The organism is Ruegeria arenilitoris (assembly GCF_013035315.1).
Lineage (GTDB): Bacteria > Pseudomonadota > Alphaproteobacteria > Rhodobacterales > Rhodobacteraceae > Ruegeria > Ruegeria arenilitoris_D.
Genome location: NZ_WQHP01000005.1, coordinates 122174 through 177291 on the forward strand (window position 1 = coordinate 122174; position 55118 = coordinate 177291).

61 protein-coding genes (2 of these 61 running past the window's edge) are annotated in these 55118 nt (G+C 57.5%); 28 read left to right on the forward strand and 33 right to left on the reverse strand.

Annotated features, from left to right (window positions below; all coding sequences use genetic code 11):
- The 7 genes from GOV53_RS12395 to GOV53_RS12425 all read right to left on the reverse strand — a co-directional run.
- Nucleotides 1-100, reverse strand: the 5' portion of a protein-coding gene (locus GOV53_RS12395; protein ID WP_170467084.1) for an SDR family oxidoreductase. Its footprint begins 629 nt before the window's first position; the window shows 100 of its 729 coding nt (coding positions 1-100); its start codon is at nt 98-100; the stop codon falls past the left edge of the window.
- Nucleotides 97-1629, reverse strand: a complete 1533-nt coding sequence (locus GOV53_RS12400) for an ATP-dependent DNA helicase (protein WP_170467086.1) — start codon at nt 1627-1629, stop codon at nt 97-99. The genes GOV53_RS12395 and GOV53_RS12400 overlap by 4 nt, the downstream gene beginning before the upstream one ends.
- Before the next feature lie 217 nt (nt 1630-1846).
- Nucleotides 1847-2197, reverse strand: a complete 351-nt coding sequence (locus tag GOV53_RS12405; protein WP_437436796.1) for an acyl-homoserine-lactone synthase — start codon at nt 2195-2197, stop codon at nt 1847-1849.
- 84 nt (nt 2198-2281) lie between these two features.
- Nucleotides 2282-3001, reverse strand: coding sequence for a helix-turn-helix transcriptional regulator (locus GOV53_RS12410; RefSeq protein ID WP_170467088.1), 720 nt, complete (start codon nt 2999-3001; stop codon nt 2282-2284).
- Nucleotides 2940-3158: a hypothetical protein gene (locus GOV53_RS12415; protein ID WP_170426876.1), complete on the reverse strand. Its 219-nt coding sequence runs from the start codon at nt 3156-3158 to the stop codon at nt 2940-2942. Before GOV53_RS12415 ends, GOV53_RS12410 begins: the two co-directional genes overlap by 62 nt.
- Before the next feature lie 205 nt (nt 3159-3363).
- Nucleotides 3364-4650, reverse strand: a complete 1287-nt coding sequence (gene ccrA / locus GOV53_RS12420) for a crotonyl-CoA carboxylase/reductase (RefSeq protein ID WP_170427041.1) — start codon at nt 4648-4650, stop codon at nt 3364-3366.
- 111 nt (nt 4651-4761) lie between these two features.
- Nucleotides 4762-6150 (reverse strand): 1-acyl-sn-glycerol-3-phosphate acyltransferase, encoded by a 1389-nt coding sequence (locus tag GOV53_RS12425; protein ID WP_170467090.1) that lies wholly within the window; start codon nt 6148-6150, stop codon nt 4762-4764.
- Nucleotides 6151-6294: 144 nt separating this feature from the next.
- Between GOV53_RS12425 and GOV53_RS12430 the strand changes: the two genes are divergently transcribed.
- From GOV53_RS12430 to deoD, 3 genes are all read left to right on the forward strand, one after another.
- Nucleotides 6295-8262 carry a protein meaA gene (locus tag GOV53_RS12430; protein WP_170467092.1) on the forward strand — a complete coding sequence of 656 codons (1968 nt, stop codon included), beginning with the start codon at nt 6295-6297 and terminating at the stop codon, nt 8260-8262.
- Nucleotides 8263-8388: 126 nt separating this feature from the next.
- Entirely contained in the window at nt 8389-8706 is a 318-nt protein-coding gene (locus tag GOV53_RS12435) for an H-NS histone family protein (protein WP_170467094.1), read from the forward strand.
- A gap of 23 nt (nt 8707-8729) precedes the next feature.
- Nucleotides 8730-9440, forward strand: coding sequence for a purine-nucleoside phosphorylase (deoD, locus tag GOV53_RS12440; protein WP_170467096.1), 711 nt, complete (start codon nt 8730-8732; stop codon nt 9438-9440).
- A gap of 276 nt (nt 9441-9716) precedes the next feature.
- Here the strand turns inward: deoD and GOV53_RS12445 are convergent, their stop codons facing one another.
- The gene (locus GOV53_RS12445) at nt 9717-9863 is read right to left on the reverse strand and encodes a hypothetical protein (protein WP_170467098.1); all 147 of its coding nucleotides are present in this window, start codon (nt 9861-9863) and stop codon (nt 9717-9719) included.
- Nucleotides 9864-10000: 137 nt separating this feature from the next.
- Nucleotides 10001-10780: a succinate dehydrogenase iron-sulfur subunit gene (locus tag GOV53_RS12450; RefSeq protein ID WP_170467100.1), complete on the reverse strand. Its 780-nt coding sequence runs from the start codon at nt 10778-10780 to the stop codon at nt 10001-10003.
- A gap of 170 nt (nt 10781-10950) precedes the next feature.
- Between GOV53_RS12450 and GOV53_RS12455 the strand changes: the two genes are divergently transcribed.
- On the forward strand, nt 10951-12012 hold the full coding sequence (locus GOV53_RS12455) for a glycosyltransferase family 4 protein (protein ID WP_170467102.1): 1062 nt from the start codon (nt 10951-10953) through the stop codon (nt 12010-12012).
- A gap of 114 nt (nt 12013-12126) precedes the next feature.
- On the opposite strand, the gene sdhA is transcribed toward GOV53_RS12455, so the two are convergent.
- The 8 genes from sdhA to GOV53_RS12495 all read right to left on the reverse strand — a co-directional run bounded on the left by sdhA (nt 12127) and on the right by GOV53_RS12495 (nt 18311).
- Nucleotides 12127-13935 (reverse strand): succinate dehydrogenase flavoprotein subunit, encoded by a 1809-nt coding sequence (gene sdhA / locus GOV53_RS12460; RefSeq protein ID WP_170467103.1) that lies wholly within the window; start codon nt 13933-13935, stop codon nt 12127-12129.
- A gap of 24 nt (nt 13936-13959) precedes the next feature.
- On the reverse strand, nt 13960-14331 hold the full coding sequence (gene sdhD / locus GOV53_RS12465) for a succinate dehydrogenase, hydrophobic membrane anchor protein (RefSeq protein ID WP_170467105.1): 372 nt from the start codon (nt 14329-14331) through the stop codon (nt 13960-13962).
- Between the two features lie 11 nt (nt 14332-14342).
- Nucleotides 14343-14726 (reverse strand): succinate dehydrogenase, cytochrome b556 subunit, encoded by a 384-nt coding sequence (gene sdhC / locus GOV53_RS12470; RefSeq protein WP_170467107.1) that lies wholly within the window; start codon nt 14724-14726, stop codon nt 14343-14345.
- A 199-nt stretch (nt 14727-14925) separates the two neighbouring features.
- Complete coding sequence (locus tag GOV53_RS12475; protein WP_170467109.1) at nt 14926-15588, reverse strand: DUF1194 domain-containing protein; 663 nt, start codon at nt 15586-15588, stop codon at nt 14926-14928.
- Nucleotides 15589-15645: 57 nt separating this feature from the next.
- Complete coding sequence (locus tag GOV53_RS12480) at nt 15646-16674, reverse strand: MaoC family dehydratase (protein WP_170467111.1); 1029 nt, start codon at nt 16672-16674, stop codon at nt 15646-15648.
- A complete protein-coding gene (locus tag GOV53_RS12485; RefSeq protein ID WP_170427026.1) occupies nt 16674-16880 on the reverse strand; it encodes a DUF1737 domain-containing protein in 207 nt (68 codons plus the stop codon). Before GOV53_RS12485 ends, GOV53_RS12480 begins: the two co-directional genes overlap by 1 nt.
- Before the next feature lie 12 nt (nt 16881-16892).
- Complete coding sequence (locus GOV53_RS12490) at nt 16893-17447, reverse strand: NnrU family protein (protein WP_170467113.1); 555 nt, start codon at nt 17445-17447, stop codon at nt 16893-16895.
- Nucleotides 17448-17453: 6 nt separating this feature from the next.
- A complete protein-coding gene (locus GOV53_RS12495) occupies nt 17454-18311 on the reverse strand; it encodes an HpcH/HpaI aldolase/citrate lyase family protein (RefSeq protein ID WP_170467115.1) in 858 nt (285 codons plus the stop codon).
- Nucleotides 18312-18492: 181 nt separating this feature from the next.
- Here GOV53_RS12495 and GOV53_RS12500 point away from each other — a divergent pair, with 181 nt between their 5' ends.
- Nucleotides 18493-18792: a hypothetical protein gene (locus GOV53_RS12500; protein WP_170467117.1), complete on the forward strand. Its 300-nt coding sequence runs from the start codon at nt 18493-18495 to the stop codon at nt 18790-18792.
- Here GOV53_RS12500 and GOV53_RS12505 read toward each other — a convergent pair.
- Nucleotides 18789-19544, reverse strand: coding sequence for a sulfite exporter TauE/SafE family protein (locus GOV53_RS12505; protein WP_170467119.1), 756 nt, complete (start codon nt 19542-19544; stop codon nt 18789-18791). The genes GOV53_RS12500 and GOV53_RS12505 overlap by 4 nt on opposite strands.
- 160 nt (nt 19545-19704) lie before the next feature.
- On the opposite strand from GOV53_RS12505, the gene mdh reads away from it, so the two are divergent.
- The 10 genes from mdh (at nt 19705) to lpdA (ending at nt 31225) form a co-directional block, all read left to right on the forward strand.
- Nucleotides 19705-20667, forward strand: coding sequence for a malate dehydrogenase (gene mdh / locus GOV53_RS12510; protein ID WP_170427021.1), 963 nt, complete (start codon nt 19705-19707; stop codon nt 20665-20667).
- 70 nt (nt 20668-20737) lie between these two features.
- Nucleotides 20738-21586, forward strand: a complete 849-nt coding sequence (locus GOV53_RS12515; RefSeq protein ID WP_170467121.1) for a putative nucleotide-diphospho-sugar transferase — start codon at nt 20738-20740, stop codon at nt 21584-21586.
- A 225-nt stretch (nt 21587-21811) separates the two neighbouring features.
- A complete protein-coding gene (gene sucC / locus GOV53_RS12520; RefSeq protein ID WP_170467123.1) occupies nt 21812-23005 on the forward strand; it encodes an ADP-forming succinate--CoA ligase subunit beta in 1194 nt (397 codons plus the stop codon).
- Nucleotides 23006-23088: 83 nt separating this feature from the next.
- Nucleotides 23089-23970, forward strand: a complete 882-nt coding sequence (sucD, locus tag GOV53_RS12525; protein ID WP_010443702.1) for a succinate--CoA ligase subunit alpha — start codon at nt 23089-23091, stop codon at nt 23968-23970.
- Nucleotides 23971-24011: 41 nt separating this feature from the next.
- A complete protein-coding gene (locus GOV53_RS12530; RefSeq protein ID WP_170467125.1) occupies nt 24012-24554 on the forward strand; it encodes a DUF805 domain-containing protein in 543 nt (180 codons plus the stop codon).
- Nucleotides 24551-27508: a 2-oxoglutarate dehydrogenase E1 component gene (locus tag GOV53_RS12535; protein WP_170467127.1), complete on the forward strand. Its 2958-nt coding sequence runs from the start codon at nt 24551-24553 to the stop codon at nt 27506-27508. Before GOV53_RS12530 ends, GOV53_RS12535 begins: the two co-directional genes overlap by 4 nt.
- Before the next feature lie 3 nt (nt 27509-27511).
- Nucleotides 27512-29020 (forward strand): 2-oxoglutarate dehydrogenase complex dihydrolipoyllysine-residue succinyltransferase, encoded by a 1509-nt coding sequence (odhB, locus tag GOV53_RS12540; RefSeq protein WP_170467129.1) that lies wholly within the window; start codon nt 27512-27514, stop codon nt 29018-29020.
- Nucleotides 29021-29022: 2 nt separating this feature from the next.
- Nucleotides 29023-29292, forward strand: a complete 270-nt coding sequence (locus tag GOV53_RS12545; protein WP_170467130.1) for a hypothetical protein — start codon at nt 29023-29025, stop codon at nt 29290-29292.
- Between the two features lie 68 nt (nt 29293-29360).
- The gene (locus GOV53_RS12550; protein ID WP_170467132.1) at nt 29361-29750 is read left to right on the forward strand and encodes an MAPEG family protein; all 390 of its coding nucleotides are present in this window, start codon (nt 29361-29363) and stop codon (nt 29748-29750) included.
- Nucleotides 29751-29836: 86 nt separating this feature from the next.
- A complete protein-coding gene (gene lpdA / locus GOV53_RS12555; RefSeq protein ID WP_170427013.1) occupies nt 29837-31225 on the forward strand; it encodes a dihydrolipoyl dehydrogenase in 1389 nt (462 codons plus the stop codon).
- A 20-nt stretch (nt 31226-31245) separates the two neighbouring features.
- Here the strand turns inward: lpdA and GOV53_RS12560 are convergent, their stop codons facing one another.
- The gene (locus tag GOV53_RS12560) at nt 31246-31824 is read right to left on the reverse strand and encodes a TetR/AcrR family transcriptional regulator (protein ID WP_170427012.1); all 579 of its coding nucleotides are present in this window, start codon (nt 31822-31824) and stop codon (nt 31246-31248) included.
- A 102-nt stretch (nt 31825-31926) separates the two neighbouring features.
- Between GOV53_RS12560 and GOV53_RS12565 the strand changes: the two genes are divergently transcribed.
- Nucleotides 31927-32520, forward strand: coding sequence for an NAD(P)H-dependent oxidoreductase (locus GOV53_RS12565; RefSeq protein ID WP_170467134.1), 594 nt, complete (start codon nt 31927-31929; stop codon nt 32518-32520).
- A gap of 8 nt (nt 32521-32528) precedes the next feature.
- Here the strand turns inward: GOV53_RS12565 and GOV53_RS12570 are convergent, their stop codons facing one another.
- From GOV53_RS12570 to GOV53_RS12585, 4 genes are read right to left on the reverse strand one after another with little or no spacing between them, the layout of a single operon-like run.
- On the reverse strand, nt 32529-33134 hold the full coding sequence (locus tag GOV53_RS12570) for a pyridoxamine 5'-phosphate oxidase family protein (RefSeq protein ID WP_170467136.1): 606 nt from the start codon (nt 33132-33134) through the stop codon (nt 32529-32531).
- On the reverse strand, nt 33121-33861 hold the full coding sequence (locus GOV53_RS12575) for a lysophospholipid acyltransferase family protein (RefSeq protein WP_170467139.1): 741 nt from the start codon (nt 33859-33861) through the stop codon (nt 33121-33123). The genes GOV53_RS12570 and GOV53_RS12575 overlap by 14 nt, the downstream gene beginning before the upstream one ends.
- On the reverse strand, nt 33861-34760 hold the full coding sequence (locus tag GOV53_RS12580; protein ID WP_170467141.1) for a cell division protein FtsX: 900 nt from the start codon (nt 34758-34760) through the stop codon (nt 33861-33863). Before GOV53_RS12580 ends, GOV53_RS12575 begins: the two co-directional genes overlap by 1 nt.
- On the reverse strand, nt 34757-35434 hold the full coding sequence (locus GOV53_RS12585) for a cell division ATP-binding protein FtsE (RefSeq protein ID WP_170467143.1): 678 nt from the start codon (nt 35432-35434) through the stop codon (nt 34757-34759). Before GOV53_RS12585 ends, GOV53_RS12580 begins: the two co-directional genes overlap by 4 nt.
- A gap of 184 nt (nt 35435-35618) precedes the next feature.
- Here GOV53_RS12585 and GOV53_RS12590 point away from each other — a divergent pair, with 184 nt between their 5' ends.
- Nucleotides 35619-36347, forward strand: a complete 729-nt coding sequence (locus GOV53_RS12590) for a zinc-ribbon domain-containing protein (RefSeq protein ID WP_170467145.1) — start codon at nt 35619-35621, stop codon at nt 36345-36347.
- Nucleotides 36348-36356: 9 nt separating this feature from the next.
- On the opposite strand, the gene GOV53_RS12595 is transcribed toward GOV53_RS12590, so the two are convergent.
- The 5 genes from GOV53_RS12595 to argH form a co-directional block, all read right to left on the reverse strand.
- A complete protein-coding gene (locus GOV53_RS12595; RefSeq protein WP_367648775.1) occupies nt 36357-38900 on the reverse strand; it encodes a TIGR02302 family protein in 2544 nt (847 codons plus the stop codon).
- Nucleotides 38901-38936: 36 nt separating this feature from the next.
- Nucleotides 38937-40202 (reverse strand): diaminopimelate decarboxylase, encoded by a 1266-nt coding sequence (gene lysA / locus GOV53_RS12600; RefSeq protein ID WP_170467147.1) that lies wholly within the window; start codon nt 40200-40202, stop codon nt 38937-38939.
- Between the two features lie 65 nt (nt 40203-40267).
- Nucleotides 40268-40417: a hypothetical protein gene (locus GOV53_RS12605; protein ID WP_170467149.1), complete on the reverse strand. Its 150-nt coding sequence runs from the start codon at nt 40415-40417 to the stop codon at nt 40268-40270.
- 84 nt (nt 40418-40501) lie between these two features.
- Nucleotides 40502-40684, reverse strand: coding sequence for an argininosuccinate lyase (locus GOV53_RS12610; protein WP_170467151.1), 183 nt, complete (start codon nt 40682-40684; stop codon nt 40502-40504).
- Nucleotides 40684-42072 (reverse strand): argininosuccinate lyase, encoded by a 1389-nt coding sequence (gene argH, locus GOV53_RS12615; protein ID WP_170467153.1) that lies wholly within the window; start codon nt 42070-42072, stop codon nt 40684-40686. Before argH ends, GOV53_RS12610 begins: the two co-directional genes overlap by 1 nt.
- 21 nt (nt 42073-42093) lie before the next feature.
- On the opposite strand from argH, the gene GOV53_RS12620 reads away from it, so the two are divergent.
- The 8 genes from GOV53_RS12620 to phbB all read left to right on the forward strand — a co-directional run bounded on the left by GOV53_RS12620 (nt 42094) and on the right by phbB (nt 47977).
- Nucleotides 42094-42660, forward strand: a complete 567-nt coding sequence (locus GOV53_RS12620) for a TlpA disulfide reductase family protein (protein WP_170467155.1) — start codon at nt 42094-42096, stop codon at nt 42658-42660.
- 88 nt (nt 42661-42748) lie between these two features.
- A complete protein-coding gene (locus tag GOV53_RS12625; protein WP_170467157.1) occupies nt 42749-43078 on the forward strand; it encodes a hypothetical protein in 330 nt (109 codons plus the stop codon).
- A gap of 60 nt (nt 43079-43138) precedes the next feature.
- On the forward strand, nt 43139-43525 hold the full coding sequence (locus GOV53_RS12630; protein WP_170467159.1) for a hypothetical protein: 387 nt from the start codon (nt 43139-43141) through the stop codon (nt 43523-43525).
- Nucleotides 43522-44493 carry a sterol desaturase family protein gene (locus GOV53_RS12635; RefSeq protein ID WP_170467160.1) on the forward strand — a complete coding sequence of 324 codons (972 nt, stop codon included), beginning with the start codon at nt 43522-43524 and terminating at the stop codon, nt 44491-44493. The genes GOV53_RS12630 and GOV53_RS12635 overlap by 4 nt, the downstream gene beginning before the upstream one ends.
- 91 nt (nt 44494-44584) lie before the next feature.
- Nucleotides 44585-44773: a hypothetical protein gene (locus GOV53_RS12640; protein WP_170426997.1), complete on the forward strand. Its 189-nt coding sequence runs from the start codon at nt 44585-44587 to the stop codon at nt 44771-44773.
- A gap of 101 nt (nt 44774-44874) precedes the next feature.
- Complete coding sequence (locus GOV53_RS12645) at nt 44875-45708, forward strand: EAL domain-containing protein (RefSeq protein WP_170467162.1); 834 nt, start codon at nt 44875-44877, stop codon at nt 45706-45708.
- A gap of 183 nt (nt 45709-45891) precedes the next feature.
- A complete protein-coding gene (locus tag GOV53_RS12650; protein WP_170426995.1) occupies nt 45892-47067 on the forward strand; it encodes an acetyl-CoA C-acetyltransferase in 1176 nt (391 codons plus the stop codon).
- A 187-nt stretch (nt 47068-47254) separates the two neighbouring features.
- Complete coding sequence (gene phbB / locus GOV53_RS12655; RefSeq protein WP_155149791.1) at nt 47255-47977, forward strand: acetoacetyl-CoA reductase; 723 nt, start codon at nt 47255-47257, stop codon at nt 47975-47977.
- 345 nt (nt 47978-48322) lie between these two features.
- Here phbB and GOV53_RS12660 read toward each other — a convergent pair whose 3' ends face one another.
- The 3 genes from GOV53_RS12660 to GOV53_RS12670 all read right to left on the reverse strand — a co-directional run bounded on the left by GOV53_RS12660 (nt 48323) and on the right by GOV53_RS12670 (nt 49907).
- Complete coding sequence (locus GOV53_RS12660) at nt 48323-48607, reverse strand: hypothetical protein (protein ID WP_170467164.1); 285 nt, start codon at nt 48605-48607, stop codon at nt 48323-48325.
- Nucleotides 48608-49189: 582 nt separating this feature from the next.
- Nucleotides 49190-49390: a hypothetical protein gene (locus GOV53_RS12665; protein ID WP_170467166.1), complete on the reverse strand. Its 201-nt coding sequence runs from the start codon at nt 49388-49390 to the stop codon at nt 49190-49192.
- Nucleotides 49391-49553: 163 nt separating this feature from the next.
- Nucleotides 49554-49907, reverse strand: coding sequence for a hypothetical protein (locus tag GOV53_RS12670; protein ID WP_170467168.1), 354 nt, complete (start codon nt 49905-49907; stop codon nt 49554-49556).
- 511 nt (nt 49908-50418) lie between these two features.
- On the opposite strand from GOV53_RS12670, the gene GOV53_RS12675 reads away from it, so the two are divergent.
- A complete protein-coding gene (locus tag GOV53_RS12675; protein WP_170467170.1) occupies nt 50419-51342 on the forward strand; it encodes a hypothetical protein in 924 nt (307 codons plus the stop codon).
- 38 nt (nt 51343-51380) lie between these two features.
- On the opposite strand, the gene GOV53_RS12680 is transcribed toward GOV53_RS12675, so the two are convergent.
- Complete coding sequence (locus GOV53_RS12680; protein ID WP_170467172.1) at nt 51381-51863, reverse strand: hypothetical protein; 483 nt, start codon at nt 51861-51863, stop codon at nt 51381-51383.
- Between the two features lie 358 nt (nt 51864-52221).
- On the opposite strand from GOV53_RS12680, the gene GOV53_RS12685 reads away from it, so the two are divergent.
- Nucleotides 52222-53334, forward strand: coding sequence for a thermonuclease family protein (locus GOV53_RS12685; protein ID WP_170467174.1), 1113 nt, complete (start codon nt 52222-52224; stop codon nt 53332-53334).
- A 93-nt stretch (nt 53335-53427) separates the two neighbouring features.
- Here GOV53_RS12685 and GOV53_RS12690 read toward each other — a convergent pair.
- Nucleotides 53428-54185 (reverse strand): IS5 family transposase gene (locus tag GOV53_RS12690; RefSeq protein ID WP_170467176.1). Its coding sequence is split into 2 segments (ribosomal slippage): nt 53428-53849 and nt 53849-54185, totalling 759 coding nucleotides; the frame shifts between segments, so codons are not numbered across the junction.
- Between GOV53_RS12690 and GOV53_RS12695 the strand changes: the two genes are divergently transcribed.
- Nucleotides 54184-55118, forward strand: partial view of a helix-turn-helix domain-containing protein gene (locus GOV53_RS12695; protein ID WP_170467178.1) — the 5' portion only. It continues 49 nt past the right edge of the window; only the first 935 of its 984 coding nucleotides appear in the window; the start codon lies at nt 54184-54186; its stop codon lies off the right edge, out of view. The two genes, GOV53_RS12690 and GOV53_RS12695, sit on opposite strands and share 2 nt — an antisense overlap.

The following is a 55118-nucleotide window of genomic DNA, read 5'->3' on the forward strand; positions in this document are numbered from 1 at the left end:
TGCGCGCCAGAAGGCCGACGGTCCAGCCCTCGGCCAGGAAGAGCTCGGCTGTGGCCCGACCAATACCCGAGCTTGCGCCGGTTACGATGATGGATTTCATGTCTCTTCCGCCTCCAGTGTCAGGGAAGCCGCCGGAACGGCACGCAGATCATCCACTCGCAGCGGATAGGTCGGTTTGGCCAGCCTATTCCGCACGACCCAGATCAACCTCTCCTGCGCCCGAGTAATCGCCACATAGGCCAGGCGTTTCCACAACGGCTGGCCTGCCTCAGTCCGGCCCATGCGCGCAGCCGCGTAGATGTCAGGGGCAAAGACCTGAACAGTGTCCCACTGCGAGCCTTGCGCCTTGTGAATGGTCACCGCAGCGCCATGCAAAAAGGTCGCCCCCATACGGGCCGCATAGGGGATAAATGGCTCTTCCTCGTCCGGCATCTCGATCTTCACGATCGAGGCTGCGCTGACCTGCGGGTCTTCGGCACCCATCACGTGCAGACGCGAAAAGCCCGGCTTGCGCCCCGGCCCCAGATAGATGACCTGCGCGCCCTTGATCAGCCCGCGCGCCTCAAGGTCCAGACGCTTTTTGCGGTGTTTCAACGGCAGTTCGATCCCGTCACAGACAAGCGGTTCACCTTCCAGCAGTTCCGTGTCAGGTGCACCATGCACCTGGCGGAACGCTTGGATCAGCCGAATACGTGTCGCGTTGCGCCAAACAAGAACCGGGCTGCGTGCCATCAGATCCACCTCGACCCGCTGCCCCCAGACAACGCGGTCGTCCTTACGGGCGGTCTGTTCGACCATGCGCTCAAAGTCTTCGAACCCCATCTGCGGGTCCGCCATAGCATGAGCCAGATCCAGAATTGGGTTATCTGCATCCTGCCTATGCACCCTGTGCAGGATTTGCTTGCGCGGCTCGGGCAAGGCGTCAAACACCATGCTGCCGGATTGGTTGACCGGGGCCAACTGCGCCGGATCCCCAAACAACAGAAGCGTCGGAAATATCTCTTGCAGGTCCTCGAATTGCCGGTCGTCCAACATCGAGGCTTCGTCGACAAAGCCAATGTCCAAAGGTTCTTCCCGACGTTTCCAGCCGGTAATGAAGTCCGACCCGCGCAGCCCGGCCGCAGCCAAAGCACCGGGGATCGATTTGTTGTTTTCGTAGAACGCCGCCGCGCGATCCAGCGCTTCGTCAGTCAGGCCTTCGATCTCGGGGCGTTCGTCATTGCCTGCCAGCCACTCGGCGATCCGTTCATATTCCGGGTCATAGACAGGAGTGTAGAGAATGCGGTGAATCGTCGTCGCCGGCACCCCGCGCAGGCGTAAGACGCTGGCAGCCTTATTCGTCGGGGCCAGAATGGCCAGACTGCGCTTGTCGCGAGCTTTGCGGCTTTCGAAATCGCCCGAGACAATCTGAACGCCGGTTTCCGCCAGTGCCTTATACAGTTCGGCCAGCAACAGCGTCTTGCCGGACCCCGCTTTGCCAATCACGGCCATCACGCCGGATTTTCCGTTCCCCGGAAGTTTCAGCAGCGCATCATCATCAAGGTCTACGCCTGCCGACTTCAGCATCTCTGAGATGCTGTCATACGCGGCGGCCTGGTCGTCAGAAAAAGTCACGGGGGGCAAAGACATGGCGCGACCCTACAAGGCCGCGCCCGCTATCACCAGATGTGGATTTCGGTTTTCGCTGTGTCAGGCAGACAAAGCAAACCGTGGCTGTGTACCAACTCCGAAAGCCGTCTTGAACCAAAGCCGCGACAGCTCACGCGGGATGCCCGCCCGCTGCGCGACGCGATTGCAGTCGTCCGCCGAATACGGCCATAGCCCGACCGATACCTGATCACGCCCCTTACCTTGTGTGCCCAACACAATCGGAGACGACCCAATCAGGCGATAGATCCGAATCTATGCGCGCATCGAAAACGCCTGCAATATGGGTCAGACCGAACCCTTCTATCATCTCACCCCGCTGAGCAGAATAGCACCGGCGGTATGCGGACTGGCCGTGGCTGCCGTCGGGTTCTTCCCAAATCACGTAGATCGGGTTCAGATCATCGTACTGATCCCGCTCTTCCCCTTTGTCGTTGACGTGAACATCCCAACCCAGCCGGGTCTTGAACTGGTCGGCGCGATCCCGAAACATCCCCTCGGCCAATTTTGGATATTTGTGCAATTCATCGGCATAGACATAGCGCAACATGACTCTTTTCCCCTTGTCGTCCTGTACAGGAACAAAGGGGGTACGGAGTCTAGGTTAATTTCTTGTTTTGATAGCGCGCGGTCCTTAAACCACTATTAACCCTCGACTCAGAGCCGTGGCGATAGCGTGGGTAGTGTTTTGCGCGCCCAGTTTGGCGCGGGCGCTTTCGATATAAACCCGAAGCGTATGTTCTGAGATCGACAGGGAATGTGCCACCTGCGCCCGGCTGTAACCCAAGGCCAGCAGCGTCAGAGCGTCCACTTCGCGCGGTGACAATCCACGCGCGGATTCGGGCTGACGGTCGCTTTCGAACTCAAGTGCCTTGCGGTTGAAGTAATGCGCAATCAGGATCAACTCGCGGCCATGGGTTTCGATGAACTTGAGCCAGGCATCGTCATTGCAGGTGTGGTTGACCGTGAACAAGGCGAATTGACCATTCGGCCCCCGGATCGGAATAGAATATCCCTGGTTGCCAACACCATGCTCGAGCGCATCCTTCAGGAAGGTCTTGGCAACCTTGCTTGACCAATCCAGTGTCTTCCAGTCCACCGGATGAAAACGCTGAAAACAGCCCAGGATAACCGGGTCTATTCTGTGGTAATTTCGTTCGCGGTACCTTTCGGCCCAGTCGTCGGGATAGGTAGTGTATCCGTACTGATCACCAGCCCCATCAACCCAGTGATAAATCAGGTGTTCGACCTGCAGCCTGTCCCGCAGGCGCGTGGCAACATCGCCGAGTTCATCAAGCGTGCTGGTGTTTTCCAAGTCCTCCAGAACCCGGCTCATATCGAGTTTTGTTGCCATCCGCGGGCGCCCGAACCTCGTTCTTTCTGGACGCGATCTCGGCTGCGGCGATCAGTTTGGTATCGTCCAACTGCTCGGCCAACGCGGTCAAACCGTTTTCCACAGCAAAGGCGCTGAGGTCCGACAGAACGTCCAGTATCCACTCATTTTGCGCCATCAGGGTCTCTCCGAAACGGTTAACGAAGGGTTAACACAACCATAGCATGTGACGCTTTTTTTAGCCTATTCACTGGTTTCTACTCCCCAAAAACAGCGGGCCTACGCCCCGCAAGACCTTGAAAGTAAATGATTAAGTGCGAAAAAGAAAAACCCGCGAACCGAAAAACCGATTCGCGGGTGTGTTGCATAAAAGTTAACGCGGCTTAGTCGCGTGCGGCCAGAACCTCTTCCAGCGTGCGCATTCCGGTGCGCGGAGCCTGAACCAGAACCGACATGTTGCCCGGCTTGTGCTCGTTGCGCAGCATTTTCATGTGCGCCTCAGGCAAGTCGGCCCAGGTGAAGACTTCGGACATGCAGGGGTCCAGACGGCGTTCGACCATCAGCTGGTTCGCTGCCGACGCCTGTTTCAGATGCGCAAAGTGCGAACCCTGCAGGCGCTTCTGGTGCATCCACATGTAACGTACGTCGAAGGTACAGTTGAAACCGGTGGTGCCGGCGCAGATTACGACCATACCGCCTTTTTTACAGACCAGCGACGAGACCGGGAATGTGGTTTCGCCCGGGTGTTCGAAGACCATGTCAACGTTCACACCTTTGCCGGTGATGTCCCAGATCGCCTTACCGAACTTGCGCGCCTCTTTCAGCCAGGCTGCATATTCAGGGGTGTTGACCGTAGGCAGCTGGCCCCAGCAGTTAAAGTCCTTGCGGTTGATTACGCCTTTGGCGCCCAGCCCCATGACGAAGTCGCGCTTGCTTTCGTCTGAGATCACACCGATCGCATTTGCACCAGCAGTGTTGATCAACTGGATCGCATAAGAACCCAGACCACCCGACGCGCCCCAGACCAGAACGTTCTGACCAGGTTTGAGGTCATGCGGTTCATGGCCGAACAGCATACGGTAAGCGGTTGCCAGTGTCAGCGTGTAGCAGGCGCTTTCTTCCCAAGTCAGGTGCTTGGGACGCGGCATCAACTGCTGAGCCTGTACGTTGGTGAACTGTGCGAACGAACCGTCTGGCGTCTCATAGCCCCAGATCCGCTGGCTGGGCGAGTACATCGGGTCGCCGCCGTTGCAGTGCTCATCATCGCCGTCGTCCTGGTTGCAGTGGATCACGACCTCGTCGCCGACTTTCCAGCGCTTTACCTTGTCGCCGACAGCCCAAACGATGCCGGATGCATCCGAACCGGCAATGTGGAAAGGCTGACCATGGCCGTCGAACGGGCTGATCGGCTTGCCCAGAGAAGCCCAGACACCGTTGTAGTTGACGCCGGCTGCCATCACCAGAACCAGCACTTCGTGGCTGTCCAGCTTTGGGACATCGACCACTTCCAGCTGCATCGCCGTATCCGGTTCGCCATGGCGTTCTTTGCGGATGGCCCATGCATACATTTGTTTGGGGACAAACCCCATCGGAGGGATTTCACCCATCTCATAGAGGTCTTTTTCCGGTGCCTCGTACGACGCGATGCCGCTGTCGGTGTCCAGAGCCATGTTGGCCTCCTTTATCTAATCCTTTGCCGCGATGCAGAATCGCATGCGTTATCCGATGGAATATTGCCCGTAGAGAAATAATGCAACCGATTTTGGCGTTGTTTTGAAATTTTATGACCCAGCGGGTGCAGAAAAATCTTTTGCGCCCGCAGCATCACCAGCATTTTGCCCCAACGGAGCAGACGCTGCGTAGTACTCCAGCAGATCAACCCTTTGGCCTGATTGGGATATTTTGCCGTCGAGCCGCTTCAGAATACGGCGATCGACCAATTGATCGATCGCGGCTTCGACCGAAGTGCGGTTTTCTTCGTCAGGAATCCCGTTCCGCCGCATCATGTCGACGATCATCTGGACCGCATCGGCTTCGGGCAATTCCGGGTGTTGTTGCATCAACCAACACGCTGCAGGAACTGGTACCAACGGGATCGCGTCGCGGATTTCCGCCATTAGGGCGCGGGCCAGATCTGTCATCAAGTCGCGCGGGTGATCGGCCCGAAACGCGCGTAAGGAAACCGGGTGGCCATACCGGACCGAGGCAATCCCGAACCGTTTGTATCGCCCGGTGATACGCCGCCAGATCTGTTTGAGTATCCACCCGGCGATTACTCCGATCTTGGCACGAAACCGGCGTTCGTTGCCCAATGAAGCCCGGGTCAGAATCGTATCCTCCAGCACACGATCGTAGTTCAGCGCCACGGGTACGAACACAACGTCGCGCCCGTCCGCTGAAGTTCCGTCGATAATGTACTTCAGCAATCCCAGCTTTGGGCGGCCCAATGCCCCTGACAGGCTTAGCCCGCCTTCCGGGAACATGGCCTGGGTCACCCCGGCTTCGGTCGCATGGCGCACGTAGCAGGCCAAAACCTGGCGATAGAGATCATTGCCCGACTTGCGGCGGATAAAATACGCACCCATTGCGCGGATCAGACGGCTTAGCGGCCATACACGCGCCCACTCGCCCACCGCATAGGACAGCGCGGAATGCTGCGCCGCCAGGTATGTAACCAAGACATAATCCATGTTGCTGCGGTGGTTCATGACAAACACAACCGTCGCATCAGGGTCGATGTTCTCAACAGCTTCTTCGTCCCTGTAGCTGAGCCGAACCTGATAGAACGCGTTGCTCAACAACCGTGTCAGGCGGATTGCAACGCTGAAATAGGCAACAGCCGAGAAGGACGGAACAATCTCGCGGGCATACCGGCGGGCCTGTTCAAAGGCCACGGCCTCTGGGACACCTGTTTCGCGCGCGTGTTGCTGTAAGGCCTGCCCGACCTGCGGGTCATAGATCAGGCGTTGAATCATGTCGTGGCGGTGGGCCAATTTGAACGGTTGGATCGGCCGTTTAAGGCGCTGGTTCAAACGCTTTACTGCGCGCTCCAGACGCCGCCGAAAAAACCAACGTACAGATGGAAACAAAAAATGCGAGGCAAACGTGACCGCGGCGAACACCAGGATCAGCAAAAAAAGCCAAAGCGGAAGCTCTACAGTCTGCGTCATGCGCGCACCCTGCCACCAAACGCTGCGTCCTACAATCTGAAGAACGCGATATGCCGCGACGCAGCGAATTGACATATCCCGAAAATTGCGCTTTAGAAGCCGGTGACGTAATTTTCTTGCCCGCCCGAAACAAGAGGTCCAGCTATGACGCAGACGCAGAAAGATCGCCCCTGGCTCATCCGAACCTATGCCGGTCACTCCACCGCCAAAGCGTCGAACGCCCTGTATCGCGGGAACCTTGCAAAGGGCCAGACCGGTCTTTCGGTGGCCTTCGATTTGCCGACTCAGACCGGGTACGACAGCGACCACACTCTGGCGCGCGGCGAAGTGGGCAAGGTTGGCGTGCCCGTCTGTCATCTGGGGGACATGCGGGTTCTGTTCGACCAGATTCCGCTGGAACAGATGAACACCTCGATGACGATCAACGCGACGGCACCGTGGCTGCTGGCGCTTTATATTGCTGTGGCCGAGGAACAGGGCGCGGATGTCTCTAAACTGCAAGGCACAGTTCAGAACGACCTGATCAAGGAATATCTGAGCCGTGGCACCTATGTTTGCCCGCCGAAGCCATCGTTGAAAATGATCGCGGACGTGGCCGAGTACTGCTATACCAACGTGCCAAAATGGAACCCGATGAACGTGTGTTCCTATCACCTGCAAGAGGCGGGCGCGACGCCCGAACAGGAACTGGCCTATGCGTTGGCCACCGCCATCGCCGTTCTGGATGAGCTGCGTCCCCGCGTCCCGGCCGAGGATTTCCCTGCCCTGTGTGGACGGATTTCGTTCTTTGTGAACGCGGGCATCCGCTTTGTCACCGAAATGTGCAAAATGCGCGCCTTCGTCGATCTTTGGGACGAAATCCTGCAAGAGCGTTACGGTGTTGAGAACCCGAAATTCCGCCGGTTCCGTTACGGTGTTCAGGTGAACTCGCTGGGCCTGACCGAGCAGCAGCCGGAAAACAATGTCTATCGCATCCTGATCGAGATGTTGGCCGTGACCCTGTCGAAAAAGGCGCGCGCACGGGCGGTGCAGCTGCCTGCGTGGAACGAAGCACTGGGTCTACCCCGCCCGTGGGACCAACAGTGGTCGATGCGTATGCAACAAATCCTGGCTTATGAAACCGACCTGCTGGAATACGGCGACCTGTTCGACGGCAACCCCGCTGTGGATGCCAAGGTCGAAGAACTGAAAGAGGGTGCGCGGGCGGAACTGGCGAACCTGGATTCGATGGGTGGCGCAGTTGCCTCGATCGAGTACATGAAGTCACGTCTCGTGGATTCGAACGCTGAACGACTGAACCGGATCGAACGCAATGAAACCGTTGTGGTTGGCGTGAACAAATGGATCGAGGGCGAACCCTCGCCCCTGCAGACCGAAGATGGTGGTATCATGGTCGTCGATCCGGCCGTTGAACAGGAACAGATCGCGCGCCTGAACGAATGGCGTCAGGAACGGGATGAGGCTGCAGTCACAGCAGCACTTGCCGCGCTACGCGAGGCAGCACAAAGCGGGACCAACGTCATGGAGCCGTCGATTGCGGCCGCCAAAGCGGGTGTGACCACGGGTGAATGGGCCGAGGAAATGCGCAAAGTCTACGGCACCTATCGTGGGCCGACCGGCGTGTCCGGCTCGGTCTCGAACAAAACCGAGGGGCTGGAAAACCTGCGCGCAGCCGTGGACGCGGTCAGCGACAAGCTGGGGCGCCGCTTGAAATTTCTGGTCGGTAAGCCGGGGCTGGATGGGCATTCGAACGGCGCAGAACAGATCGCCTTCCGCGCGCGCGATTGCGGCATGGATATCAGCTACGAGGGCATTCGCCTGACGCCAGAAGAAATCGTGACGGCTGCAGCGGAAGACGACGCGCACGTGATCGGCTTGTCGATCCTGTCCGGAAGCCACATCCCGCTGGTGCAGGACGTCATGAACCGGCTACGCGAAGCAGGACTAGAGCATATCCCAGTGGTTGTCGGCGGGATTATCCCTGATGACGACGCGGCAAAGCTAAAGGCCATGGGTGTGGCAAAAATCTACACACCCAAGAACTTTGAGCTGAACGCGATCATGGGGGACATTGTCACTTTGGTCGACCCCCAGAACATGGCTGCAGAGTAACCAGCCGGCATAACTTATTCACGCTGCTTCTATCCTCTCTTTTAAGGGGATAGATAATCCCTTTCTTTGGAATTACGGTGGGCCATCGCGAACACCGCCAATCAAAATTTTCTGGGGAGAGGAATTGTGGCTGTAAATCTGGATAAATTGTCGCGCAAGGAATTGCTGGAATTACGTGACCAAGTTGAAAAGGCCTTGATAGACGCCGAAAAACGCGAGCGAAAAGAAGCTCTGGAAGCGGCGGAAAAAGCAGCTGCCGAATTTGGCTTTTCATTATGTGATTTAGCTCAGGATGCAGCACCATCCGGCAAATCATCAAAAACAAAAGCGAAATACAGAAATCCTGAAGACCCAAATCAGACATGGTCCGGACGCGGGCGGAAACCCCAATGGATTCATGACGCGTTGCAAGCTGGCGCCGATATCTCTGAACTAGAAATCTGAAACCCAATTGGAACTGATCCCAAATGACAATTCATATTGGTGCCGAAAAAGGCGATATTGCTGAAACCGTTCTATTACCCGGTGACCCTTATCGGGCAAAATGGGCGGCCGAAACGTTTCTGGACGACGTAGAACAAGTCAACGAAGTGCGCGGCATGCTTGGCTTTACAGGCAACTGGAAAGGCAATCCTGTCACAATTCAGGGCAGCGGCATGGGAATGCCATCTTTGTCGATTTACGTGAACGAATTGATCCGAGACTTTGGCGCCAAAACTCTGATCCGCATCGGATCCTGTGGCGGTATGCAAGACAGCGTGAACGTTCGGGACGTTATTCTGGCAATGACATCCACCACGCTCAGCACACCTTCGCGTGGGATTATGAAAGAGCTGAATTTTGCCCCCTGCGCCGATTGGGGACTGTTGCAAGCAGCCGCTCAGGCCGCCGCAGCCAAAGGCACGCCAACCCATGTCGGCGGGATTTATTCGTCGGATGTTTTCTACGATGAACGTCCCGACCTGAACGAACAAATGGTTCGCCACGGCATTCTCGGGGTCGAGATGGAAGCAGCCGAACTGTATATCCTAGCCGCGCGCCACAAGTGCCGAGCATTGGCTGTTTTGACCGTCTCTGATCACTTGCTGACGGGAGAGGCTTTGCCGTCGTCGGAACGTGAGCGGAGCTTTGGGGATATGGTCGAAATTGCGCTGCAAGCGGCGTTTCCAAACGCCTGACGCCACCTAAAATGGGCTGTATTCAGCCCTGTTAGCCATCTATTTCCCTTTCCGACATTCGGTTGGCGCGTTGTCACCTTGTTGCTGCGCGCCACAGAATGCGCAAATCCAGACACCTTCTTTGCGATGCTGCCGCCAGCGGCAATCTCGGGTCAAAGAGGATGTCCGCGAGCGCCAGAGAAAATAGGCGAAAACACCGCCGGCCAGAACAAGAAGCAAAATGGGCATGCTTCTGCATGGCCCATTTTGTACGTCGACTGCAAGTCTGGCGTCAGTCTAGGCGGCGTTTGCATATTCGAACAGAGCCGGTTCACGCTGCTCTTCTGCTACAGCAGGTTCGGGCGCGTAATACGCCCATGCCTCGTTCAACAGTTCCAGAGCTTCCGCGGGGCTTGTCTTGGTTTTATGTTCTTGATCTTTCATCGGAGCGATCCCGTTTTCGGTAACATCACTCCTCCCTGACCGTAGGATAGTGCTGATCAGGGGCGGTCGCATTGCACAACTTTGCAATGTCGGCATGCGCTCACCGCAAAGCAGCAAGCGCATGATTTTAAATCACTTTAAACTGCGCGATCGACCATCATCTTTTTGATCTCGGCAATCGCTTTGGCCGGGTTCAAACCCTTCGGGCAGGTCTTGGCGCAGTTCATGATCGTATGGCAGCGATACAGTTTGAACGGATCTTCCAACTCATCCAAACGCTCGCCTGTCGCTTCATCCCGGCTGTCGATGATCCAGCGATAAGCATGCAGCAATGCGGCGGGGCCAAGGTAACGGTCGCCGTTCCACCAATAGCTTGGGCACGAGGTCGAGCAGCTGGCGCACATCACGCATTCGTACAGACCATCAAGCTTTTTGCGATCTTCGATGGATTGCTTCCACTCTTTCGCGGGGCGGTTCGTTTTGGTTTCCAGCCAAGGCATGATGCTTGCATGCTGTGCGTAGAAATGAGTCAAATCGGGAATCAGATCCTTAACCACCGGCATGTGCGGCAGCGGATAGACTTTCACGTCACCCTTGATCTCATCCATGCCATAGATACAGGCCAAGGTGTTGATCCCGTCGATATTCATCGCACAGGATCCGCAAATCCCCTCGCGACAGGAACGCCGGAACGTCAGCGTCGGGTCGATCTCATTCTTGATCTTGATCAGCGCGTCCAGAACCATCGGACCGCAGGCGTCCATATCGACGAAGTAGGTGTCAACGCGAGGGTTTTGGCCATCATCCGGGTTCCAGCGGTAGATCTGAAACTTACGAACGTTGGTCGCGCCTTCAGGCTTGGGCCAGGTTTTTCCGGTCGTGATCCGGGAGTTCTTTGGCAGGGTGAGTTGTACCATTTCCGACCTCGCTAAAATCCCGCTAATAGATATACTCCGCAGCGCAGAAAGCCAACCGTTTTACCTTGAAAACAGGCAAGAAAATTGGGCAAAATCGCGATTGCACCCAATCTCGAGCAACGCTTCTGCATACTCAATGCAGCGCAAAATACCTGGTCACAGGACAATAGATGCCGACAAAAGTAGTCAATATTTCTTTTAGCAATCAAAACCCCTATCAGCGCATGATGTATTCTGCCTGCAGACCGGAATATGAGCTTGTCCCAGCGCGGAACGAGGACATTCTGCGCTTTGCTGAACCCGAATTTCAGGCCGAACACAAGATCGCGCATCTGCACTGGGATGACCGCCTTTTTAGGGCCTCGCGCAAAAGGGGTGAGAGTCAGCACACGGTTTTTCTAAACGGGCGCGACAGCTTGATCCGCTTCAAAGATGCCGGCGGACGCATCATCTGGACCATTCACAACCGGCACGCCCACGCAAAAGGGGCGCAAAGCGACAATTTTGGCGACTATCGTCTGCAACTGGCCGAACTTGCCGACCTGATTCATGTGCATACGCCAAATGCCGAGCAACATATGATCGAAGAATATGGTGTTGATCCAGACAAAATTCGACTGATCCCCCACCCTAGTTATTTGGGTGTTTACGAACCGTCAGACCGGACGTTGAACCGACGTATGGCACCGCGCGATGTGACACGTTTCCTGACATTTGGTGCGATGCGGGGAAACCGTGAGATCGACCGCGTCGAACACGCAACCAAAAAACTGACAACCCGCGGCTACGCCTTTCATTTCTCGGTCGTCGGCCGTGTGTTTTCTGGAGGTCGACGCATTGCACGACGCATGCAAGCAAACCCCAATGTTTCGGTTGTTCCGGAACGTATCATGGATAGCGATATTCCCCAGGTCTTCTCAACGGCTCACGTTTACGTGCTGCCGTCGACCACCACATTCACTTCGGGAACTGCGATGCTGGCTCAGGCTTTTGGTCTTCCTATCATCGCGCCCGACATTGAATCCCACCGCCAAACAACGCCAGAAGCCTGCCACGACCTGTTGTATTCAACGGAAAATCCGCGAGCTCTCATTCGTATGATGCAGCATGTGATGAAACTGCCGGATGAGGAGTTGGCCAAAAAACGTAAAGCCTGTTTCGACTTCGCGATTGAGCGCGAACCGGCCCATCTGTCGAAAGAACTGAAAAGCGCTTTGTCCGAGTTTCTCTGAACACGGCGCTGCCTTTCACCCTGAAATGCTCGGCACTGATCAGTGATCAGCGCGACCTGTCAGAAATTGCAGTCGCACCACCCGGTCGGGGTGGTGCGTTCCAAATGGACCAGGTCAGAACGTCCGCGCCTTCGGCGCGATTTTCTGAAGGCTGATGCCGCCTTCATCTTCGGTTGTCAGCGGATCAACGATGACCGGGCGATAGCTGAGATCGACCTTGTTGCCTTCGACCCGCGAAACGGTGTGAACGCGCCAGTTTTCATCGTCACGCTCGGTGTAATCCTCATGCGCGTGGGCACCGCGGGATTCCTTGCGCGCCTCGGCACCGACGATGGTGGCCAACGCGCTCGGCATCAGGTTGGTCAGTTCCAGCGTTTCCATCAGGTCGCTGTTCCAGACCAGTGAGCGGTCACTGACTTTCAGATCGTCCATCTTGGCGGCAATCGCCGTCATTTTCTCGACGCCTTCGGCCATGGTTTTGGCGGTCCGGAAGACGGCGGCGTCTTCCTGCATGGTGCGCTGCATTTCAAGCCGCAGGTCGGCGGTCGCAATTGCGCCGCTGGCATTGCGTACCGCGTCGAAACGATCAAACGCCTTGTCGACGGACGCCTGGTTCAGAACCGAGTTCGGCGCATCGGCGTCCACGACCTTGCCCGCCTTGATCGCCGCCGCGCGGCCAAACACCACGAGGTCGATCAGCGAGTTCGATCCCAGACGGTTGGCACCGTGAACCGAAGCACACCCGGCCTCACCCACGGCCATCAGGCCAGGGACCACGGCGGTCGGGTTGTCAGCGGTCGGGTTCAAAACCTCACCCCAATAGTTGGTCGGGATACCGCCCATGTTGTAGTGAACGGTCGGCAGAACCGGGATTGGCTCTTTGGTGACGTCAACACCCGCAAAAACGCGCGCCGATTCCGAAATCCCCGGCAGACGCTCTGCCAGTGCTTCAGCAGGCAGGTGCGACAGGTTCAGGTGAATGTGGTCACCGTTGTCACCATGGCCACGACCTTCGCGGATTTCCATGGTCATCGATCGCGAGACATAGTCACGGGGTGCCAAATCCTTGTACTGGGGCGCGTAGCGCTCCATGAACCGTTCGCCTTCCGAATTGGTCAGGTAACCGCCCTCTCCGCGTGCGCCTTCGGTGATCAGGCAGCCCGAACCGTAGATGCCGGTCGGGTGGAACTGAACAAACTCCATATCCTGCAGCGCCAGACCCGCGCGAGCCACCATCCCGCCACCGTCGCCGGTGCAGGTATGGGCCGAGGTGGCGCTGAAATAGGCGCGGCCGTAACCACCGGTCGCCAGCACTACCATCTTGGCGTTGAAGACATGCATCGTGCCGTCGTCCAGCTTCCAGCAGACAACGCCCTGACACTGCCCATCCTCGGACATGATCAGGTCGATGGCGAAGTATTCGATATAGAACTCGGCGTTGTTCTTCAGCGACTGACCATAGAGCGTGTGCAGGATCGCGTGGCCGGTCCGGTCTGCGGCAGCACAGGTCCGCTGAACAGCAGGGCCTTCACCGAATTCGGTGGTGTGGCCACCGAAGGGGCGCTGATAGATCTTGCCTTCTTCTGTCCGGCTGAAGGGCACGCCGTAGTGCTCCAGCTCATATACGGCTTTGGGAGCTTCGCGCGCGAGGTATTCCATCGCGTCGGTATCACCCAGCCAGTCCGAGCCTTTGACGGTGTCATACATGTGCCACTGCCAATGGTCAGGGCCCATGTTAGAAAGCGATGCGGCGATACCACCCTGCGCAGCAACCGTGTGCGAGCGCGTCGGGAACACCTTGGTCACGCATGCCGTGCGCAGACCCTGTTCTGCCATACCCAGTGTGGCGCGCAGACCGGCACCACCAGCGCCGACAACAACCACGTCATATTCGTGTGTTTCGTATTCGTATGCAGCTGTCATTTGTCTATTTCCTTACCGCGCGTTTCACAGAGCCAGCTTGATCAGGGCAAACAGCCCAGCAGCTATCAATGTGTAGCCAAACGCCGCGACGGCCATGAGGCTCAGCTTTTCTGCGACACCGTGGACATAATCTTCGATCGCAACCTGTGTCTCTCGCACCAGGTGCAGGATGACGACGACCATCGTCAGACCGGTCACGATGGCCGGGAATGGGCGACCGTAATAGGCCAGAACCTCTTCGTATGATTTGCCAAGCCCGTTGGCAAAGACGAATACGAACAGCGGTACAAGAATGACCAGAGCCGCCGAGCTGACCATCATCTGCCAGTGATGATGTGTGCCTTCACCGCCAGCCCCGGTTCCCTGCGCGCGTTTGCGGTCAGTGAGATAATTCATAGCCAGTCTCCTTAAACCGCGATTGCCGTGATGAACGCGAGAATGGTGGCCAGCACCAGCATGCCGATCCCCAGCTTCTCGGAAATCCGCACATCCACGCAGTATCCCAGGTCCCAGATCACGTGACGCAGACGGCCCAGCATGTGATAGAAAATCGCCCAGGTCGCAGCGAACATCACCAGATCACCCAACCAGCTTCTCATCAGCCCATCGATAAAACTGAACGACGACTCAGAAGTCGCAGCTGCCAGGAACCACCAGACAACAAAGAATGCGACCAACAGCGACGCAATTCCTGTGATACGCACAAGGATCGAGGTCACCGAAGTCAGTTGCGGGCGGTAAATCGAAAGGTGGGGTGAAAGAGGGCGATTGCCCCGATTTACATCGGCCATGTTGGCTCCTTTACGGTTGGCTTCCGAAGGTTTTACTGTTTTTTGCCGTTCTGTCACGTGCTGCAACTGCAAAAAAGCTGATATTTGATGCAAAATGGCGGATATTTGCGATATGTGATCACGCAAAATAAACTCGTGATCACAAATGAATTATACGGCATGTGATGTTAGCGCCTGAAACCCCGAATCTGCGATTCAACTATTTCAATTCAGCGGTTTGCTGGGTCACTTCGCGCAACAGTTTTTTACGTATGCGTTCAGGATAATCAGCGAAACCCGATGCCGAGACGACAAAGGCGCCCTCGCCCACGATCACGTTTTCAAAGAAATACGCGGTCAGATCCGGCTCGGTCTCCTCAATGGCAATTGCGTTCACCGTCACACCACGGGTCCGCAGGATTCGGTGCAATTCGGACGGTTCGATCCCTTCATTCGATACGCCGTCGCCCGAGATGTCGATCAGATGCCGTTCGCAATCAGCAACCTCATCAAAATAGGCCATGGTTGTTTCCAGCGCCTCTCCGATCGCAGTTGAAAAGTTGCGCCAGACCCGAGGATCATTGCCCACCCGGTCAGCAAACTGATCTATCGCCTCGAAACTGTCGATGCGTGTCCAGGGAACCGTGACTTTCTGGCGCGACGATCCCGTCCACTGCACCAGCATCACACGGGCTTGTCCGCGCACCAAAGCCTCGGACACAATCGGATCGCGCAAACCGGCGGCAAGGCCGTCCATCTGAATACGGTATTCCGTGCTGTCGACCGAGCCTGAGACATCCACCGCCAACGCCAACGCGAGGTCACACGCATAGGCAGGCGGCGACAGACAAACGCAAGCAGCAATTGTGCGGAACAACGTCATGACCGCAGCCTAGCACGATTGGCGCAGGCTGCGATCAAATGAATGTCACCGATCGCGTTAATTCGGCATCAGGGCCCAGTAGTCCAGGTCCAGCAGGACATTCGGCAGATACCGCCCGTCTTCGTTTTTCAATTCGAACGGCGCTCCACCTTTGGTGGCGACCAGACGCAGACGGACGGCTCCAACACCCGGAACGTCGGTTTCCGCCTTGTCCAGAACCTCGGACCAAGCCTTGATCGTGTCACCGGCAAAACAGGGGTTGGCATGTGCGCCACCATTCAGGCCGACGATCATCTGCGCGTTGGCCAAACCGTTGAACGATAGGGTTCGGGCCATCGAAATCACGTGACCCCCATAGATCAGACGTCCTTCGGGGCGGAAGGTCAGGTCGAAATGTACCTTGGCAGTGTTTTGCCACAGGCGCGTGGCCAACATATGTTCGGCCTCTTCCACTGTGACGCCGTCGACGTGGTCAATCGTTTCGCCGATTTCGTAGTCTCCCCAACGATGGGCCTCACCAGCTTGGGCGAAATCGTAGATCGAGAAATCAAGGCCCTGGGGCACAACCAAATCCTGCGCGTCCAGTGCCTTTTTCAGTTCCGGCACGACCGTCTCGGGCGCGGGTGCATCCAAATCGGATTTCCGAACCATGACCCAGCGGACATACTCGATCACCACCTCATCACGTTGATTCAGGCCGCGCGTACGCACCCAGACAACGCCAGTCTTGCCGTTCGAGTTCTGTTTAAGGCCGATCACCTCGGATTCCGAACGCAGCGTGTCGCCGGGGTAAACCGGTTTCAGCCAGCGTCCTTCGGCATACCCGAGATTGGCCACCGCGTTCAGTGAAACATCGGGGACGGTTTTGCCAAACACGACGTGGAACGCAGCCAGATCATCAATCGGGCTTTCCGGCAAACCAGAGGCCCGGGCGAACTCGTCCGAGGAATAAAGCGCATGCCGCGCAGGATAGAGCGCGTGGTACAGCGCCCGTTCGCCCGTGGTAACCGTACGTGGCACCGCGTGGTGAAGCACCTGACCTATTGAGTAATCCTCGAAAAAGCGGCCCGGATTGGTTTTTGCCATTATTGCTGTCCCAGTTTCATGTCAGGTGAATAGTCGGCCTCGACCTCTTTGGTCACGGCCTGTGCGCAGCGCATCACGCTGTTTGTGGCGTCGTAAGCGTAGCACGGGTCGCCATAAAGCTCCCACCCCTTTGCCAGCGCGTCGGACACTTTGTGGCAGAACGCGGATGTATCTTCCTCGGTCAACAGACGATAGAGTTTTGCCATGATGTCAAATCCTTAAGACGGGAAAGGCGACGGGCCGACCAGCCCGTGAATGTAACCGATGATGCCCAGCAGAACGATCGAGGCGACAAAGAACATCGCGTCTTTCCCATAAGTGCCGGGTTCGCCGGGGGTCCAGTCCGGTTCGGACTTGTTGATCACAATCACTTCAACCACGGCCCAGGCCAGCAATCCGCCAAACAGGATGATCGAGGCCAGATCCCCATTCACAAGCAAGTGCGCGAACGCCCACAGCTTGAACCCGCCCAACATCGGATGGCGGACTTTGTTCAACAGCCGACCTTTGGTCCCTGCGGGGCTCATCATGAAGATCGCAATCAGAACCAAAAGGTTGTTGATGTGGATCATGAACGTTGGCGGGGCCCAAACATAGATGAAGTCGGTCATCCGATAACCGAAGATCATCAACAGTATAGACGCGACCAAAGCCAAAGCGACCGCGCCTTTGCCGCCATCGCCCATGGCGGCGCGCTGCTCTGGCATCACACGCTTGAACAGATGCGCAGCCCACCAGAGCGCCACGCCGAGAATCAGAAGTACAAAGCCCATGCTGGCTTACCCCGCTTGCAAAGCTGTTATCGCCTCCGCTTTTGCCAGAATTTCCCGGGCAGTTACAACGTGCAGGTTCTCAACGATTTTGCCATCAACCACAGCCACGCCCTGTCCTTGGGCCTCGACCTCTTCGAAGGCGGCGATTTGGCGGCGCGCCAGATCGATTTCGGAATCCGATGGGGCGTAGGCGGCATTGGTGACATCAACCTGCGCCGGGTGAATCAAGGTCTTGCCGTCAAAGCCCATGTCACGGCCCTGCGCACACTCGGCGGCCAAGCCTTCCTCGTCCTTGAACGCGTTGTAGACACCATCGACAATGATCAGCCCTTCGGTCTTGGCGGCCAGCAGGCACAAGCCCAGCGAGGTCATCAGTGGCAGGCGATCGGGGCGGAAGCGGGTTTGCAGCTCTTTGGCCAGATCGTTGGTTCCCATGACAAAACCCGCCATCAGCGGATGGGCCGCGATTTCAGCCGCGTTCAGCATCCCACGCGGAGTTTCCATCATCGCCCAGATCGGCAGATCACCTGTGATCGCGGCCAGCGCATCCACATCCGCGGCCGAGTTCACCTTGGGCAACAGAACAACATCTGCGTCCATGTCGCGTACGGCCTCGGCATCAGCGCGGCCCCATTCGGTGTCCAACCCGTTGATACGGACGATCTTGACGCGTGCGCCATACCCGCCTGCGGCCAGCGCAGCCTTGAGCGTCTCGCGCGCGTTCTCTTTCTCATCCGCTGCAACGGCATCTTCGAGGTCGAAAATGATCGCATCCACCGGCAGGGTGCGGGCCTTATCCTGGGCCCGATCTTTCGAGCCGGGGATGTAAAGAACAGATCGATAGGGGCGCTGGCGCGGGTCCATTGGCTTCTCCCGAAGAAATAAAGTTGCGCGGAATGGGGCATTTTTTGTCGGAAAGTTCAAGCGCAAAATCGCCGCGCCGCAGCATTCTGATGTATGACCCGGCGCAACGTGCGTTCCCTTAACCGGATTTCGGTCTCCACTGGGCAGCCTGAAGGCCGGATGGAATCAAAAGGGTTCAGAGATGCAAAAGACACTGTACAAGATGACGATGGGCCTTGGGATTATGGTTCTGGCGGCACAACAGGTCCACGCCCGCACCTGTGCTCCACGGGATGAGGTGATCAAACGGCTGACGGAGACCTACGGCGAAACCCGCCAGGGCATCGGCATCGCACGTCAGGGCACGGTGATGGAGTTGTTTGCCTCGGACCAGAGCGGCAGCTGGACGATCACGGTGACGTTGCCGGACGGGATCACATGCCTTGTGGTCTCGGGGCAGGCTTATGAAACCATGGCCGAGGCCTTGCCGCCCAACGTTTAAGTGAATGCGTCCCAGATAAGTTTGCTGCCCGTCAGGGTCAGAAGAACGTATGCGATACCAAAGAACAGACGCTCAGACATCATGAAATGCGCCCGAACGCCCAGCCAGGCCCCAAGGATTGCGAATGGCGTCAGCAGCAGATCGGCCCAGGCTGTGTGCCAAGTGAATAGGCCCAAAAAGGCGTAGGGCACGAATTTGGCGATGTTGATAACCCAGAAAACCAGAACAGTGCTCGCCTGAAACTCGGTTTTGGAAAGGCGCTGTGACAGCAGATAGACAGCCGCCGGCGGCCCGCCCGCGTGGCTGACAAAGCTGGTGAACCCCGCGACGAGCCCGGCAAACACTCCGGCCGATGGCGGCAGTCGATTGGCAAAACCACGCACCCAACCCCTTGTTTGGGCGAGGTGCCATATGACAAAGCCGATCGAGATCCCGCCGATCAACAGGCGCAAAAGGTCATCATTAGTGGCCCTGAACAACAACGCGCCCAGCGCGACACCGGGCAAGGCCCCAAGGAACAGAAGGCGCGCGTCAGGCCAGCTCCAGCGTTTCCAATAGGGTCCCAGCGTTGCCACGTCGATCACCATCAGGATCGGCAACATCAGGGCAAGCGCCTGCCCCGGGTCCAAAATCAGCGCCAGAATCGAAGAGGACGCAAAGGCCACTCCCGAGCCAAAGCCGCCCTTGGAGATACCCGCAAAGATCACGGCCGGGATCGCCACGGCAAAAAACATCAGGTTCAATTCGAACATGCGGCGTCCCGGTTTAGGCTTGTGTCACTGGCCGTTTAGCGCAATCAGGTCGGGCTGCGCAAACTGTATGCGGTTGCATGCCGCGCCGCTGAACACTTGCGCGAAAGACATTTAACGACTAGCACAACCGCGATTTCAATTCCGACCGGAGATTTTCCAAATGGCCAGACCCAAGATTGCGCTGATCGGCGCGGGGAACATCGGCGGCACGCTTGCGCACCTCGCAGCTGTCAAAGAACTGGGTGACGTTGTCCTGTTCGACATCGCAGACGGACTGCCGCAGGGCAAGGCGCTCGACATCGCTGAATCCGGCCCCTCGGAAGGGTTCGACGCAGCAATGTCCGGCACCAGCGACTATGCCGACATCGCGGGCGCAGACGTTTGCATCGTGACCGCAGGCGTTGCTCGTAAACCAGGCATGAGCCGTGATGACCTGCTGGGCATCAACCTGAAAGTCATGAAGTCGGTCGGCGAAGGCATCGCAGCCCATGCGCCGGACGCGTTCGTGATCTGCATCACCAACCCGCTGGACGCGATGGTCTGGGCTCTGCGCGAGTTCTCGGGCCTGCCCCACAACAAGGTCTGCGGCATGGCTGGCGTTCTGGACTCGGCTCGTTTTGCACACTTCCTGTCGGAAGAGTTCAACGTTTCGATGCGCGACGTCACCGCATTCGTTCTGGGCGGCCACGGCGACACCATGGTGCCGTCGGTGCGTTACTCGACCGTTGCCGGTATCCCGCTGCCCGATCTGGTCGAAATGGGCTGGACCACGCAGGACAAGCTGGACGCCATCGTTCAGCGCACCCGTGATGGCGGTGCCGAGATCGTCGGCCTGCTGAAAACCGGTTCGGCTTACTATGCACCTGCCACTTCGGCAATCGAAATGGCCGAAGCCTATCTGAAAGACCAGAAGCGCGTACTGCCCTGCGCCGCCTATTGCAGCGGCGAGCTGGGCGTAGACGGCCTGTACGTTGGCGTTCCGACCGTTATCGGTGCCGGTGGTGTCGAACGCATCGTCGACATCAAACTGAACGAAGACGAGCAAGCCGGTTTCGACAACTCGGTCAACGCCGTGAAAGGCCTGATCGAAGCGTGCAAAGGTATCGACGCCTCTCTGGCCTGATCTAGCTGTTGCCAAAAATTGGAACCCGGTTCACCGTAAGGTGGGCCGGGTTTTGTTTTGGGAAATTGCCATGTCGTCTCAGGGTTTTGTCATTGCAGCCAGCGGTGAGCAGTACATAGAAACCGCGGTTGACGCTGCTATTTCGCTGAAGGCTGCGATGCCCGATGAGCCCGTCGATTTGTTCACCGACGTTGAGGGCGCACCGGGGAGTGAGGTCTTCGACCAAATCCACATGCTGGACAAAAGCTGGTTCCGTCCCAAGTTCGAAAGCCTTGTGCGCTCGCGGTTTGACAAGACCGTCTATCTGGATGCGGACGTGCGCTGTCTGGCGGATATGTCCGACATCTTCACTGTCCTGGACCGGTTCGACATAGCGATGGTGCATGATCCCTTGCGCAACTCTCAGCATGCGCAGCGCGTCTGGAAAACTCCGCTGCCCAACGCGTTCCCGCATCTGAATGGCGGACTGGTTGGAATTCGGACCTCTGAGCAAGTGCTGGACTTTTTGCGCGACGTACAGGAAACGATTATCGCAGAAGACCTGAAATCCGATCAGGCACTGATCCGAGAGAAACTGTTCTACAGCGACCTGCGGTTGGCCGTTTTGCCACCGGAATACAATTTCCTCGACTACCGGCAGGCCGAGATGTTCGGATTTCTGCACAGCGCCCCTCGCCTGCTGCACCATTACAAATTCCATAGCCGACACGACAAACGATTGGACAGCGCTCGGTCCGTCGCGGGTCTGGTTGGGCCAGATCTGGAACGTCACCTGAACGACCTGATCCAGGCAGATGCACAGCTGACACCCGGGACAGCAAAGAAAGTGCGCCCATTGGTGGACAAAGGCTTTCTGGGCAAGTTGCGCAAACTTATCATGGGCCTGAAAAAGGGCATCGTCCGCTTGCGCCGCAGCTAACCCCGAGGTTAGCGCTAGCTTGAATATCCGTTTATTCTAAAGGTCGTCGACCGTTACGAATCAAATATCCGCTTAACTTCTACGTTTGTGATCACACGTTAAAAAGCTGTGATCACAAATAATGAAAATCTTCGTGAAAAACTGCGTCCCTGTCAAAAAAGCCTTTAAACTTGCCCCCTAGACACCCCTATAACGGTGTAATCGCAGTCAGACAGGACAGTTTCGATGAACATTCACGAATATCAGGCCAAAGCGCTTCTTCGCAGCTATGGCGCTCCGGTCTCCGAAGGACGCGCGGTTCTGCGCGCCGAGGAAGCCAAAACCGCAGCCGGCGAACTGGACGGCCCTCTGTGGGTTGTCAAGGCGCAGATCCACGCGGGTGGCCGCGGCAAGGGCTCGTTCAAAGAGGCCGACGCCGGTGAAAAAGGCGGTGTCCGTCTGACGAAATCGGTCGAAGAAGCGGCCGAAGAAGCGAAAAGGATGTTGGGCCGCACTCTGGTCACCCATCAGACCGGACCGGCAGGCAAGCAGGTCAACCGTATTTACATCGAAGCCGGCTCCGGCATCGAACGTGAGCTGTATCTGGCCCTGCTGGTCGACCGCCAGACCAGCCGCATCTCGTTTGTCTGCTCGACCGAAGGCGGCATGGATATCGAAGAAGTGGCCGCGGCAACGCCCGAGAAAATCCTGTCCTTCTCGGTCGATCCCGCGACAGGCTATCAGCCCTATCACGGCCGCCGCATCGCCTTTTCGCTGGGTCTGGAAGGCCCGCAGGTCAAGCAATGCGTCAAACTTATGAGCCAGCTCTATGCAGCCTTCGTCGAGAAGGACATGGAAATGCTGGAGATCAACCCGCTGATCATCTCGGACAAGGGCGACCTCAAGGTGCTGGACGCCAAGGTCGGCTTTGACGGCAACGCGGTTTACCGCCACCCCGATATCGCCGAGCTGCGCGACACGACCGAGGAAGACCCCAAGGAACTGGAAGCCAGCAAATACGACCTGAACTACATCGCGCTGGATGGTGAGATCGGCTGTATGGTGAACGGTGCGGGTCTGGCGATGGCCACGATGGACATCATCAAACTCTACGGTGCCGAGCCTGCCAACTTCCTCGACGTGGGCGGCGGTGCGACCAAAGAGAAAGTGACCGAGGCATTCAAGATCATCACCTCGGACGAAAACGTCAAAGGCATTCTGGTCAACATCTTCGGCGGTATCATGCGCTGTGACGTCATCGCCGAGGGCGTTGTCGCCGCGGTGAAAGAGGTCGGCCTGCAGGTTCCGCTGGTCGTGCGTCTGGAAGGTACAAACGTCGAGAAGGGCAAAGAGATCATCAACACCTCTGGCCTGGACGTCATTGCGGCGGACAACCTGAAAGACGGTGCCGAGAAGATCGTGAAGGCCGTCAAAGGCTAATCCAATTCAGTGGGGTGGGTTTCGGCCCGCCTTTCCGAAGAATTCTGGTAGGCTTTGGCCCGCCTAAAACAGGAGAACGCCAAATGGCAGTCCTCATCGACGAAAATACCAAAGTGATCTGTCAGGGCTTTACCGGCTCGCAGGGCACATTCCACTCTGAACAGGCCATCGCCTATGGCACCAAGATGGTCGGCGGCGTGACCCCCGGCAAAGGCGGGATGACCCATCTTGACCTGCCCGTGTTCAATTCGGTCCACGAAGCCAAGCACGTGACCGAAGCCAACGCCTCGGTGATCTATGTTCCGCCGCCCTTCGCGGCTGACTCGATCCTCGAAGCGATTGATGCCGAGATGGAAGTGATTGTCTGCATCACCGAAGGCATCCCGGTTCTGGACATGATGAAGGTAAAACGCGCGCTGGAAGGCTCGAATTCGCGCCTGATTGGCCCGAACTGCCCCGGTGTCATCACGCCCGACGCCTGCAAGATCGGCATCATGCCCGGCCACATTCACAAACGCGGTAGCGTGGGTGTTGTAAGCCGTTCGGGTACGCTTACGTATGAGGCCGTGAAACAGACGACTGACGTAGGACTGGGCCAGTCCACCTGTGTGGGCATCGGTGGTGACCCAATCAAAGGCACCGAGCATATCGACGTGCTGGAATGGTTCCTGGCCGATGACGAAACCGAGTCGATCATCATGATCGGTGAGATCGGTGGCTCGGCCGAGGAAGAAGCCGCGCAGTTTTTGGCGGATGAGGCCAAGAAAGGCCGCAAAAAGCCGACCGCCGGTTTCATCGCAGGCCGCACAGCCCCTCCGGGCCGCCGCATGGGCCATGCGGGCGCGATTGTCGCCGGCGGCAAGGGCGGTGCCGAGGACAAGATCGAAGCCATGCGCTCGGCCGGTATCGTCGTGGCCGAAAGTCCGGCGCAGCTGGGTGAGGCTGTGCTGGAAGCGATTGGCTGATATGGCGGCTTCGGCCGTCTAATCGGGGAGGAACGGAACACATGACCTTTGCTGAGGCTGTCAGAACGTGTTTCTCCAAATTCTTCACTTTTTCGGGCCGCGCCTCGCGGCCCGAATACTGGTTCTTTTTCCTGTTCATCGTGATCTGGAGCTTTATCGCCGGGATCATCGACTGGCAGTTCTTCACGCAAGTCTCGGTCAGCGAAAGCGCCGAGGTGAAATCGGTCACCGCGACGTCCTCGCAGCCTGTGCAAAGCATCGTCAGCCTGATTGTGTTCATCCCGCATTTGGCCGTTGCGTGGCGGCGGATGCATGATACCGGGCGCAGCGGGCTTTATGCACTGCTACCAATCCTGCTGATCCTTGGCGCCGGAGTGGTTCTGATTTTTGGCATCGGTCTTGCCTCGAGTTTTCAGCACGGGGGAAATCTGGACATCCTGTTTACCCGCGCCACGTTGCTGGTCGTCATTCCGACACTGCTTGTTCTTTTTGTGTCGCCCCTCCTGGTTTTGTGGTGGCTTACGCGCCCCAGCCAACCAGGCACCAACCAATACGGTCCCAACCCATATGAGGTAGCCCAATGACCGAACATACGCCCAACTCTGCCTTTCATGCCTCAAGCTTTATGCAAGGGCACAATGCCGAATATCTGGAGCAACTGTATGCCCAGTACACCAAAGACCCGAACGCGGTAGATGCTGCCTGGGCCGAGTTCTTCAAGGCCATGGGCGATGCTACGCCGGATGTTCAGCGCGAGGCTGAAGGGCCATCCTGGGCGCGGACCGACTGGCCTCCGATGCCGGCAGATGATCTGACAGGTGCATTAACGGGCGAATGGGCCGAGATCGACGCCAAGGCGGCAGGCAAAAAGATCAAGGACAAGGCGGCAGACAAAGGCGTCGCGGTCAGTGAAGACCAGATCAAACGCGCAGTGCTGGACAGCCTGCGGGCCCTGATGCTGATCCGGGCCTATCGGATAAGGGGTCACCTGGCCGCTGATCTGGACCCGCTGGGCATGCGCGCGGCCAGCACGCATCCCGAGCTGGACCCCAAGACCTATGGCTTCACTGAGGCCGACATGGACCGGCCGATCTTTATCGACAACGTGCTGGGCCTGCAGATGGCCAGCATGCGCCAGATTGTCGATATCGTGAAGCGGACTTATTGCGGCACCTTCGCGCTGCAGTACATGCATATCTCGGATCCCGAACAAGCCGCGTGGCTGAAGGAACGGATTGAGGGGTACGGCAAAGAAATCGCGTTCACCAAGGAAGGCCGTAAGGCGATCCTGAACAAAATGGTCGAGGCCGAAGGGTTCGAGAAGTTCCTGCACGTGAAATACATGGGTACCAAGCGGTTTGGCCTGGATGGTGGCGAAGCGCTGATCCCCGCGATGGAACAGATCATCAAGCGCGGCGGCGCGCTGGGTGTGCAGGACATCGTGATCGGCATGCCCCACCGTGGCCGCCTGAACATTCTGGCAAATGTGATGGGCAAGCCCTATCGCGCCATCTTCAACGAGTTCCAGGGCGGCAGCTTCAAGCCCGAGGATGTAGATGGCTCGGGCGACGTGAAGTACCATCTGGGCGCGTCCAGCGACCGTGCTTTTGATGGCAACAGCGTGCACCTGTCGCTGACCGCAAACCCCAGCCACCTCGAGGCAGTGAATCCGGTTGTTCTGGGCAAGGTCCGCGCCAAACAGGATCAGCTGAACGACACTGATCGCACCAAAGTCATGGGTATCCTGCTGCATGGTGACGCAGCTTTTGCGGGTCAGGGTGTGGTGGCCGAAGGGTTCGGCCTGTCCGGCCTGCGCGGCCACAAGACCGGCGGCACCATGCATATCGTGGTGAACAACCAGATCGGCTTTACCACTGCACCGCACTTCTCGCGCTCGAGCCCGTATCCGACGGACATTGCGCTGATGGTTGAGGCACCGATTTTCCACGTGAACGGCGACGACCCCGAGGCCGTGGTCCACGCGGCCAAGGTTGCGACCGAGTTCCGTCAGAAATTCCACAAGGACGTGGTCATCGACATCTTCTGCTATCGCCGGTTTGGTCACAACGAGGGCGACGAGCCCATGTTCACCAACCCGATCATGTACAAGAAGATCAAAACCCATAAGACCACGCTGTCGCTTTACACTGAACGCCTGGTCAAAGACGGCTTGATCCCCGAGGGCGAGATCGAGGATATGAAGGCTGCCTTCCAGGCGCATCTGAACGATGAGTTTGAGGCCGGTAAAGACTATAAACCCAACAAGGCCGACTGGCTGGACGGGCGTTGGTCGCACCTGAACAAAAACAAAGAGGAATATGTCCGCGGCGACACTGCAATCACGCCGGACACACTGGCTGAGGTCGGAGCTGCGCTGTCGCAAGCGCCGGCCGAATTCTCGGTGCACAAGACGGTCGCCCGCCTTCTGGATCACAAAAAGCAAATGTTCGAAACCTGTAAGGGGTTCGACTGGGCAACGGGCGAGGCTTTGGCCTTTGGGTCGCTTCTGACCGAAGGCTACCCGGTCCGCCTGTCCGGTCAGGACGCAACGCGCGGTACGTTCAGTCAGCGTCACTCGGGCTTTGTGCATCAGGAATCCGAAGAGCGGTACTATCCCCTGAACAACATTCGCAAAGGCCAGTCGCATTACGAAGTGATCGACTCGATGCTTTCGGAATATGCGGTTCTTGGTTTTGAATACGGCTATTCACTGGCTGAACCCAACGCGCTGACCCTGTGGGAGGCGCAGTTTGGTGACTTTGCCAACGGTGCGCAGATCATGTTCGATCAGTTCATCAGCTCGGGCGAAAGCAAATGGCTGCGGATGTCCGGCCTGGTGACCCTGCTGCCACACGGGTACGAAGGGCAAGGCCCCGAGCACAGCTCGGCACGGCTGGAGCGCTTCCTGCAAATGTGCGGTCAGGACAACTGGATCGTGGCGAACTGTACGACGCCTGCGAACTATTTCCACATCCTGCGCCGTCAGCTGCACCGCACCTTCCGCAAGCCCTTGATCTTGGTGACACCTAAATCGCTGCTGCGTCACAAACTGGCGATTAGCACGGCTGATGACTTCACCACAGGCTCCAGCTTCCACCGGGTTCTTTGGGATGACGCCCAAAAGGGCAACTCGGACACCAAGCTGCAGAAGGATGACAAGATCAAGCGGGTCGTGATGTGTTCCGGCAAGGTCTACTACGACCTGCTGGAAGAACGCGACGCGCGCGGGATCGACGACGTCTATCTGCTGCGGATCGAACAGTACTACCCCTTCCCTGCCCATTCGCTGATCAACGAGCTTGAGCGGTTCAAAGGGGCAGAGATGATCTGGTGCCAGGAAGAACCCAAGAACCAGGGTGCCTGGACCTTTATCGAGCCGAATATCGAGTGGGTTCTGACCCGCATCGGCGCCAAGCACACACGGCCGCGCTATGTCGGCCGCGCGACTTCGGCCTCGCCCGCGACGGGTCTGGCCAGCCAACACAAAGCCCAACAAGAAGCGCTGGTCGACGAAGCGCTGAGCATTGAAGGAAAATAATCGATGTCCATTGAAGTTCGAGTTCCCACGCTTGGCGAGTCGGTCACCGAAGCAACGGTTGCGACATGGTTCAAGAAACCCGGCGACGCTGTGGCCGTGGATGAAATGCTGTGTGAGTTGGAGACCGACAAGGTCACCGTCGAAGTCCCTTCGCCAGCCGCTGGCGTGATGGGCGAAATCGTCGCTGCCGAGGGCGAAACCGTTGGTGTAGACGCTTTGCTGGCCACGATCGCCGCAGGCGAAGGCGCGGCCCCTGCTCCGGCGGCGGCTCCGGCCCCTGCCGCAGCCCCGACTGCGGCTGGTGGCAGCGTCGACGTGATGGTTCCCACCTTGGGCGAGTCCGTAACCGAAGCGACAGTTTCGACCTGGTTCAAACAGGTTGGTGACAGCGTCGCGCAGGATGAGATGCTGTGTGAGCTCGAAACCGACAAGGTATCGGTCGAGGTGCCAGCACCGGCCGCAGGCGTTCTGGCGGAAATCGTGGCCCCTGAGGGCGCGACCGTGGACGCGACCGCGAAACTGGCCGTGATCTCGGGTGCCGCAGCAGGAGCGTCTGCTGCTCCTGCCCCCGCAGCAGCAGCCCCAGCTGCCACCGCAAGCACTGGCAAAGACGTGGCCAACGCACCGTCGGCAGAAAAAGCGATGGCCGAGGCTGGCCTTTCTGCCGGTCAGGTAACGGGCACAGGTCGTGATGGCCGCATCATGAAGGAAGACGTAGCCCGCGCGGTCGCAACCGCGGCGGCTCCGGCCCCTGCTGCAGCAGCCCCGGCACCGACAGCTGCGCCCCGAGCACCGGTTGCGGCACAGGATGCAGCCCGCGAAGAGCGCGTGCGCATGACCCGCCTGCGCCAGACCATCGCCAAGCGCCTGAAAGACGCACAGAACACCGCCGCGATCCTGACCACCTACAACGAGGTGGACATGACCGAGGTGATGGCCCTGCGCAGCCAGTACAAGGACCAGTTCGAGAAAAAGCACGGCGTCCGCCTGGGCTTTATGTCCTTCTTCACCAAAGCCTGCTGCCACGCGCTAAAAGAAGTGCCCGAGGTAAATGCCGAGATCGACGGTACGGACATTGTCTACAAGAACTTCGTCCACATGGGCGTCGCAGCTGGCACTCCGCAAGGTCTGGTTGTTCCGGTCATCCGTGACGCGGACAGCATGTCCTTTGCCGCAATCGAAAAGGCCATCGCTGAGAAAGGCAAACGCGCCCGTGACGGCAAGCTGAGCATGGAAGAGATGCAGGGCGGCACGTTCACCATCTCGAACGGTGGTGTTTACGGCTCGCTCATGTCCTCGCCGATCCTGAACCCACCGCAATCGGGTATCCTGGGGATGCACAAGATTCAGGACCGCCCGATGGTCATCAACGGTGAGATCAAGATCCGCCCGATGATGTATCTGGCCCTGTCTTATGACCACCGGATCGTGGACGGCAAAGGCGCGGTGACGTTCCTTGTTCGCGTAAAAGAGGCGCTGGAAGACCCGCGCCGCCTGCTGATGGATCTGTAATCATGGCAACACATGTTCTCTGGCAAGCCGACGTAGCTGACTTTGATGTCTGGCTGAAGGTGTTCGAAGAAGACAAACCAATGAGAGAGGCCGCGGGCATCCGCGACCTCCACATCTGGAAAGATCCCGAACGCAAAGACTACGCGGTTGCTCTGTTCGAAATCACAGATATGGACCGGGCTCAGGATTTCATCGAATCCGAAGAACTGGCCATGCACCACGAACGCGGTGGCGTGGCACATATCCAAACCAAGGTGCTGGAGCCTGTTTGAAAGCTTAGGCCGCGCCTGAGTTTGGGCACGGCCTAAACGGGCTACGTGATGATCGTGGGAACCACCAGATGACGCCGGAACTGACCGTCCTGACCCTTGCTGCGCTGCTATGGGTGGTGCAATTCGTGGTCTATCTGGCCGTGGGACATGGCAGGATCGACCTTGATAAGGCTGTGGGCCCTCGGGACGTTCCGGTGGAAAGGCCGGGGGCCGCGGGGCGATTGCATCGCGCGCTCAGCAACCATACCGAGGGTTTGGTTCTGTTTGCAATTGCCGCCCTTGTTCTGACAATCTCGGGCCAATCGAACGGTTTTACGGCTGCGTGCAGCTGGGTCTATCTGATCGCCCGTGTCCTCTATGTCCCTGCCTATGCGTTGGGCTGGACGCCGTGGCGTACCGTGATCTGGTTGATTGGCCTCGCGGCCAACACCGCAATGTTGCTGGCCGCTGTAATTTGACACAGCCGTCGGCGTGGAAACATAAAATGGGGCAAATCCGGCATTTGCGAACGCCGCGATCCCCGGAAACGACAAGGACCTGACACATGGCAAATTATGACGTTATCGTAATCGGATCGGGCCCCGGCGGCTATGTCTGCGCCATCCGCTGCGCTCAATTGGGCCTGAAAACCGCCTGTGTCGAAGGGCGCGACACACTGGGCGGTACTTGCCTGAACGTGGGCTGCATCCCCTCCAAAGCGCTGCTGCACGCCTCGCACCAACTTCATGAGGCCGAGCACAACTTTGCCAAGATGGGCCTGAAGGGCAAAAGCCCATCGGTCGATTGGAAGCAGATGCAGACCTATAAACAGGAAACCATCGACGGAAATACCAAGGGTATCGAGTTCCTGTTCAAAAAGAACAAGATAGACTGGCTGAAAGGCTGGGGTTCGATCCCCGCCGCCGGTCAGGTCAAGGTTGGGGACGAGGTCCACACCGCCAAGAATATCATCATCGCATCGGGGTCGGAACCGTCCGCGCTGCCGGGTGTCGAGGTGGATGAAAAGGTCGTCGTGACCTCGACCGGTGCGCTGTCTTTGGGCAAGGTTCCCAAGAAAATGGTCGTGATCGGCGCAGGTGTGATCGGGCTGGAGCTGGGCTCGGTCTATCAGCGTCTGGGCGCTGAGGTGACCGTGATCGAGTTCCTCGACGTGATTACGCCCGGCATGGACCCCGAGGTTCAGAAGACCTTCCAGCGTATTCTGAAAAAACAGGGTCTGAACTTTGTCATGGGCGCAGCGGTCCAAAAAACCGAGGCCACCAAGACCAAAGCCAAGGTCACTTACAAACTGCGCAAGGACGATAGTGAGCATGTGATTGAGGCGGACACCGTGCTGGTTGCTACGGGCCGTAAGCCGTTCTCGGACGGTCTGGGGCTTGAGGCGTTGGGGGTCGAAATGACCCCGCGCGGTCAGATCAAAGTGGGGTCCGACTGGCAGACCAACGTGCCGGGTATCTACGCCATCGGCGACGTGACCGAAGGCCCGATGCTGGCGCATAAGGCCGAAGACGAAGGCATGGCTGCCGCGGAACAGGTCGCGGGCAAGCATGGTCACGTCAACTATGGCGTCATCCCCGGCGTCATCTACACTTGGCCCGAAGTCGCCAATGTGGGCGAAACTGAAGAAACGCTGAAGGAACAGGGTCGCGCCTACAAAGTTGGAAAGTTCATGTTCATGGGCAACGGTCGCGCCAAGGCCAACCTGATGACAGACGGGTTTGTCAAAATCCTGGCGGACAAGGAAACCGACCGTATTCTGGGCTGCCACATCATTGGCCCAGCCGCTGGTGACCTGATCCATGAGGTTTGCGTCGCGATGGAGTTTGGTGCCTCAGCCGAAGATCTGGCCCTGACCTGCCACGCCCACCCGACCTATTCCGAGGCCGTACGCGAAGCCGCTCTGGCTTGCGGTGACGGACCGATACACAGCTGATTGGTCAACCCCGGCGGCGATCACGCGGCCGGGGTTAACCATGCGTCCAGATAGATCTCCAATCTATCTGAAAAGCTCTCAGCCTCGTGCAGAGCGCAAAACTTCAAAGACATTGACTGAATGGCGAATGCCTGAACACCCTCGGCAAGTAGGTCGGGGGAAATGTCCTTGCGCACCTTCGCGGTTTCCAGCCAACCAGCAACCAGCCTGACATAGCGTTCAAAGCATCGCGCGATGGGGCCAATTTCGGTTATGGCTGCCGCCCCGGAATACCGAATGATCAGATCAAACACATAACGTTCCGACGTCATGAAAGAATGGATGGGTTGCAACGCATTGGCAATCTCGGGGGCCGTGCGGGGGATGGGTCCCTGTTCCACCTGATCAAAGCGCGCAACCAGCCTTTCACCGATCAGATACTCCATCAACGCATCTTTGTCCCGGAAATGGGCGAAGAAGGTTCCTTTGGCAACTCCGGCGGCCTGTACCACGTCTTCCACCCGCAAAGCCTGATAGCCGTGTCTTTCAATCACGTCATCCGCAGCCTCGATCAGGCGCGCCCGAGTCTTAAGCGTTCTCTTTTGAACTGTCTTTTGCATAGGTCCTGTTCGCATGTTTTCTGACCATGGTCAAATTTTATTATTGACCGCGGTCATTTTTCAACTCTATAAACTGACCACGGTCATTTTTGGAGATTCCCGATGCAACGAAAGAAAATCCTGATACTCGATGGGCACCCCGGTGAAACCAGCCTGTCACGTACATTTGCCGAGACTTACGCCCAAGCCGCCCAACAACAGGGCCACGAAGTTCGAATGATCCATCTCAGCGAGTTGCAATTCGATCATGATTTCGGACAGGGCAACTATAAAGAATTCAAGCCGCTGGAACCGGTCCTTGAGGACGTGCTGACCGATCTGGAATGGAGCGAACACCTGGTTCTGACCACGCCCATGTGGTGGGGCGGTCTACCTGCAAAGCTGAAAGGTCTGATTGATCGGGCCTTCATTCCAGGCCGCACCTTTGACACACGGAATACAACTCGGATCGGGTTCCCGTCGCCAATGCTGACGGGCCGTACGGCGCGGGTCATCCTGACCTCGGACACCCCCGGTTGGTTCATGCGCTTGATCTACAGACAGGCTATGATCCGTCAGGTCCGCGATCAGATTCTGGGTTTTGTCGGGTTCAAACCGACCAAGTTCACCTATTTCGCAGGTGCCAGCGATCCAAAGCCCGGCAACGTCGATCGCTGGATATCAAAGGTACAGCAGATCGGCGCTCAGGCGGCTTAATCCCGTGCCTACCACATGGTCTTGGCGGCGCGTGCACCCCATTCAGCGTCATAAAGCGCGCCGCCCTCTTCACCATTGGACATTTCAGCCAAGATCTCGCCCGCAGTGGGCAGGTCCTTGCCTTCGTCGCCAGCGGTCCAGGTCCTAGCCCGCATCAAGGCACGTGCACACTGGGTGTAGATTTCGGCAATTTCGACAACGATCACTGTGGCCGGCGTCTTACCGTGCTTCTCGAACCGCTCGCGCAGACCTTGGTCATCAGTGACATGGGCCTTGCCATTCAGCCGAACAACAGTGTTCGAGCCGGGCACAATGAACATCAGAGAAACGCGTGGGTCGCGCACGATGTTGCGCAACGAATCCAGCCGGTTGTTCCCGCGCCAATCCGGCATCGCCAGCCTGTGCGGATCAAGCTCCAGCACCACGGGGCCGTCATCACCGCGCGGGCTGCCATCGACGCCTTCGGGACCAACGGTGCTGAGGATGCACAGTCGTGAGGCCATGATCCATTTGCGATAGAGCGGCGTCAAATGCTGCGCCACCTTGCGCAGCGAAGGCGCACCGGGCGTTCCATACAACGCCTCAAGCGCCTCGATATCCTTAATGAACTGCATCCGGGTCAAACCCCACTTCGCGCATCAATGCGTCGGATCGCGTTTCGATCACCTCTTCAAGACGACCGAGGAAGGCGGTCTTTTCAACACCCGGCTCGATCGGATCAAGGAAATCCACGATGGCCAGACCCGGTTTGCGCATGACACCAGTGCGCGGCCAGAACACTCCGGCATTGGTTGCCACCGGCACGCACGGGAATCCTAGTCCCTCGTACAAAACCGCGGTGCCAACCTTGTAGGGTTTCTGCACCCCGGGCGCGACGCGTGTACCCTGAGGGTAGATCACCAACTGGCCGGGTTCCGAAAACTCTTTGGCGACGTCCTTGACCATTTTGGCAACGGCCACACCCTTTTTTCCGCGATCAACAGGAATACAGCCAAGGCGACGCGCATACAGACCGATGATCGGCGTCCACAGAAGCTCTTTCTTCATGATGAACTTGCCATGCGGAACGGCGTTGAAGATCATCATGATGTCGAGGAAGGACTGGTGCTTGGCACCGATAACAACCTCTTCCACTGGCACGGTACCACGCACCTCACACCGAATGCCGACCATCCAGCGGGCCATCCACATCGTGCTGCGCGCATAGGTTTTACAGGCCTGCAGCGCGCCGCGTTTGGTAAACAACGCATAAGGTGCAAACACGATGCCAAGGATCAGCATCCATGTGTAAATCACGATCATGAAGATCAAAGAGCGTATCCATTGGATCGCTGTAGCCATCAGGAAAGCTCCTTCAATTTACGCACGGCGGCTGTCCAGGTGGCCAGAAACGCCACCGCAGCCCCCAACAGAGGTATCAACGCAGGCAGAAGCCAGCCAAGACCCTTAAATCCCAACCCGGTGAGAAACCCGCCCTCTTGCGAGGCTTCGGGCAATAGCAGAACGCCGGTCATACCGAACAGCATCCCAACCAGCGCCCCAAAGAATGCGCGATATGTAAACCTGCGCACGAAGGCGCGGGCGATAAAGCTGTCGCGGGCTCCAACCAGGCGCAAAACCTCGATGATCTGTGCATTGGCGGCCAATGATGCATTGGCGGCCAACGTGATCATTGCTGCTGTTGCACCACCGATCAGCAGGATGGAAACCCATCCCAACCGCCGCAGCGAGTTTGCGGCTTCGACCAAAGGTTTGCGCCAGCGCGAATGATCATCCAGAACAGCGCCGGGAACTTCCGCACCCAACCGCAGGCGCAATCCGGCAGCGTCCAGCCCGGGTTCGCCTTCGATGATCTCAATCAGTTGAGGTATCGGCAATGTGTCCAGCGGCAGGTCAGCGCCAAACCACGGCGACAGCAGGGCGACCTGTTCTTCCGCACTGAGCGCACGGGCAGACGCAACGCCCGGAGTCTGGGACAGCACAGTCAGCGCGGCCTCGGTCTGGGCAGCAAGCTGTTCTGCGGGCGCGTTGATGCGCAAGGTCGCGGCTCCTGCCAATTCCGAGGCCCAGCGATCTGCCAATCGACCGGATGCCAGCGACAAGGCCAGCGCGAAAACGGCCAGAAATCCCATCGCACCAGAAACGAAAATCGTCAGTTGCGCTGTGTAGCCGGATGGCGGCACGACCCGGTCCGCGCGTTTGTCCCGCGCCAGCAGGCTGCGAATGGTGCCCTTGCTCATAGGTCCGCTCCTGCCAGCTGAATCTGGCGCTGCGAAATCCTGAGAACACGCGCCTGCACCTGGCTTTTGGTCGCACGAATAAGGCTCAGGTCATGGGTGGCGATCAGCACGGTTTTGCCCATCTTGTTCAACTCGACCAGCAGCCGCATCAGTCTCTGCGACATTTCCCAATCCACGTTTCCGGTCGGTTCGTCTGCAAGCACCACGTCCGGTGACAGGATTACCGCCCGTGCCAGTGCAGCGCGCTGACGTTCACCGCCCGATAGCTCGGGCGGAAGGGCATCCAGGCGTGAACCCAGGCCGACCCAATTGAGCAGTTCGAACAGGTCCTCTTTCTGAGCGTTCTCGCCTTTGCCGGAAACCATCAGCGGCAAAGCCACGTTTTCCGACAGGGTCATATGGTCTAGAAAGCGGCAATCCTGATGCACCACACCGATCCGCCGCCGCAACAGCGCCATCTGGTCCCTGTCGAGTCGCGAAACATCCTGCTCGAATGCGCTCAATCGTCCCGATGTTGGCAACAATGCCCCGTAACACAGTTTCAGCAATGTGGTCTTGCCCGCGCCCGAAGGGCCGGTCAGAAAATGGAACGACCCGGGCTGAAGCTGAAGCGATACATCGCTCAGCAATTCCCCATCGCCATAGGTGTAGCTGACGTTTTCCAGCTCGATCACAAGGGCCCCCGTTTCGTGTCGCCGCCCTTCTTGCCCGAGCGGGGTTGTGGTTTCAATGCCTGTACCGGGTCGAATTGGTGACACTTACCGTAGGAAACCGAAAACACCCTTTGCGGTCAGGTCTTAACGGAATATCATCCCTGAAAAAACTATTATCAGGTCGGCGCCCCGACCGGGAGGCAGCATGCGTCTTACTTGTCCGAATTGTGGTGCTCAGTACGAGGTACCAGACGAGGTCATCCCAGAGGAAGGCCGCGATGTGCAGTGCTCCAACTGCGAGAAGACGTGGTTCCAAGCCAAGCACCCGGAAACTGCGGCCGAGCCTGCCAAAGCCGAACCCGCTGCCCCCGAGCCGGAAAAGACCGAAGCGCCCGCGCCCGCTGAAAAGCCCGCTGAAGACCCAAAGCCGGCCGCCGAACCCGCCGAGGCTTCATCGACAGGGAATGTCGACCCGGCTGTTGCAAGTATCCTGAAACAGGAAGCCGCGCGCGAGGCCGAATTGCGCGCACAGGAAGGCGGCAGCCTTGAGACGCAGACCGATCTGGCCCTTGATACGCCGCCCGAGCCGGAAAAGGCCGCCAAGGACTTGATCGCGACCGAGACCGCCAAAGACTCAGGCCAGAATGACGCGCTGCCGGATGTTGAGGCCATCAATTCCAGCCTGCGCAGCGAAGACCCGCTGCCGAAGCAGGACGAGGATATGCCCCCGCCCCGCAAATCCGGTGGCTTCCGCCGCGGATTCATCCTGATCCTGATTATTGGTGTGATCCTGCTTCTGATCTACAGCAACTCTCAACGGATTTCCGAAGCCGTTCCGCAGGCTGACCCTGTACTGAACAGCTATGTCTCGCTGGTCGATCAGGCCCGCGTTTGGCTTGAAGCACAGACGGGATCAGCATCGTCCCAGAATTAAACGGGCCGATCAGAACCGTTCCAGCAGACGTTTAAGGTATTCCAGCTCGATCTGGGGGCGGTCCGTTTCGCCTGTCCGACGGCGAATCTCATCCAGCAGTTCGCGCGCACGGCGATAGACATCTTCGCCTTGCAAGAGGTTCTCGTCGGTCGAGATCGTGCCGTTCGCCCCTGGGCTGCGACCCAGCGGATCCCTGTTGTTGGCCTGCATGTCGCCGTCTTGCGCCCCCTGCCCCGGCTGGTTCTGCTGGTTTTGCGCCAGTGCCTCGCCGAGTGACCGCATGCCTTCTCGCAAGGCTTCCATCGCTTCGGATTGACGATCGATGGCTTCGGCCAGATCGTCGCTGCGCAGCGCCTGTTCGGCACCCTCCATCGCGCGCCCGGCCCGGTCGAGCGCATCGCGCGCGGCATCACCTTCGGGCGTACCGGCCCCCGGCAGGCCCTGTTGCTGGCGGTTCAACTCGTCGCGCAGGGCCTGCTGGCGATCCGCCAATGATCCCTGACCCTGCTGCCCGGCACCGTCTTCGGCCCCTTGTTGCCCCTGCCCGCCTTGCCCTTCATGGCTTTGACCACGGCCTTGCCCGCCCGAGCGGCCTTCATTGCCCTGGTTTTCTCCGGCCTGCGCGCCGGGATTGAACTGTTCCTGTAGGTCGCGGAAGGCTTGATCACTCAGGCCCTGCTGCTCGCGCAGCGTTTCCGCCAGACCTTCCATCGCCTGCTGGCCTTCGGATTGCTGGCCTTGTCCCTGGCCCTGGGTCACGCGCATGTTTTCCATCATACGCTGGAATTCTTCCAACGCCTGCTGCGCCTCGGCCATGCGGCCCTGTTCCATCAGTTCCTGAATGCGGTCCATCATGCGCTGCAGGTCATCCTGCGTCATCTGCATGGTCTCGCCATTCTGGCCTTGCTGGTTCTGGTCAAACTCGCCGTTTTCCTGCGCCAGACGCTGCAACTGGCGCATGTAGTCCTCGGTCGCCTCGCGCAGTTCCTGCATGAGTTCGGCTATCTCTTCATCGCTCGCGCCGTTCTGCATGGCTTCGGTCAGGCGCTCCTGAGCGCGGCGCATGCGTTCCAGCGCATCGGCAAGCGTTCCGTCTTCGATCAGAAGCCCAAGCTCCCAAAGGGCCTCGGCGATCTCGGCCTGCTGTTCCGGTTTCAGACCATACTCGTTGAACGTCTCCAACCGGCGCAGAATGACGCGCAGGCGCAGATAGGCCGTATCCGACCGGAACAGGTCTTCGGGCAGGTGCGACACCGCCCGCAGCATCTGTGCCACGCGGGTCGCGTTGTCCCGCGTCCAAAGTAGATCGCGGCGCTGCTCGATTACGGCTGCGGCCAGCGGGTCAAAGAAGCGACGCGCTGGCAAGGCGGTCATAAACGGCTCGGACTGACCTTCCTGGTCTGCGGCATCCCGGGCCATCAGCGTGATCTTGACGGGAAGATGCGCCCAAGGGTGCTGCGAAAAATCTTCGATCAGGTCCTCAGTAAAATCTGCCCGGTCGCCGGTAATTGGCATGGGCAGCTCTACCTGAATGACCTCGCGCGGTTCGGGGGCGGCAGCCAGACCATACCGACGATCGACCGAGGCCAGATCCAGTTCGATCACGGCCGCGCCAGATACAACGCCATAGTCATCAGTGGCCGCAAAGGGCAGCTTCATCTGCCCACCAGCCTCAGACTCGGCCGCGCCGTCAACAGCAACTTGAGGCGGCGTATCCGCCACGATGTTCAGTGCCCAAGCGCGACCTGACGGGCCATCAATCGTCAGTTCGCCGGACCGCTGTACGGTGAAATCCTGTTCAGGTTCAGTCGCGGCTTCTTTCCCCAAAGGCGTCGTCGTTTCCGTCAGACTGTGCGCGCCGACTTCGCCGTAAAACCTAAGCGTGATGCGGCTGCCTTGCGGCACTGTTAGTGTCGGGTCAGATTGATCTGCCAGATACAGCGTCGGAAGTCCGGTGTAACGCGGCGGCTCGACCCAACCCTCCCAGCTTGGTCCTTGCCCGGCCACGGCGGCGCCCGGCGTCATTTCGGCCACCGATCCGATCCTCCAGAACGAACCAAACATCGCGGCAATGACAAGCGCCAGCAATGCAGAGTAGCGCAGAGCGTAAGGATCGCGGTCGGCCAACCTCAGGTCGGGTTTGACAGGCTCGGCCTGCGCAACACGCTGCGCCATTCGGTTTTGGTGCGCATGCCACAATGCAACGGAATCGGAATCCGCAGCCCCAATTGCCTGATCATCCATCAACGCCTGAATCGGTCGACCCGGCAGGGCCTCATCCAGGCGCATCAGTGCTTCGGCCCGGGTCGGCAGATGGAATCGCCTGACCCCAAGGATCAGAGTCGCCAGTAGGCCCAACAACGCCACCGCGCCCACGGCCCAGACGATTTCAACGCGCACCTCATCCTGCAATCCCAGCATCAAAGCGGCCAGAATAGCCATCAAAACCGAGAAAAACGGCCAAAACGCGCGCATAACCCGTTCGGCCAGCATCCCTGCATGCGTCAACCACAGGGACAGTCTTGGGATCGGCAGGGTCTGTCTTGCGGTCAAGGCGGGCCTCCTGATCGGGCCCGCGCGCCTATCGCGTCAAAGCCACGTAGGTATGGTATCGCGGTTTATGATTTCGTCAAAGCTTGGCCGTTCACGAATAACTGCAAATTGATCCCCATGCACCAGAACCTCGGGGATCAGAGGGCGGGTATTGTATTCACTGGACATCACCGCGCCATAAGCCCCGGCACTGCGGAACGCGACCAGATCACCCGATTCAAGCGGCGGCATGTTGCGTTCCTTCGCAAACGTATCGCCGCTTTCACAGACCGGACCAACAATGTCATAGGGTTGCTGTTCGACACCCGGAACCGGTTCCTTCACCGCAACGATATCGTGATGCGCCTCATACATCGCAGGGCGGATCAGGTCGTTCATCGCCCCGTCGAGGATCAGGAAATCACGGCCTTCACCTGATTTCACATAGATCACTTTGCTGACCATCAGACCGGCGTTCCCGGCGATCAGGCGACCCGGTTCGATCTCGATCTCACAGCCCAGATGGCCCAACGTTTTCTTGATCAGGGCACCATATTCCACCGGCAAAGGCGGAGCGTCATTTGCGCGGGTGTATGGAATTCCCAAGCCCCCGCCCAAATCCAGTCGGCGTATATTGTGCCCTTCGGCCCGCAGCTGCTCGGTCAGCTCGGCGACCTTTGTGTAGGCCATCTCGAACGGCTCCAACTCCGTCAGTTGCGAGCCGATATGGACGTCGATCCCGATCACATCCAGACCCGGCAGGCTGGCCGCGCGGGCATAGACCTCGGACGCGCGCGCAATCGGAATGCCGAACTTGTTTTCGGACTTTCCGGTGGCAATCTTTGCGTGGGTCTTGGCGTCCACATCCGGGTTCACCCGAACGGTGATCGGTGCGACGACACCCAGTTCCAGCGCGATGGCGTTGATCACTTCCATCTCGGGTTCGGATTCCACGTTGAACTGGCGGATGCCTCCGGTCAATGCGGTCCGAATCTCATCCGCCGTTTTACCGACGCCAGAAAACACGATCTTGTCGCCTGGAACACCTGCAGCCTTGGCCCGCAGGTATTCCCCGCCCGACACAACGTCCATTCCAGCGCCTGCTTGCGCGAGCGTTTTAAGGATCGCCTGATTGCTGGCAGCTTTCATTGCATAGCAGACAAGATGATCGGTGCCGGAAAGCGCGTCATCAAACAGCTGGAAATGCCGCAATAGAGTCGCGGTCGAATAGACATAGAATGGGGTCCCGACGGCGGCTGCGATTTCGGAGATCGGGACATCCTCGGCGTAAAGCGCGCCGTCGCGGTAGAGAAAGTGATCCATACCAGCGCGCTTAGACCAAAAGCCACCCGCGGATCAATGGATTCCGCACCGCCTGCGGCATTGCGCTAGTTGGATGTTGAAACGCCAACCCGGCCATAGCCGGAAATCTTGATACCAGACCCGCTTGAGGTATCCGCCGGTTCGGGGCGCGGTTTATACGTCGGGTCGCAGGCCGCCAGAACGGCAAGAGACAGGATCAGGCCGAAAACTCTCATGTCTTGATCTTCTTTTTGGGTTTGGCGCGAGGCCGTTGTTGCCATGCAGATGGGCATGGTTGCGCGAAATTGCAATCGGCTTGCTTACAGCCCCAGAAACACCCCTAGTCCGCCGCGTTGCAGGCCCACACCAACACCGCCATAGGTGCCGCTGCTGCCAACGCCGATATTGGCGCTCATCGACGGCTGGATGGGTTCACCATCTGCGCCGCATCCGGCCAGGAAAATCCCGGCCGAGATCAAAACAACTGCACGTAGTATACGCATCACACCAGCGCCTTCCACCGCTTGACCTGGGCACGCACCTGATCCGGGGCTGTGCCGCCATAGGACTGACGCGAGTTTACCGAATTTTGCACGGTAAGGACAGAATAGACATCATCGGTGATGTCGGAGTGGACCGATTGCATGTCCTCCAGAGACAGATCCGGCAGGTCACAACCCTTGTTTTCGGCCATCGCGACCAAGGACCCGGTCACGTGATGCGCATCACGGAAGGGCAAGCCCAGCACGCGCACCAGCCAGTCGGCCAGATCGGTCGCCGTCGAAAATCCTGATCCCGCAGCGGCGGCCAGGCTCTCGCGGTTGGCGGTCATATCCTTGACCATCCCTTCCATAGCAGCCAATGCCAGCATCCAGTTGTCGGCGGCGTCAAAGACCTGCTCTTTGTCTTCCTGCATGTCCTTGGAATAGGCCAGTGGCAGACCTTTCATGACCATCATCAGCGCTGTGTTTGCCCCAAAAATACGACCCACCTTGGCGCGGATCAGCTCGGCTGCGTCGGGGTTCTTCTTCTGCGGCATGATCGACGACCCGGTTGAGAACCGATCCGACAGCGTCACAAACCGGAACTGGGCCGACGACCAGATCACCAGTTCCTCGGCAAAGCGCGACAGGTGGACGGCGCAGATCGAGGCGGTCGACAGGAACTCCAGCGCAAAATCGCGGTCACTGACAGCATCCAGCGAGTTTGCCGCAGGGCGGTCAAAGCCCAGCGCCTCGGCTGTCATCTGGCGGTCGATTGGGAAAGAGGTCCCGGCCAGGGCGGCTGCTCCCAACGGGGATTCGTTCATCCGGGCGCGGGCATCGCGGACGCGGCTCAGGTCACGACCGAACATTTCGACATACGCCATCATGTGGTGGCCCCACGTCACCGGCTGCGCCGTTTGTAGGTGGGTAAAGCCCGGCATGACCCAGTCGGCCCCGGCCTCGGCCTGTGCCAAAAGCGCGCGGATCAGGGCTAGCAGGCCGGTCTCGGCTGCGTCCAGCTGATCACGAACCCAAAGCTTAAAGTCAGTCGCCACTTGGTCATTCCGCGAACGACCGGTGTGCAAACGGCCTGCGGGCTCTCCGATCACCTCTTTCAGGCGCGCCTCGACATTCATGTGGATGTCTTCCAGCGCGGTCGAGAACTGAAACTCTCCGTTCTGGATTTCTGACAAAACGGTGAGCAGCCCTTCCCGAATAGCTTCAGCGTCACTATCACTTATGACGCCTGTGGCAGCCAACATGGCGGCATGGGCGCGCGAGCCTGCAATGTCCTGGGCTGCCATCCGCTGATCGAACCCGATCGAGGCATTGATTGCCTCCATGATCGCGTCTGGACCGGCGGCAAAGCGGCCGCCCCACATCTGGTTCGAGGATTGATCGGTCATGTAAGAAAACCCGGAGTTGATATGCGCCTATTTCGTCTGATCCCCCTTTATATGGCCCTTGCGCTGGGTGCAAACGCGGCTTTTGCCACGGATGCGGAAACTCTGGGTCCGCTACGCGATGGCACAATGAAGCGGCTAATCCTGCACAAAGAGCCCAAGCCAGTCGCGCCGGTGGAGTTTCAGTTTGAAGACGACGGCGGCACCGGTTCGCTTGAGGACTACAAGGGCAAATATGTTCTGCTGAACTTCTGGGCCACCTGGTGCGCGCCCTGCCGTAAGGAAATGCCCCAGATCGCCGAGCTGCAGGAAGAGTTCGGGGGCGACAAGTTTGAGGTTCTGACTTTGGCGACGGGTCGCAACTCGCCCGCGGGGATCAAGAAGTTCTTCGAAGAAAACGGCATCGAAAACCTGCCCCGCCATCAGGACCCGAAGTCGGCTGTTGCCCGCGAGATGGGCGTGATCGCTCTGCCCATCACCGTCATTTTGGACCCGGATGGGAACGAGATCGCCCGTTTGATCGGGGATGCCGAATGGAATTCGGACAGCGCCAAAGCGATAGTGTCGACTTTGGTCGGCGCCGAAAGCTGAAGCGGCAGACCTTCCCGACCAATTTGTGCTAGACTGAAACCGGCCCCAACGGGCCGGTTTTCTTTGCGACTGTAGAAAGGGAGGGGCGATGAAACCGGTAGTACTGTTGATAGGGAAATTGCCAAATGTGATCGGAGATGTCGCGCGACAGCTGGACCACTTACCGATCCAATGGTTGGGCGCGCATGATCAGGAAGATGTCAAACGCCAACTGGACGAAGAACCTCGTATTTCATGCGCGATCATGGGTGCCGGTCTCGATGACAGGATTCGAGGCGAGATGGTCGGCATCATAGCGGCACGCAGACCCGACATTTGCATCCACCTCAAGGACCGCAGCTCGGGACCGGACGGGCTGGTTCCCTTTGTTCAGCGCGTTGTGCAGTCTGAAATTCTGGACAACCTGGAACATAGCTGACGCCACGCCACCTTTGACAGCCAGCCTGCTGCTTTGCACTCTGCCGAGCGGGAGGACGGAATGCCGCTTGAAATTCTATTGGTTCTGGTGGTCGGAGGGATCGCTGGGATTACGCTGTTGTTACATCTGACTGGCAAGTCCCGCTTGAGCGTGCTGACGCCGGATGTCGCGCGGTCAGAATGGCTGCGTCATGCGCCTGATGACACGATCATCGATGTCACCGTCGCCCGTGACGCGCATTCAGCGCTGATCCGCACTGACAACGGGTCTGGGCTTTTGTGGTCTTTTGGTGCTGACACAGTCGCCCGCCCGCTGCAGGACTTTGATCTTCTGGAACACCCGCAAGGGCTCGAGGTTCAATTCCACGACTTTGGCACACCCAAAGCCATCATCCGCCTTGATGACCTTGAACGCCGCCACTGGCAGCACCTGATGGAGCCCGCATGACCGACCAACTGACTTTCCCGGACGCCGTGCAATGGACCGTCCCGTTCTTCATCGCAGCCATTCTGGCCGAGTTCCTGTGGATCGCCGTCAAAGGTAAAGGTGGCCGGTATGAGACCCGCGATGCCGTGACCTCTCTGATCATGGGGGCGGGCAATATTGCCTCGGGGTTCCTGCTGGGTTTCATCGCCTATGCGTTCTTCATGTGGTTGTGGCAAATCACGCCTCTGGACCTAGGCACCTCGATCCCTGTCATCATCCTGTGCTTTGTGCTGGATGATTTCCGCTATTATTGGGTGCATCGGTTCGGTCACCGCATCCGCTGGGTCTGGGCCAGCCACGTGAACCACCACAGCTCACAACACTACAACCTGACAACCGCGCTGCGGCAGACATGGACCTACACGTTCACTTTCATGATGGTCGTACGCGCGCCGCTGATCCTGTTGGGGTTCCACCCTGCAATGGTGCTGTTTGTTGGCGGTCTGAACCTGATTTACCAGTTCTGGATTCATACCGAAGCCATCGGCAAGATGCCCCGCTGGTTCGAGGCTGTGATGAACACGCCCAGCCACCACCGAGCGCACCATGGGCGCAATGCACGCTATCTGGATTGCAACTATGCAGGCGTCTTCATCATCTGGGACAAACTATTCGGGACGTTCGTACCCGAACAGGAAGATGACCGGGTCGACTATGGGCTTGTGCACAATATCGGCACGTTCAACCCGCTGCGCGTGGCCTTCCATGAATGGGTCGGCATTTGGCGGGACGCCACGCAACCCGGTCTGACCCTGCGCCAGCGGCTGGCTTATTGCTTTGCGCCACCGGGCTACAGCCATGATGGCAGCCGGGACAATTCGGAACAGATCAAAGCCAAGCATCTGGCGCGCCACCCGGAAGATCGCGGAACGCCCGGATTTGAACACTTTGAGGCTAAACAGCCCAATCCGCAGGCAAAACAGGCCTGATCCCGCCGACCCGACTGGGCCGATTCTTGAACTTCGACCTTTGCGCCCCATATGCAAGCGATGTGCAGCGTATGAGTAGCCGGAGGCCGACATGACCAGATTGACAACCCTTTCCACCATTACGGGTCTGGTCGGTGTCATGTTGGCGATGCTGACGGCACTGGCTGGCGGTGCGTCGGCAATGGTGGCACTAGGATTTGCCATGATGATGCTGGGCTTTCTGGGTGCAGTTGTCGGTGGCTTTGCCGCCCTTGGCCGTATCTGGGAAACATCGCGCTGATTCCACCTGATCGCATCCAACTGCGATGTCCTTAACCGCAGATTCATAAGTTTGCCCTGAAATCCCTCCCTGACCGGTACGGCGAAGGGATACGGCGGCACATGCGGAAAAATGAACTGGCAGATTTGCCCGAAGGCGGCGACAGCCCCCTAAACGCGGCAGTCAAATCCCGAGATGCGTCGACGATCGACATGGCGACCGAAGCGGTAAAGCACAAACAGTGCAAGCTTGCTTTCCAGCCGGTCATGCAAGCCAAAGCTCCAAGTGAAGTGGCCTTCTATGAGGGGTTCATCCGGGTGCTGGACGAAACCGGGCGCGTCATCCCCGCCCGTGAATTTATGCCACAACTGGAGAACACCCCCATCGGGCGCGAGTTGGATTGCATTGCGCTGGAAATGGGTCTGCGCACGCTGAGCAGAAATCCGGGCATTCGTCTGTCCATCAATATGTCGGCCCGTTCGATCGGTTACGCCCGCTGGTCGCGCGTATTGGAGCGGTTTCTGAAGAAGGACAACAGTATTGGCGAACGCCTGATCTTGGAGATCTCGGAAAGTTCCGCCATGACGGTGCCAGAGCTGGTGATCGACTTTATGGACCGCCTGCAACCGCGGGGCATCGCGTTTGCGCTGGACGACTTTGGTGCCAGCAACTTCAGCTTTCGTCACTTTCGCGAGTTTTTCTTCGACGCCGCCAAGATTGACGGGCAGTTCATCCACGGCGTCAGCGACAATCCTGATAACCAGGCCCTGGTGCGGGCCTTGATCGCCGTCGCGCGGGAATTTGAGATTCTGGTCACCGCCGAATCAGTCGAGAATGAAAAGGACGCCGAATTTCTTATCGCTAACGGAGTCGACTGCTTGCAGGGGTTTCTGTTCGGTGCACCGACCGTATCCGCCCCCTGGAAGGTGAAAAATCGCGAACGTACAGCCAGTTAGAGAAAACATCCCGGTCCACAAGCCGCCTGAGACAAGCTGACCGTTGCTGCAACTGCAGCGTTGCGCTATGCCATGAGGAGTTGGAGCGGGGAACATGAGGCGCTCTTGCTATCACAGGGCTGTCTCTGTGCAATCCGCGCCGTCGAATATCCCGCAGGACCTTGACGGTAAAGGATTGTCTAAATGACCAACGTAGTAATCGCATCCGCCGCGCGTACCGGTGTCGGCAGCTTTGGCGGCTCGTTTGCAAACACACCCGCGCATGATCTGGGCGCCGCCGTGCTGGAGGCCGTGGTCGAACGCGCAGGCGTGGACAAGGGCGAAGTCAGCGAAACCATTATGGGTCAGGTGCTGACGGCTGCTCAGGGTCAGAACCCCGCCCGTCAGGCGCATATCAACGCTGGTCTGCCGCAGGAAAGCGCGGCCTGGGGTATCAATCAGGTCTGTGGTTCCGGCCTGCGCGCCGTCGCTCTGGGCGCACAGCATATCCAACTTGGTGACGCAGAGATCGTTGCCGCCGGTGGTCAGGAAAACATGACCCTCTCGCCCCACGCCGCTGCGCTGCGCGCCGGTCACAAGATGGGCGACATGAAATACATCGACACGATGATCCGCGACGGTCTGTGGGACGCCTTCAACGGCTATCACATGGGGCAAACCGCTGAGAACGTTGCCGAAAAGTGGCAGATCAGCCGCGACATGCAGGACGAATTCGCTGTTGCATCGCAGAACAAAGCCGAAGCTGCACAAAAGGCTGGCAAGTTTGCAGACGAGATCGTGCCGTTCACCATCAAGACCCGCAAGGGCGACATCGTGATGGACGCCGACGAATACATTCGTCACGGCGCGACCATCGAAGCCATGGGCAAACTGCGCCCGGCCTTCACCAAGGACGGTTCGGTCACAGCGGCCAACGCGTCCGGCCTGAACGACGGCGCTGCGGCAACTTTGCTGATGTCGGCCGAAAACGCCGAAAAGCGCGGCATTGAGCCTCTGGCCCGCATCGCATCTTACGCCACCGCCGGTCTCGACCCGTCGATCATGGGCGTTGGCCCGATCTACGCGTCGCGCAAAGCGCTGGAAAAAGCAGGTTGGTCGGTTGACGATCTGGACCTCGTTGAAGCGAACGAAGCCTTCGCCGCGCAAGCCTGCGCCGTGAACAAGGACATGGGCTGGGACCCGTCGATCGTGAACGTGAACGGCGGCGCAATTGCCATCGGCCACCCGATCGGCGCTTCTGGCTGCCGTGTTCTGAACACGCTTCTGTTCGAAATGAAGCGCCGTGATGCGAAAAAGGGTCTGGCGACCCTGTGCATCGGCGGCGGCATGGGCGTTGCCCTGTGCGTGGAGCGCGACTAAGTGCTTTGACAACCAGATAGAAAGGGGCGTCCGTTGGGCGCCCTTTTTTGTTACATTGGGCTTTTGACCCAAAGATGCGACGATATTGCCATGGGAAAATATGAAATTCATGACGAAACAATATTGCGCACGATCACCTCTCAAAGTAACAGCATTACCAAGACGACTAAAATTGGAGGATTCCTAAATGGCACGTACAGCACTCGTTACCGGCGGTTCTCGCGGCATCGGCGCAGCAATTTCCAAGGCGCTCAAGGCCGAAGGGTACAATGTTGCGGCCACCTATGCGGGGAACGACGAAGCCGCAGCGAAGTTCACCGAAGAGACCGGCATCGCCACCTACAAGTGGAACGTGGCCGACTATGACGAGTCCAAAGCAGGCATCGAAAAGGTTGAGGCCGAGGTTGGCCCCATCGACATCGTGGTCGCAAACGCAGGTATCACCCGCGACGCGCCGTTCCACAAGATGACGCCCGAGCAGTGGCACCAGGTGATCGACACCAACCTGACCGGTGTGTTCAACACAGTACACCCAGTTTGGAACGGTATGCGCGAGCGTAAATTTGGCCGCGTTATCGTCATCAGCTCGATCAACGGTCAGAAAGGCCAGTTCGCGCAGGTGAACTATGCCGCGACCAAAGCGGGCGATCTGGGCATCGTGAAGTCGCTGGCGCAGGAAGGCGCACGCGCGGGCATCACTGCAAACGCCATCTGCCCCGGCTACATCGCGACCGAGATGGTTATGGCGGTTCCGGAAAAAGTACGCGAATCCATCATTGGCCAGATCCCGGCAGGCCGTTTGGGTGAGCCCGAGGAAATCGCACGCTGCGTGGCATTCCTGGCCTCGGACGATTCTCAGTTCATCAACGGCTCGACCATTTCGGCCAACGGTGCGCAGTTCTTCGTCTGATCGCAGTCACATAATGAAAACGGGCCGGTCCATTGCGGACCGGCCCTTTTTTATCCCGTAAGCAAGCTATAAGCGAACCCCCTTGCGTTTGCAGGGGGTTAGCTATTTCAGCGCCGGGGAAACGCCGGGTTCAGCTATTGACGGGCTTTCGGCGGTTCCACTCTTCCAAGAGCAATCGTTTGACTGCCGGACTATGGTTGGGAGAATTGCGTATATGCGCCGCGTTGCTTTCCCAGCTATGATGTATGGGCAATCCAACCCCACCCAAATGTTGATCTCCAGAATAAACGCTTATCATCGTGAAACCGTGTCCGGTCTTTGTGTAATGCCCACAGACGGTCACTCTCATCTGTCCAACTCTTCCGGCAACAAAGCAACGCCGTTGCGTTCAACAGCCTCAAGATGCGCGGCGTAGACAACGAACCACGCACGAGCGGCGAGATGTGGTTTTAATCCGAACTCATCGACTATTGCCTTCCAATCTTCGGTACGGCGAAGGTCAGGCAACGGATGGGAATACATATTCCCGCGCTCGTCCCAGTATTCGAGGCGTTCACTGTCGGCAGAATCAGCGACCTCGAACTCGAAGGGTGTGGGCGGGAACTCAATGATGTTGTTTGATTGGGCCATAACAGGTCTCCAGCTAAAGGTAAGATTTGCTGTAATCCTGTATGCGTGTCAGCGCGGAGCCGACCGTAGGAGCGCTTATAACAGTGCGGGGGCTTAACCGTCCACTCCGACCGCACCACAAGCGCGAGAGTGGCTGCTCCGGCGCTGGAAAAGCCGCAAAACCGTTTAGTGCCGGGGATTGTTGACCTTACGTAGCGGGTAGAATGCCAGTTTCGATTGCTGAACAGTTGAGCAAAAAGATATTCAACTTGGAGTGAGATATGGGGATACAATCGATGCCCAAAGGAGACAAACTACAAACACTGTTAATGGCTGTCGCCTTTGGCATGTTAATGTACACCTCCATTGGCACAGGTCATAGCACGACTGTGTTTATTTCGGGGATGTTGGCTTTCGGGGTCGGTTGGAAATTGGGTCGCACGACGCCTTACACCGAAGAAGACCAGCGAATGTAGTGTTTGTGAAAACCCCGCTCGTGGTGGGACAATCATTCTTCAATGTAGGGCGGGTTCGCGTGTATCTTGGCCAAATACGGCTGGAAGGTAAGTCATGTCCTTATGGAACATCCCCGTTTGAAGGGGGTCACCAAACCCGCCAGAGAATTACAACCAGCAAAATTAATTGTACAATATTGAAGAGATTCATCGTCCCTGTCATATTTTTGAAGTCTTCCGAATACGCCCGTACGAATTTAATCAAGTTAGAGTTAACCAGCCTAATTTCTTCACGCGCCTCTTCGAAGGTTTGCTTCGTTTTTTGATCCATTTGGTCTGCTCCATTCATTCGAAATCCAGCAACGCTGCCTCCTGCTCGTCGGTTGTGTTGTCGAGAACCAGAGAAAAAGTAGCAACGAGAGCAACGGCGGTGGCGGCAAATAAAACCCCGCCTCTCGCAACTGAGGGAGCGGGGTTTTAGTTCGAGGTGAGTGCTTGATGGGCTGTTCTTGTTAGGTCCAGCAACCCTTCTGTGCGCCAGCCGCTTGGATGGCGTCGTATTGACCCTTCATTTGGGCCAGTTGACTGCTCTCGTCCTTGTCTGCGGCCATCAGGAACAGGGCAGGCCAAAACACCACCAGCCCAACTCCCATTGCCACGGCGTCGTTTTGCGCCTTCTTGTCCTGCTCACCGGCAAGGTGGTTCACCTGCGCGACAACGCGCGCCTGTTCCAGCCTCAAGTCTTTGCAGCTTTCGCCGCTGTACAACGTCGTCGGCACATAAGCGGCAGTGACCTTTTCGGCTTTCTGGGCGCATGCAGACGTCAAAAGAGAACCCACTAACGCGGGGAAGATTAGCTTTTTCATTTCCGTAACTCCTGGCGGCCATATATTCAGGCCGGGTCAAACTGGCTTGCGATTATTCGCCAAGATTCAGCCGGTTGTCAGATTATTGACTGCTTGCCGAAATTACAGCTGATCTTTGACCAGCGCCCCGAGGTTCATGGACCGAACAACACAAAGACTATTTTGGTTAGCTACCTCGATCCTAAGAAATCCAGTTCGCTATGCCCCACTCACCGAGCACAAAGCATACTAATGCCATCGCATATGCGATTTTGGTGTACGTCCTCATCTCCTAGAGCTCACTGGCGAATTGAGCACTAAGTCGTGGCCCTACCATCGTCACCTTCGCAAAGTTGCTTGCGAGGGTGAACCGATTTCTCGCGAAGTGTTTCTTCAGGCCCGAATGGGGCTGTCGGCGAAATACTCCACAGTTTGAAACGCTCGAAGCAGTGCAAGGCTCGGAACTTGAACTATGATCCCCAATGAATAAGTTACACAAAAGGCTGCAAAAATAATGAAAAGTCGAAATTGAATGACCGGGATTTTCCGCTATAAACTAGGTCAACCCGTGACTTGGTATGATCGAAGAAAGAAACGCTCAAACCAGTATTGTCTCTATTGCCAGCGGTTCATAGGCGAAGGGTCAGAAATTCCGTCAAACAAAGAGCACCTCATCGGCAAAAATTTTGTTCCCGGTGGCAGCTTTGACAATGGCCGGGCGTTTAATTTTGTCTTCCGCGCTTGTGAACAATGCAATACCGACAAAAGCAGGTTGGAAGATCACGTTTCGGCGACAACGTTAATTAGTAGCCCTGGTCGTGGTATGGACGAGAAAGTCGATGATCTTGCGCGACGCAAGTCCAATAGTTCGTATCACCCGACCCAAAAGAGTATGAAGTTAGCAGACTCAAACGAGTCTGTTACTTTGAATTTCGGGGATTTTTCATTTGGACTTGTAGCTCCACCTCAAACCAATGAAAGGTACCGAAACCGGCTGGCGCTTCTTCAGGTGCAGGGTCTCTATGCGTTGATCACCTCATCAGATCCAACAAACAAGCTGAGTGTCGGTTTGCTACCATCGGAAAATTGCTGGGTGCTGGGATGCTATCCAAGGTCTGATTGGGGCAATTCACAATTGATCGAAGTTACTCGCCGCTGCGAAAAGTGGCCATGCTACGCGAATATAAGCACCGCCAATGGGTACTTCAAAGCGCTAATGAAACGAGAAGCCCCTGATAATGAATGGTTTTGGGCACTGGAGTGGAACAAATCTACTCGAGTAATCGGCTGCTTGGCGCCTCCCGGTGAACTTCCAAGGCTTTTTCAGGGGCTACCCGAACTGGAATGGAAAGTAGTTACGAGCGAAGGAAGCGTTACCCACAGATACCGCGAAGAAACTCCCTTGCCTGAAGACCAGGATACTCTTTTCTCGGCTCAAGTTCATGACTGCGCTTAAATGCAGCCGACCATTTGTTTCTTAGGCAAAGAAAGCGGCTAGCTGGATTTTGAACCCTGAAAATTAGCTTGCAGATTGCCGGATCCGGCAAGCAACCCGTGCACATCGTCCGAAAGCGTTTTCTCGAGTTGCTTCTGACGCTCTTTGGCCGCTTCGTTGCGCGCTGCATATGGCAAAATACGTAACTTAGTCGCTAAACTCTGTAGCTCATTGGTTAGGCGTTCAAGACGACCGACTAAAGGGTGGATTTTGGCGGCTCCAGTAGTCGGATTAAGCTCCATCAACGCCTGCTCAACCGGCAGTGATTCCAGACGATCCTCTTTCCACTTGGTCAAAGCAGTAAGTTCGTCCGCAGACTTAGTATACGCTACGAGCAAGTCAAAGTGTTCAGCAGTAAAATGACCAGCTGGCATTGAATGCACAACCCGGTGGAAGATTTCTTTCTGTGCGTCGGTCTCCAGTGTCCGTGGAGCTCGGAGGTATTGCAGTTTCGGCTGATTCTCGATTGCGACGTTTGACATTTTGGACTCCGGCTATGTATGCGACGGTATACAGATAACGGGTAAAAACCCGGGAGACTAACGTGAAATTGCCGAAACCGCTCTCCACACTGTGGAACGTTGAGATCGGGCTGACTGGTTCACCGATGCGGGAACATCCGGAAAGCTGCTCTTAGGAATGCCTTTTGGGGCCGAAACCCGCGCAAACCAGTAAACTAACCTCCCCCGCGCGGTTGGCGCCCCCCACAGTTGTTTTGGCCGATCCCCGCCCCCCAAGGGGTTGAATTACCTCATCCTGTGGTGTTGTTTTGCCAAAAGACTGAATACGCTTATGCAGAAAATCTATTAACCCATTTTAAATCAAATATTTGAGGACAGAATGTCACTATCATTCACTGCTCCAGGGCATGTACTGAATGCTTTGTTTTTTTGTTTTTTGTTTCTAGCAAGCCCGTCTGCCTCTCAGACCATTACCGGTATCCCATCCGTGATCGATGGTGACACGATCGAAATTAATGGAACCCATTTACGATTGCATGGAATTGACGCGCCCGAAGCGAGCCAGCTTTGCCAGCGCCCCAACGGGGAGCAATGGCGTTGCGGTCAGCGTGCAGCGCTTGCTTTAGACCAATTTATTGGCGCGAGACTGTTGAACTGCAAAGCAAACACCGTTGATCGATACGGGCGCTTTGTGACCGTATGTCATGCCGGGATTACCGACATAGGTCGTTGGATGGTACAGCAAGGTTGGGCAATGGCCTATCTGGAGTATTCAACAGACTATGCCCAGGACCAATTGTCTGCGATGCGAGGCAAGAAAAACATCTGGTCGGGATACGTCCAAGAGCCGTGGGAATGGCGAAGGGAGGATACAGAACACCCTAAACTGAACGCTCACCGTGGATTCTGTTATACAGCCCAAATGTGGCTCCCAGAAGTCTTGGAATATGTGGAAGCTAGTGGAACTGCTATTTGCGAAGCCGGAGGCGGAGAGTTTTGCGGGGACGTAACCAGTATCGGGCAAGGGATCTGTAAGGCAGCAGGTGGTGAATTCTGCGGGACTGTAACCAATCTTGGGCAAGGGATTTGCAAAGCAGCGAGGGGCGAGTTCTGTGGAACTGTGACCAATCTTGGGCAAGGGATCTGCAAAGCGGCGGGTGGTGAATTCTGCGGAACTGTAACCAATCTTGGGCAAGGGATCTGCAAAGCGGCGGGTGGTGAATTCTGTGGGTCTGTTACCAATGTTGGACAAGGTATATGTAAAGCGAGTGGCGGAGAGTTCTGTGGGGCTGTAACCAATATCGGTCAGGGCATCTGCAAGGCAAGTGGCGGGGAGTTCTGCGATACGACAACCAGCCTTGAGGCCGCTGTCTGCGCTGAGTTGGGAACTTGCAAAACCAACCAGTTTCGTGACGTACTCGCGTCTATATTAGACGCCTGCGGCACTGAAGTTCTCAGCTTTGGAATTTCAAATCGGGCAGCCTACCCCTGATTTCCAATAGAATTACCGGTCAGCGCCACAAGGCGACCTTTTCGGCTTCACCTCGCCGTATCACCGATTGTCTCTTTCCGTTAGGGTCAGGACTCATAGCCAGTAAATAACGAGGGCTGCGAGGGCGATGGCTGACAGGAAGACTTTCGGGCATCTGTCGTATCGTGTTGCCACACGCCGCCAATCCTTCAACCTGCCGAACATGATCTCGATCCGGTTGCGCCGTTTGTAGCGGCGCTTGTCGTACTTCACCGGTTTGTTGCGCTGTTTCCGGCCAGGGATGCAGGCGCGTATCCCTTTGTCTTTCAACGCTTCCCGGAACCAATCGGCGTCATAGCCACGATCCCCGAGCAGCCAATCGACATCCGGCAGGCTGCTCAGCAAGGCCCGCGCTCCGATGTAATCGCTGACTTGCCCGGCTGTGACGAACAGGTTGAGCGGACGTCCCCGGCTGTCGCAGATGGCATGCAATTTGGTGTTCATGCCGCCTTTGGTGCGGCCAATCAGGCGTCCATGCCCCCCTTTTTGACGCCCAAACTGGTCGCGGTACGGTGAGCCTTTAGGTAGGTGGCGTCGATCATCACAGTCTTCTCTTCGCCGTGTTCGGTAGCCAGACCCGCCATCATCTGGGCGAAGATGCCTTTGTCGCTCCACCGCTTCCAACGGTTGTAGAGCGTCTTGTGCGGGCCATAGGCCGAAGGGGCGTCGCGCCACCGTAAGCCATTGCGATTGATGAAGATAATACCGCTCAATACACGTCTATCATCAACGCGTGGCTTGCCGTGGGACTTTGGAAAGAAGGGCTCAAGACGCGCCATCTGCGCATCCGTCAACCAGAAAAGATCAGACATGTCACCGCTCGTTTTTCGAACCGTGAATCATGCCACCAGACGGAAATCAATGGGTCCTGACCCTAAAACGCAAAGCTTTGAAGAGCTAAGCGACGCAGTCGTCAACTGGGATCAGGAGTATGACCAGTTGTCGGGCGGTCAATTCGAGGGTGGCCTCAAGCTGGCGCAGGTTAATGAGTCCCAGATCCTCAGAATTCGATGGGGACAAAAAATTCGCTACCGTGGAACAGCCCCAGCTGGGGCTTTTGCCTTTGCTTTGCCGTTCGATCAGCAAGGAGATGCAAACTGGATCGGCCAGAAAGCGGGCGTGGACACAGTTCTCATGCAAGCACCAAACAAGGCCGGCGATCTGATTTCCTCCAATTTCTACGACGCGCTGGTGCTCGGAGTTCCTGAAAACGACGTGTTCCGGATTTCATCGGCGCTATCTGGGAAAGGCGAAATCAGTGGCAACTTGCATGGGGCCTCAACCCTTTCGACGGCAGGTGCAGCTTCTTTACGCCATCAGGGACAATCGCTCATTGACCGGGCTATCTCAGATTTTTCCGACGACAGAGCCGCTCTTAAGCGTCTCTCCGATCAGTTTATCAAGTTGTTCCTTTGGGAGCTAGTGAAGTCAAATGGCGGCGGCCTAAAGGAACACCGGGTTTCCAGACCGGCCAGACTGGTGGGGGACGCAACAGATCTGGTTCTATCCGACGTGACCGGAAACATAGGATTGACCACTCTTTGCGCTCATTATGGTGTCAGCCTTAGGACACTTCACTATGCATTCAAAGATGTCACGGGCCTTTCAGCTGCGACCTGGCTGCGACGCATGAGGCTCAATAGAGTGCATCGCGAACTGCAAGGCGCGATCTCGAATGGGGCTACAATAGGCAGCGTGGCCGCGACTTACGGCTTTCACCATCAAGGGCATTTCACGAACCAATA

Excerpts from the sequence above, each read along its gene's own strand:
- GOV53_RS12400 (WP_170467086.1), bottom strand. The coding sequence starts at position 1,629 with ATGTCTTTGCCCCCCGTGACTTTTTCTGACGACCAGGCCGCCGCGTAT.
- GOV53_RS12405 (WP_437436796.1), bottom strand. The coding sequence starts at position 2,197 with ATGTTGCGCTATGTCTATGCCGATGAATTGCACAAATATCCAAAATTG.
- GOV53_RS12410 (WP_170467088.1), bottom strand. The coding sequence starts at position 3,001 with ATGGCAACAAAACTCGATATGAGCCGGGTTCTGGAGGACTTGGAAAAC.
- GOV53_RS12415 (WP_170426876.1), bottom strand. The coding sequence starts at position 3,158 with ATGGCGCAAAATGAGTGGATACTGGACGTTCTGTCGGACCTCAGCGCC.
- ccrA (WP_170427041.1), bottom strand. The coding sequence starts at position 4,650 with ATGGCTCTGGACACCGACAGCGGCATCGCGTCGTACGAGGCACCGGAA.
- GOV53_RS12425 (WP_170467090.1), bottom strand. The coding sequence starts at position 6,150 with ATGACGCAGACTGTAGAGCTTCCGCTTTGGCTTTTTTTGCTGATCCTG.
- GOV53_RS12430 (WP_170467092.1), top strand. The coding sequence starts at position 6,295 with ATGACGCAGACGCAGAAAGATCGCCCCTGGCTCATCCGAACCTATGCC.
- deoD (WP_170467096.1), top strand. The coding sequence starts at position 8,730 with ATGACAATTCATATTGGTGCCGAAAAAGGCGATATTGCTGAAACCGTT.
- GOV53_RS12445 (WP_170467098.1), bottom strand. The coding sequence starts at position 9,863 with ATGAAAGATCAAGAACATAAAACCAAGACAAGCCCCGCGGAAGCTCTG.
- GOV53_RS12450 (WP_170467100.1), bottom strand. The coding sequence starts at position 10,780 with ATGGTACAACTCACCCTGCCAAAGAACTCCCGGATCACGACCGGAAAA.
- GOV53_RS12455 (WP_170467102.1), top strand. The coding sequence starts at position 10,951 with ATGCCGACAAAAGTAGTCAATATTTCTTTTAGCAATCAAAACCCCTAT.
- sdhA (WP_170467103.1), bottom strand. The coding sequence starts at position 13,935 with ATGACAGCTGCATACGAATACGAAACACACGAATATGACGTGGTTGTT.
- sdhD (WP_170467105.1), bottom strand. The coding sequence starts at position 14,331 with ATGAATTATCTCACTGACCGCAAACGCGCGCAGGGAACCGGGGCTGGC.
- sdhC (WP_170467107.1), bottom strand. The coding sequence starts at position 14,726 with ATGGCCGATGTAAATCGGGGCAATCGCCCTCTTTCACCCCACCTTTCG.
- GOV53_RS12475 (WP_170467109.1), bottom strand. The coding sequence starts at position 15,588 with ATGACGTTGTTCCGCACAATTGCTGCTTGCGTTTGTCTGTCGCCGCCT.
- GOV53_RS12480 (WP_170467111.1), bottom strand. The coding sequence starts at position 16,674 with ATGGCAAAAACCAATCCGGGCCGCTTTTTCGAGGATTACTCAATAGGT.
- GOV53_RS12485 (WP_170427026.1), bottom strand. The coding sequence starts at position 16,880 with ATGGCAAAACTCTATCGTCTGTTGACCGAGGAAGATACATCCGCGTTC.
- GOV53_RS12490 (WP_170467113.1), bottom strand. The coding sequence starts at position 17,447 with ATGGGCTTTGTACTTCTGATTCTCGGCGTGGCGCTCTGGTGGGCTGCG.
- GOV53_RS12495 (WP_170467115.1), bottom strand. The coding sequence starts at position 18,311 with ATGGACCCGCGCCAGCGCCCCTATCGATCTGTTCTTTACATCCCCGGC.
- GOV53_RS12500 (WP_170467117.1), top strand. The coding sequence starts at position 18,493 with ATGCAAAAGACACTGTACAAGATGACGATGGGCCTTGGGATTATGGTT.
- GOV53_RS12505 (WP_170467119.1), bottom strand. The coding sequence starts at position 19,544 with ATGTTCGAATTGAACCTGATGTTTTTTGCCGTGGCGATCCCGGCCGTG.
- mdh (WP_170427021.1), top strand. The coding sequence starts at position 19,705 with ATGGCCAGACCCAAGATTGCGCTGATCGGCGCGGGGAACATCGGCGGC.
- GOV53_RS12515 (WP_170467121.1), top strand. The coding sequence starts at position 20,738 with ATGTCGTCTCAGGGTTTTGTCATTGCAGCCAGCGGTGAGCAGTACATA.
- sucC (WP_170467123.1), top strand. The coding sequence starts at position 21,812 with ATGAACATTCACGAATATCAGGCCAAAGCGCTTCTTCGCAGCTATGGC.
- sucD (WP_010443702.1), top strand. The coding sequence starts at position 23,089 with ATGGCAGTCCTCATCGACGAAAATACCAAAGTGATCTGTCAGGGCTTT.
- GOV53_RS12530 (WP_170467125.1), top strand. The coding sequence starts at position 24,012 with ATGACCTTTGCTGAGGCTGTCAGAACGTGTTTCTCCAAATTCTTCACT.
- GOV53_RS12535 (WP_170467127.1), top strand. The coding sequence starts at position 24,551 with ATGACCGAACATACGCCCAACTCTGCCTTTCATGCCTCAAGCTTTATG.
- odhB (WP_170467129.1), top strand. The coding sequence starts at position 27,512 with ATGTCCATTGAAGTTCGAGTTCCCACGCTTGGCGAGTCGGTCACCGAA.
- GOV53_RS12545 (WP_170467130.1), top strand. The coding sequence starts at position 29,023 with ATGGCAACACATGTTCTCTGGCAAGCCGACGTAGCTGACTTTGATGTC.
- GOV53_RS12550 (WP_170467132.1), top strand. The coding sequence starts at position 29,361 with ATGACGCCGGAACTGACCGTCCTGACCCTTGCTGCGCTGCTATGGGTG.
- lpdA (WP_170427013.1), top strand. The coding sequence starts at position 29,837 with ATGGCAAATTATGACGTTATCGTAATCGGATCGGGCCCCGGCGGCTAT.
- GOV53_RS12560 (WP_170427012.1), bottom strand. The coding sequence starts at position 31,824 with ATGCAAAAGACAGTTCAAAAGAGAACGCTTAAGACTCGGGCGCGCCTG.
- GOV53_RS12565 (WP_170467134.1), top strand. The coding sequence starts at position 31,927 with ATGCAACGAAAGAAAATCCTGATACTCGATGGGCACCCCGGTGAAACC.
- GOV53_RS12570 (WP_170467136.1), bottom strand. The coding sequence starts at position 33,134 with ATGCAGTTCATTAAGGATATCGAGGCGCTTGAGGCGTTGTATGGAACG.
- GOV53_RS12575 (WP_170467139.1), bottom strand. The coding sequence starts at position 33,861 with ATGGCTACAGCGATCCAATGGATACGCTCTTTGATCTTCATGATCGTG.
- GOV53_RS12580 (WP_170467141.1), bottom strand. The coding sequence starts at position 34,760 with ATGAGCAAGGGCACCATTCGCAGCCTGCTGGCGCGGGACAAACGCGCG.
- GOV53_RS12590 (WP_170467145.1), top strand. The coding sequence starts at position 35,619 with ATGCGTCTTACTTGTCCGAATTGTGGTGCTCAGTACGAGGTACCAGAC.
- lysA (WP_170467147.1), bottom strand. The coding sequence starts at position 40,202 with ATGGATCACTTTCTCTACCGCGACGGCGCGCTTTACGCCGAGGATGTC.
- GOV53_RS12605 (WP_170467149.1), bottom strand. The coding sequence starts at position 40,417 with ATGAGAGTTTTCGGCCTGATCCTGTCTCTTGCCGTTCTGGCGGCCTGC.
- GOV53_RS12610 (WP_170467151.1), bottom strand. The coding sequence starts at position 40,684 with ATGCGTATACTACGTGCAGTTGTTTTGATCTCGGCCGGGATTTTCCTG.
- argH (WP_170467153.1), bottom strand. The coding sequence starts at position 42,072 with ATGACCGATCAATCCTCGAACCAGATGTGGGGCGGCCGCTTTGCCGCC.
- GOV53_RS12620 (WP_170467155.1), top strand. The coding sequence starts at position 42,094 with ATGCGCCTATTTCGTCTGATCCCCCTTTATATGGCCCTTGCGCTGGGT.
- GOV53_RS12625 (WP_170467157.1), top strand. The coding sequence starts at position 42,749 with ATGAAACCGGTAGTACTGTTGATAGGGAAATTGCCAAATGTGATCGGA.
- GOV53_RS12630 (WP_170467159.1), top strand. The coding sequence starts at position 43,139 with ATGCCGCTTGAAATTCTATTGGTTCTGGTGGTCGGAGGGATCGCTGGG.
- GOV53_RS12635 (WP_170467160.1), top strand. The coding sequence starts at position 43,522 with ATGACCGACCAACTGACTTTCCCGGACGCCGTGCAATGGACCGTCCCG.
- GOV53_RS12640 (WP_170426997.1), top strand. The coding sequence starts at position 44,585 with ATGACCAGATTGACAACCCTTTCCACCATTACGGGTCTGGTCGGTGTC.
- GOV53_RS12645 (WP_170467162.1), top strand. The coding sequence starts at position 44,875 with ATGCGGAAAAATGAACTGGCAGATTTGCCCGAAGGCGGCGACAGCCCC.
- GOV53_RS12650 (WP_170426995.1), top strand. The coding sequence starts at position 45,892 with ATGACCAACGTAGTAATCGCATCCGCCGCGCGTACCGGTGTCGGCAGC.
- phbB (WP_155149791.1), top strand. The coding sequence starts at position 47,255 with ATGGCACGTACAGCACTCGTTACCGGCGGTTCTCGCGGCATCGGCGCA.
- GOV53_RS12660 (WP_170467164.1), bottom strand. The coding sequence starts at position 48,607 with ATGGCCCAATCAAACAACATCATTGAGTTCCCGCCCACACCCTTCGAG.
- GOV53_RS12665 (WP_170467166.1), bottom strand. The coding sequence starts at position 49,390 with ATGAATGGAGCAGACCAAATGGATCAAAAAACGAAGCAAACCTTCGAA.
- GOV53_RS12670 (WP_170467168.1), bottom strand. The coding sequence starts at position 49,907 with ATGAAAAAGCTAATCTTCCCCGCGTTAGTGGGTTCTCTTTTGACGTCT.
- GOV53_RS12675 (WP_170467170.1), top strand. The coding sequence starts at position 50,419 with ATGACCGGGATTTTCCGCTATAAACTAGGTCAACCCGTGACTTGGTAT.
- GOV53_RS12680 (WP_170467172.1), bottom strand. The coding sequence starts at position 51,863 with ATGTCAAACGTCGCAATCGAGAATCAGCCGAAACTGCAATACCTCCGA.
- GOV53_RS12685 (WP_170467174.1), top strand. The coding sequence starts at position 52,222 with ATGTCACTATCATTCACTGCTCCAGGGCATGTACTGAATGCTTTGTTT.